This window comes from Polyangium sp. 6x1 (assembly GCF_029946515.1).
In the GTDB taxonomy this organism is placed as follows: Bacteria; Myxococcota_A; Polyangia; order Polyangiales; family Polyangiaceae; genus Polyangium.
The window spans coordinates 230,252-287,067 of sequence record NZ_JARZHH010000005.1 but is presented as its reverse complement, the minus strand read 5'-3'; the positions used below and the strand labels follow the sequence as shown (position 1 = coordinate 287,067).

Below are 56,816 nucleotides of genomic sequence, written 5' to 3'. Positions count from 1 at the left end.
AGCGTATCATAGACGTCCGCCGAGACCGCGGCCTGGTCGAACCGCCCCCCCGCGATGACCACTTTGCTGTTTCCGACCGGCGCCGCGGCGAGGTAGCTGCGGGCGTAGGCCAGCGATCCCACGGTGGTCCAGACCGGATCGACGAGCACCTCCTCGCCCTCGGCGTCGACCCTCAATTCGAGCCTGGATCCGCTCGCCACGAGGCGGACCGGCACCGTCCGCCCGCCTTCTCCGTACGCGACCGGCGCCGCCACCGCGAGCCGCACCACCCCGGCGTCGTCCACGATCTCGACGCTCTCTCCGCGCTGCCGCACGGTCGCGTCGTCGACCTCCCACGCCGCGACCGGCTCGTCTGCGTGCACGGCGCTCGCCTCGAGGTGCAGCCACTCCTCCACGCCGCCGGGGGCCGCCGTCCAGAACGAGGTCCCGCCGGCGCGCGCATACTTGACCGCCCGCCCGGCAAGCGTGCTCTCGCCCGTGGCCCCGAGCTCCCGCACGGAGACGGTCGCCCCCCCGAACCCCGTCAATCGAATCGATCCCTGCGCCGCTCGGGGCAAGACGACCTGCACATCCATCCGGGTCCGCGGGAGCACCACGAACCCCTCGGGGGCGTCCACGAACGCCTCGCCCTGCTCGAGGATCTGGGCCGCCGGCTCCGGGAAACGTCGTCGTAATGCGCCCTCGGCAGCCGACGCGGGCTCCGCCGCCGGCTCGTCGCCGCAGCCCGTCGGCAGAGCCCCGCCGGTCAAACCCAGCGCGGCGATCGCCCACATCCTCGTGTTCCGCATGCTCGAAAATGTCTTCTTCATCGAGTTGATCTCCCCGTCCCTTCCGGCAAACCCTCACGCCGTCGTGGTCGCTCCGCCTTGCAGCGCCTCCGCCTCGACCTTGCCCGCCTCCGGATTTACGTCCTCGGTCGGCTTCCTGTCGCGCAGGCAACCACGGATCGCCATATTCTGCAAAAAGATTGGCTTGAGCAAGGCCCCGCTTGCCCGCCTCGCACGTCCACGGGGGAAGATCCGCCGGGTTGGCAGCATCGCTCGGACCGACCGCGCGGTGCAAGGGCCCCCCTGCCCCGATGCCAGCCGATTCGCACGATGATAAAATGCCGCGATGAAGCGACATTCAAGGGCTCCTTGGTGTCCTGATCTGCCCGCATTCGCCGAACGCGCAGGCCTCTCGCGCCGAGAACTCCTCAAACTCGTCGGTGTATCGTCGCTCCACGCGATCGGCGCGCGATCTCTCGCTGGTTGCAGCGTGAACGAACCGATCTCGCCGCTCCCCGAGGTTTATGACTACGTCGTCGTCGGCGCCGGATCTGCCGGGTGCCCGCTCGTCGCGCGCCTGCTCTCGGAGCCGGGCGTCACGGTGCTGCTCGTCGAGGCGGGCGGCAGCAACGAGCGCGAGGACATTCGCGATTTCACGCAATGGTGGAAGCTCACGCAGCCGGACTCCGGCGTCGATTGGGGTTATGAGTCCGAACCGCAGCCCGAGCTCTTGAACAGGGCGCAGTCCTACTCTGCGGGCAAGGTGCTCGGAGGATCGAGCTCGATCAACGGGATGGTCTGGGTGCGCGGCCATGAAGACGATTTCGATGGCTGGGCTGCCCAGGGGTGCACGGGCTGGGGCTATGAGAGCGTGCTGCCGTCGTTCATGGCGCTGGAGACCTACCTGGCCGGCGACCCCGCCTACCGCGGCACCATGGGCCCGATCGTCCCGACCGCGGAGCTCACCTCGAAAAATGAGCTCTCCAAGGGCGTGCTCGATGCCGTCGTGAAGCTCGGGTATCCGCTGAACCAGGATTACAATGGCGCCTCGCCCTACGGGGTCGCGTTTACGCAGCTCAACGTCGACGCGAAAACGGGGGCTCGACAGGACGCATTCACGAAGTTCGTAAAACCGCTCCTCTCGAATCTCCACCTGACGATCAAGACGCTGGCGCGCGTCAAGCGCATCACGTTCGATGCAAACCGCAAGGTCGACAAGGTCCTCATCGACGTGAAGGGCGCCGAGATCGCCGTCCGGGCGAGGCGGGACGTCGTGCTCTGCACGGGCACGGTCAACACGCCCCAGCTCCTCATGCTCTCGGGAATCGGGAGCGCCGCCGAGCTCGCAATGCTCGGGATCGAGCACGTCGCCGACGTGCCCGGCGTCGGGCAGAACCTGCAAGATCACCTGGCCTCGGTGGTCGTCAAGAAGCTCAGAATGCCGAGCCCGCCGAGCCACATCACGACCATGGACGTGTCGATGTTCACGAACGGAGCGCCCGGCGCCGTGAACGGTCCGCCTCGGTTCGAGGTCCAGTCGTATTATATGCGCCACGGCTGGGCCGACTATCCCTCGGAGGCGCTCGCGCTCGGCTGCATCAACCTTCACCCCACGAGCCGTGGCCAGGTGAAGCTGCGCTCGGCCGATCCTCGCGAGGCGCCCCTCATCGAGCCGAATTTCCTGAGCACAGCGGAGGACTGGGCCACGCAACTCGAGGGCTACAAGATGATCCGCCAGATCATCAATGCCCCGGAGCTCCTCACCTGGGTCGAGGACGTCGAGCACACGCCGGGGCCGACCGTGGTCACGGACGATCAGCTCAGGGAGGCGCTCCGCAAATACTCCGAGGTCGATTTTCACCCGGTCGGCACGTGCAAGATGGGCGTCGATCCGAGCGCGGTGGTCGACCCGGAGCTCCGCGTGCGTGGCGTGACCGGCCTGCGCGTCGCGGGCGCGGCGATCATGCCGACCATCGTGTCTGGCAATACGAACGCGGCCTCGATGATGATTGGAGACCGCTGCGCGCGGCTGATGCTCGGCAAAGGCTAGGCGCTCGGCCAGCGGCGCCCCGAGGACCCCGCTGCCTCGACCGCGCCAATCGGCTCGCGGCGGTTGACATCCGAAGGCGTCTCCATGTCCTATCCGCGGTCATGAAGCGATAGGTTTGCAGCGCGGCCGAGCCCGCGGGATAGGAGATTGTCGATGACTTCCACACGGATCCGTCTTCCTTTTTTGGCTGCATTGGCGTGGGACTCGAAGCGCAACCAGCTGGTGAGCCTCGGCTTCGGCGACGGGTGGGGCTACGGCAACTTCCCCACCTTGAACGCGTACACGATCGACGCGACCGGGACGACCGCCACACCGCTCACCTTCAACCCCTCCCCGGGGCTGACGCAATTCCTCGACGACAAGCCGGTCAACGCGTCATTCGAGTACGACCCCGATAACGATCGGTTCCTGTACTTCGACGCGCGCCACGACGGCGACCACGGCGCGCCCGACGACGGCGGGCGCATCTTCGTCATCAAGCCCAACGCAACCTCGACCTGGGACATCGAGATTCTCCCGCTCGGCCCGGGCACGAAAAACCCGCCGCAGGCGATTGACGCCGGCATCTACAGCCGGTTCCGCTACGTCCCCGCGCTCAAAGGCTTCGTCTATCTCCAGTCGGCGTGGTACGAGTCGCCTGATCTCTACTTCATCCGGACCGCGGAGTAAGCGCCGGCGCGAATTCGACGAGGGTCGCGCCCATCCCCGGCGCGTAGCGCGCTTCCCCTATGGCGGGCGAGCTTCCTTCGATGATCACCGGAGCCGTCGTGGACTCCTCGCCCAAGGTCAGCCGAGCCGAGGAACGGCTCTAACGATCGCTCGGCACGTAGCCCGCTCACACCCCCTGTAACATCCCCTGTTACAGGTACACCTGAGGAACACCCCGCGGCTCCCCCTCCAGCCGTCTGGCGTCGACGGCGGCCCCTCGGACCGCCCTGAAATGGCGGTTCATCTCGGAAGTTTCCGCGCCGAGCCGTGGCGTGGCGACCTGGCACGCTCGCTGCAGTAGACGCCCCCCGTTCGTTCCACACCCGATCAGAAAACCCCCAGCAGGAAAAATTCCGATGCGCGACGACGTCAACGACATCCGTACCAAGGTCCAGGCGCTGATGGCCCAGGCCCAGGCCGATCTCGCCACCATGGTCTCTTACCAATCGGTCTTCTCGCCGCCGGACAACCCGCCCGCGGATTGCAACAAGATGGTCGTCTGGCTGGCGCAGGCCTTCACCACGGCGGGCTTCACCAATATCAGCGTCCACGTCACCTCCGACAAATCCAAAACGGTGACCGGTTTCAAGCAGGGGCCCCCGGGCGCTCCCACCGTGCTCTTGTACTTCCACCACGACGTGCAGCCCGTGCCGAACAAGGCGGACTGGAACACCGACCCGTGGACGCTGACCCCGAAGAACGACGGCCGCTGGTACGGGCGCGGCGCGGCCGATTGCAAGGGCAACATCGCGGTGCACCTCACGGCCATTCGCGCGCTCGGCGACAACCTCCCGGTGAGCCTCAAGATCGTCGGCGAGGGCTCCGAGGAGCAGGGCACCGGCGGGCTCGAGAACTTCGTCGCCGACCCGAGCAACCATGACCTGCTCGCGGCCGACGCCATCCTGGTGGGGGACGCGGGCAATTTCGCGGACGGGACGCCGACCCTGACCACGTCGCTGCGCGGCATCGCGAACGTGATCGTCGCCGTCGATACCCTCGAGGGTCCCATGCATTCGGGTCAATTCGGAGGCCCCTCCCCCGACGCCCTCGCCGCGCTCATCTCCATGCTGGCCACCCTGCGCGATTCCCAGGGCAACACCACGGTGCGCGGGCTCGACAACAGCATGACCTGGTCGGGGGCACAATACCCGGCGGATCAATTCCGCACGGATGCGCGCGTCCTCGATGGCGTGGATCTGCTCGGCAACGGCACCGTGTCGGACATGCTCTGGGCGCGGTTCGCGGTGACCGTCTGCGGAATCGATTGCCCGTCCGTGGACGATGCCACCCCGGCCGTGCAGGCCCACGCGCGGGCGCTCGTCAGCCTGCGCGTCCCGCCCGGCGTCACAGCGGAGGCGGCGCAGCAAGCCTTGATCAATCACTTGAAGTCGGTCGCGCCCTGGAACGTGAGGGTCACCCTGACCCCGTCCGCGAGCGGCGAGCCCTTCCGCACGTCGACCACGGGGCCGGGCTACAATGCAATGGTCGCCGCCATGGGCGCCGCCTACAACAAAGAGGTCGTCGCCATGGGCCAGGGCGCCTCCATTCCGCTGTGCAACGTCTTCCAGACCTCCTTCCCCAAGGCGGAGATCATGCTCTTCGGCGTCGAGGAGCCGAAGGCGTTGATCCACGCGCCAAACGAGAGCGTCGACCCCTCCGAGATCGAGAACATGGCCGTCTCCCTGGCGGTCTTTCTGCAGAAGTTCGCGACGGCCAAGGGCTCCTGAGCGACCCCGGCTCCCCCCATCCAGCCCCTCCAGCCTCGCGCTGAGCATCGCGGCCGCGCATCGCCCTCCCCCGGCCGTCTGCGCCAAAACCTTGCCCCAGGCAAAAACAGCTCGGGCGCGGAGGGCCGGTCCCTGGAAATTCGATAGAGCCCGTAGGTCGAGCCCGTCCTCGCGCCGCCGATGCTCGAGGACATCACGGGGCCGTAGGCGCGCCGGCGGGCGGCGGCAGCGGGCCGTCGGACTGGCATTGCTCGAAATGCCATCGAGGCTCGGCCCCCGCCATCGACCAGAGGGTCGCGCCGCGGAGGTCGCAGCGCACGAAATTCGCTCCCTGGAACCAGCCATCGGACATATCCACGTCGCGGAGATCGCAATCCTCGAATGTCGTCTCCCGGAACAGAGCCTCGTTCATCCGGCACCCGCGCAGGTGCACGTTGCGGAACGTCGACTGCACGAACTTCGCCGCCGTGAACTGCGTGGCCTCGAAGCGCGTCTCTTCCACCGTCGCGTCGCGAAAGCCCGCCTCCACCAGGTTGCTTCGCGTGAACGTCGAGCGGCGGATCGTCGCGTACCCCAACGGTACGAAATTCATCACGGTCTCGACGAAGATGCAGCCGAGGAGCTCGATGTTGTTCATGTTCGCGGCGCCGAACCTCATTTTCAGGAAATGGCAGTCCTCGAACCGCGCCCCGGTGAGCGTCTCGTTCCTCACCGGGAAATGACTGAAGCGCATTCCTTTCACTTGAATGCGACCCGGAGAATCATCGATACGCGCGGGATCGATCGTCAGCCCCACGTCGTCCGGGTTGCGCCGGTCGCGCGCGATGGCCCATCGTCGATGCTCGAGGAGCCGGTCGTGTGTAATGACGTCTTCCCAGTTACTGTTCACAAATCGAAGCTTCGCCCGAGATCCGGATCTCGACAAGCTGCTCCAAGACACTGGGTTCACTAGGAGCCGCCGCGCCGGGGCTCTGCCCCGGACCCCGCGGGGGCTCTTCGCCCCTCGACCCGAACCAGGGCCAGCCCTGGACCTCTGGGCATCGACTGCGCGAAGCGCAGTCGATGCGGGGAAAGTTTTTCAAGCTGTCCGCCCCCCTCTTTGCGGGGCCAGCCCTGGACCTTTGTGGGAAGAACTGCGCGATGCGCAGTTCTTCCCACAGGCCGCCGCTGCTACCACGTCGCCCGTTGAACCGTCCGCGCGGCTGTCTTGGTTGGCAGGGTCGGTTGCGGTCTTGACCTGGCCCGTTCGATGAACTGCGCATCGCGCAGTTCATCGACCCTGGGTCCAGCGCTTGCGCTGGTCCGGGCCCAGGGGCGGATAGCCCCGGTGGGGCCTGGGGCAAAGCCCCAGCGAAGCGCCTCCCACGAGACCCATGCTCAGCCCCGGCCACCGAGAGCGCGTTCCGAGGGCACAGAAATGGCGGCGTCCCCCGTCCCCGTGGAGCCGATTCCGTCCGGTGTTGCAGCGCGGAACCGCGCCGTGCAAGGGGCCCCCTGCCCGGTGCCAGCCCGTTCGCAAGATGATAAAATGGTGCGATGAAGCGACGTTCAAGGGCTCCTTGGGGTTCTGATCTGCCCGCATTCGCCGAACGCGCAGCCATCTCGCGCCGAGATCTCCTCAAAGGCATCGGTGCATCGTCGCTCCACGCGATCGGCGCGCGATCTCTCGCCGGTTGCAGCGTGAACGAAACGATCTCGCCGCTCCCCGAGGTTTATGATTACGTCGTCGTCGGCGCCGGATCTGCCGGGTGCCCGCTCGTCGCGCGCCTGCTCTCGGAGCCGGGCGTCACGGTGCTGCTCGTCGAGGCGGGCGGCAGCAACGAGCGCGAGGACATTCGCAATTTCACGCAATCGTGGAAGCTCACGCAGCCGGACTCCGGCGTCGATTGGGGTTATGCGTCCGAACCGCAGCCCGAGCTCTTGGACAGGGCGCTGTCCTACTCCGCGGGCAAGGTGCTCGGAGGATCGAGCTCGATCAACGGGATGGTCTGGGTGCGCGGCCATGAAGACGATTTCGATGGCTGGGCTGCCCAGGGGTGCACGGGCTGGGGCTACGAGAGCGTGCTGCCGTCGTTCATGGCGCTGGAGACCTACCTGGCCGGCGACCCCGCCTACCACGGCACCATGGGCCCGATCGTCCCGACCGCGGAGCTCACCTCGAAAAATGAGCTCTCCAAGGGCGTGCTCGATGCCGTCATGAAGCTCGGGTATCCGCTGAACCAGGATTACAACGGCGCCTCGCCCTACGGGGTCGCGTTCACGCAGCTCAACGTCGACGCAAAAACGGGGGCTCGACAGGACGCATTCACGAAATTCGTAAAACCGCTCCTCTCGAATCCCAACCTGACGCTCAAGACGCTGGCGCGCGTCAAGCGCATCACGTTCGATGCAAACCGCAAGGTCGACAAGGTCCTCATCGACGTGAATGGCGCCGAGATCGCCGTCCGGGCAAGGCGGGACGTCGTGCTCTGCACGGGCACGGTCAACACGCCCCAGCTCCTCATGCTCTCGGGAATCGGGAGCGCCGCCGAGCTCGCAATGCTCGGGATCGAGCACGTCGCCGACGTGCCCGGCGTCGGGCAGAACCTGCAAGATCACCTGGCCTCGGTGGTCGTCAAGAAGCTCAGAATGCCGAGCCCGCCGAGCCACATCACGACCATGGACGTGTCGATGTTCACGAACGGAGCGCCCGGCGCCGTGAACGGTCCGCCTCGGTTCGAGGTCCAGTCGTATCATATGCGCCACGGCTGGGCCGACTATCCCTCGGAGGCGCTCGCGCTCGGCTGCATCAACCTTCACCCCACGAGCCGTGGCCAGGTGAAGCTGCGCTCGGCCAATCCTCGCGAGGCGCCCCTCATCGAGCCGAATTTCCTGAGCACAGCGGAGGACTGGGCCACGCAACTCGAGGGCTACAAGATGATCCGCCAGATCATCAATGCCCCAGAGCTCCTCACCTGGGTCGAGGACGTCGAGCACACGCCAGGGCCGACCGTGGTCACGGACGATCAGCTCAGGGAGGCGCTCCGCAAATACTCCGAGGTCGATTTTCACCCGGTCGGCACGTGCAAGATGGGCGTCGATCCGAGCGCAGTGGTAGACCCGGAGCTCCGCGTGCGTGGCGTGACCGGCCTGCGCGTCGCGGGCGCGGCAATCATGCCGACCATCGTGTCCGGCAACACGAACGCGGCCTCGATGATGATCGGAGACCGCTGCGCGCGGCTGATGCTCGGCAAAGGGTAGGCAGCGGCCGACGATGGTCCCGCCAGGAGCCGCCGCGCCGGGGCGCTGCCCCGGGCCCCGCGGGGGCTGTCCGCCCCTCGACCCGGACCAGGGCCAGCCCTGGACCGGTGATGGAAGAACTGCGCGATGCGCAGTTCTTCCACAAGCCGGTGGCAAGACCAGAGGCAGCGTTGCCGGTGCAAGCCGTTCTGGTTGGCAGAGAGCGCGAGGCTCTCTCGAGGCCGCCTGGGGCTGGCGCCGGGAATGTTGCGTGGGGGGCGGTCACGCATCGGGGTGCCTCCGAAAGGGCGGATTCGTGTTCTGGAACGCTGGGCGACGTCTCGAAGCGGGTGGGAGGCGTCTCGAAGGAGGTTCGGCGCGTCTCGAAACGGCTGGGAGGCGTCTCGAAGGAGGTTCGGCGCGTCGATGTACGGCGAAGCGGCGCCCTCGAAGAAGGTTCGGGGCGCCGATGTACGGCGAAGCGGCGCCTCGAAGGAGGTTCGGCGCGTCGATGTACGGCGGGGAGGCGTGCCAAGGCGAGGCGCGGCGGCGTCGAGGTAGGCGTGAAGCGCGCCAAGGCAGAGGTGGCGCGCGTCAAGGCAAGGCGCGGGGATGGACAAGGGAACGGATCGAGGAGGCGAGGCAGCGGCGCGGGGATGCGAGGTAAGGACAGGGGCGCGTCAAGGTGACTTCAGACCGGGACCTCGGGTGACACTTCCTCGCCGCTGGGGATGTCGACCGACTCTCCGCGAGCAATCGGGTTGTCCCCATGGCACGCTGCGCGCGTGCGGACGACGACAGCAGCGCTCGGCATCATCCTCAGCGCGTGCAGCGGAGCACGCGCGGTGCCACGGGAGACGGTCAATCCCGCGAGTGATCCCGCGCTCGCGTCGGTGCAAGCGGAAGGCGTCGAGGGGGTGCGGCGCCAGATGTGGTGGCTCTACGCGGACGACACCGTGCTCTACCGCGGGACCATCGACGCGCGGAACGACCTCGGCGCGATCCCCGACCGGGAGGACGAGGTGGTCTCGGGCTCGATGGTGGGACGCCTCGATCGCCAGCCGATCCCGTCGGTGCTGGGTCCGGCGGTGGCGATCCGTCTCGTGCGCGACGGCGACGATCGCGGCGCGCTGCTCCTGTGGCAGCCATCGAGCGACGCGACGATCACCGGAATCGTCGGCCCGTTCGATCGCACGGACGGCGTGGGCCTCGACGGAACGCGCTGCACGGGCTGCGTGACGCCGTTCGCCGCGGCGCCGTCGTCGATCCACGTGGACGCGCCGGCGACGGGCGCGTGGGGCGACGGCACCGCGGCGCACGCGTGGGCGCGCGGAGAGCTCGCGCGGATCACACGGGGCGCTCTGCGAGCGCCGGAGCTCGCGGCGCTGATCGAGACCGAGACAGGCATCGAGGCCGAGGCGCACGACGGCGCCGTATCGCTCCCGCTCGATGGCGTGCTGTCGCGCGCGCTCGCGCTCGATCCCCCACCGGCCGAGGGCCACACGGCCTGCGCCGAGAGGCGCGCGTGGACCGCGGTGGGCACGATTGCGCTGCCCGACCTGACGGTGCAGGTGACGGACGTCGAGCTCGGCCCCTCGCGCGCGGAGTGCTGCATCCCGGTGCACGTGCCGTGCAGCGGGCCGAGGTGCGTGCCGGTGCCCGGGCGTTGATGAATTTTGCGTCGCCAAAACCCAATCAGCAAGGAGGTGAGGAAATCATGGTGGACATCCTTCACAGAATCGGCATCAAGGCGCCTGTCGCGCGTGTCGCCGAGGCCCTATCGACCGTCGCTGGCGTGGCGGGTTGGTGGGCCCAAGACACGACCGGGACCTCCGGGCTCGGGGGTTCGATGACCGCGCGCTTCACCGATTCGGCCGGGAAGGAGATCGGCAAGATTGCCTTCGACGTCACGAAGGTGGATCCGAACACGACGGTGCACTGGCGCTTCACGGACGGGCCGCCGGAATGGATCGGCACCGACTTGACCTTCGACCTGTCCCAGCAGGGCGAGTACACGATTCTGGTGTTCGGCCACCGGAACTGGCGCGAAGCGGTCGAATTCACCGCCCATTGCAGCATGAAGTGGGCAACGTTCCTCTTGAGTCTCCGGGCGCTGGCAGAAACCGGTCGGGGCACGCCGTCTCCCGACGACCTCAAGATCGACAACTGGAACTAGGAGCACGTCATGCGACCCCTTCGGTATTCCATCAATGTCACGTTGGACGGGTGCTACGATCATCGTGCAGGCTCCACGGACGAAGAGATGCATCGTCACGCGACCGAGACCCTCGCGCAGGCCGATGCCCTCCTTTTTGGCCGGGTCATCTACGAAATGATGGAGGCCGCGTGGCGGCCGCCGGCGGAGACGGGCGTGAGGCCTGATTGGATGACCGATTGGATGGAACCCTTCGCCCGGACGGTCCACGCGGCAAAGAAGTACGTCGTGTCGAGCACCCTCGACCGGGTCGATTGGAACGCGGAGCTCCTGCGCGGGGATCTGGGGAAGGCCGTTCAGCAGCTCAAGCAGGAGTCGGGCAAGGGACTGTACGTGGCGGGCGTGAAGCTCCCGCTGGCGTTGGCAGAGCTCGGATTGATCGATGAATACGAGTTCATCGTGCAGCCCAGGCTCGCCGGCCATGGGCCGACGTTGTTCGCGGGGCTCTCCAAGCATGTCGACCTGAAGCTCGTGGGCCGGCTGGAGTTCCGCTCGGGGGCGGTGGCGCTGCGATATGAGCCGAAAAAGTAGATCGCCGAGGCGTAGGTAGACTGCACCATGATCTCTCCATGGACGAAGGCTGCGTTCACGGCCTCGATCGGCGTGGTCGCGGCGTGTCGCGGCGCGGCGCCGTCGCCGTCGAGCATCCCGTCGCCGTCGAGCATCCCGTCGCCGTCGAGCATCCCGTCGCCACGAGCGAGCGCTGCCCCGAGCCCGCCCGACGGGGACGCTCCTCGGGCCCCCTCGAGCGACGGAACGTGTAACACCGAAGCGCCGAAGGTCGACGCGGCGTTCACGCCGGTCACGCTCCGCTTCGAGAAGCGCCCCGATGGAACGACCACGGTCGAACCCGAGGTCGCGAGGCGATTCCCGGCGATCAGCGACGATGGTCGAAGCATCGCCATTCTCGACGAGCGATGGACCATCGAGGAAGAAAGCAGCCTGCACCTCGCCATCCTCGACGTCCGAACGAACAAGCAGGCCGTGTTCACGCTCTCGGCCCAGTCGGCACGGGCCACCCGTCGCCCGCAGGCGCAGCGAGCCTTGGACAAGAGCCGCTGGCAATCGCTGATCCCGGGAAAGATCGGCGGCAAAGACTGCGGCCCTTCCGAGGTCGCCGTCGATCCACACGCGCTGCGTTTCAACGCGGTCGCGTTCCAGTTCGTGGGCGAGGGCGACGAGGTCGAGCTCTTGCGGCGCACGCGCTCCGGAGACGCCAAGCTGCCGCTCGTCACGCAAGGGCTCCCGGGGACGATGGGCTCTGCGGCTGTGCCGACGCGAGACGTAGGCGGGTCCTGTGGGGCCTGGGATCACCTGGAGGCGGGCTGGGTGTCTCAGGACGGCAGGGTCTACGTGTTCAAGCTCGGCGCGAACCTCGGTGGCCGATGCGGTCCCGCGCCCACGCCCGTCGAGTATTGCTCCTGGGTGTCGCAATGAAGAAGTCCGTTGCAGCCCGCAAACCCTGACGCCTACGTCGGATCTCTGGGTGGCAACGCGCCACCGTGGAGAAGTTGCGGGCTGCCGGTAGGGGAGACGCATGTTCGATCACGTCGTATTCGGAGTCAGTGACTATGCCGCGAGCAAGGCATTTTTCCTCGAGGCACTCGAACCCCTCGGCGTAGCCATTGTCTCGGAGGGGCCGCTTGGCGTCGAGCTTTGTCGCCCCGGCAGCAATGCTTCGCTGTGCATCCGCCGAATCGAGGAGAAGACAACGCATCTCCACTTGGCCTTCACGGCCGAGAATCGCAAGCAAGTCGAAGACTTCTACCGCGCGGCTCTCGAGGCTGGGGGCAAAGACAATGGTGCGCCTGGTCTGCGCCCTCAGTATCACGCGAACTACTATGCAGCTTTCGTCCTTGGTCCGGACGGGCACAACATCGAAGTGGTTTGCCACGAACCCGAGGCCTGACCCTTCGTTGCACCCCTCGATGCGGCGGCAGGCGCTCCTACACGCAGGGCGGGTGACGCTGGAGAACGGGCTGCGGGTGGTGCTGTGGCGCGCCGCTCCTCGGCCTCGATCCCCCTCACCGCGCATGGAGTCCGAGATACCGTGGGAGGGTCTTCCGCTCCATCCATCACGTTTTCCGCGCGAGCCCCTCGAGATAACGCGCCAGCAAATCGGGCAGACCCGCGCTCTCTTCCGATCCGAACGCGCAATGCGAGTCCGTCCGGTAAAGCGGGCTTTCCATGATGTCCGGGCCGAGCCCGCGCGCGACGCCGGCGAGCCCATGAATCCAGAACGCGCCCTTCCGCCTCCCGCGGTGCTTCCACCACGCGAAGAGAGCGTATTTTTCAATGACGGCCACGAGCGAGGAGCGGGCGAGGAGCTCCATCACCTCGGCGCGATCCGCGTTGAGCAGGACCGTGGGCGCCCCCGTGACGTCGACGCCGGAAAGCGCCTCCCGGCCGTCGATCAAGGTGATTTCGTGCGCCGTGGAGCGGGCCCGGAGGCCCTCCGCGAACGCCTTCACCGGCTCGCCCGGGGAGCCGCGCGAGACGACGTGGACCAGCCGCAGCTCGCTTACTTCCACGGCTTCACCTCGATGAGCAAATCGTACCCGATCAGCATCGTGTCCGTGCGAGCGCGCTCGTAGCGCAGGAGGACCGCATCGTGCTTGCCCCGGAGGATCGCCGGATCCCCGGCCATGCGCTCGTAATGGATCATGAGATCGCCGATGGGGCGGCGCTCGGCGCGGGCGGCGTCGACGCGCGCCGCGACGACCCGGTGCCCGGATTGCGTGATCGGGGTCTCCGCATATTTGAAAGAATGTGTTTCCATCGCGAGCTCGCCGAGCGGTTTGCCGGGGTGACGTGCGGCGAGCCAGTCGAGGTGCACGATGGACTCGACCTCGTGGATCGCGCAGAGCTTGAAGGCGCGCGCCTCGCCGAGCCCTATCCCGAGCTGCTTCATGGCGCGCAGCGTGACGTAGGTGTGCGTGGGGATCCCCTTGCCGGGCACGAGCGGCACGCTCACGCCATCCATCCACGCCGGGAGATCTTCGCGGAATGCATAACGGAGCTCGACGGTGCCTGAACCGAGATCGAACGCGCGCTCAAAAAAGCCGGACGTGCCGCCCGGGCCCTGGACGATGGTAGAGGCGACACGAGGCTCTTGCGCTGCCTGCGCCGGCACAGGCGCCGTCGCCGGCGGCGCCGCCACAACGGGCGGCTTTGCGTCGGCGCCGCTCCGGCCGAACCATTTGCGAAAAAAGCTCATGAGCAGCCTCCGTGCGCTGCGGAGGCGAGATGCCCGGGAGGCGCCGGGCGCGGCGCCCAGAGCGGCCATGTATACAACCGTCGTTTCGGGCATTTCTTGAGGATTCCCATACCCAAACCTCAATCTGCGCCTGGGACAAATACACCCAGATTCCCTGCCGCTCTCTCTACCATGTTTGCTGCCCGCCCGTCAACCGGAGCACCACCGCGCGGGTTATCCATTGAAAACCTTTCTCGTCGGCGTTCGATTCGACTTCCAGGTTGTCATCCCGGAACGAGGGGTGGCGCGACACGCAAGGGAGGTGTGACCCTCGGTGCGTTCCTGTCCCGGCAGGCCGCGTGGCGAGGTAGTGCCCGCTCAGGTCGCGAGATTCTTCGTCATGGCGAGAGCGTTATTGCGGCGGTGACGGAAGTAGAGCGCAGAGCCGGCGCCCAGCACGGCGAGGTTATACGCGCTCCAGAAAGCGAACTGCCAGGCCTGATAGGCCGAGGCGCTGGCGTAGCTCTTGCCATTCGGCAATTTGCATTGGTCCGACCGGTTCCGATAGCCCTTCTTGAAGGTGCCGCCGTTCGGGCAGGCGATCTCGCTTCCCGCGAGCGCGAGGCCCGTTTCCGTGACGTGCGGGAGCAGCGGTATCCCGAACCCCTGAAATACAAAGAAGACGATGGCGAGCACGACGCTCGGCGGCGACCCCGTCCGCAGCGGCGTCGGAATCGGCGCCGGCCGTCGTGCTTCGTGCGCGCCGGCGATCATCGATGCCGTATCCATCGCCGAGACCATCCCGTCGACCGGCAGGGGAGCGAAGAGGATCCGCGCGCGACCTCCGTGCACATGCATCGCGACGAAGCCGAGCGTGTGGAGATTGGAGAAAATGAGCGGCGCGGCCGCCGAACGTGCCCACGGCGCAGGATTCGGTGGAGCCGGCCGGTAGCTGTTCCCTTCCTCGACGCGGGCGTAAATGGCGAACCGCTGATCGAATCCGGGATGGCCCGTGCGCAACGGGGCTGGCGGGAACGGTCCGAAGGCCCCCTGCGCGCGGTCGGGCGCGCAGATCATCTGGTCGGGCAAGGCGGAATCCACCTCGACGAGCGTGTGCATCGGAGCGATCGGGCCAAAACCGGGCACGGTGGCGGCTCCCTGCGTCGCATTCGGAGACAGCGACGCGCGGAGCCCGTCGGCACGCTCGAGCAGGATCCCTCGTTGTGGAAGGTCGAGGGCCGTCGGCGGAACCGTCGTCCATGCACCCGCCGGTATCATTCCTCGAAAATGAATGCCGCGCCGCGCGAGCTCGGCGGCCAAGGCCGAGAATGCCGCGTGCATGCCGTTCCGAGAGAGCAGCGCAAGAACAATCGCAAGCACCGCACAAATGCCGAGGAAGAGGGGAACGAGGTAAGCCATGGGTTCGCGCGTGGAGGAGGAATGATCGCGATATTCGGTTCGCCTGCTCAACCGAGCGATTCGCGCTGGTGCAAGGGGCGCCCGGGCCGGTAATCGTAGCTGTTCGGCCAACGAAAGCCCACGACGGCGAGCGAAAGGCTCGGGGACAAGCTCCATACCTCGTGCCACCAGCCGACCGGGAGGAAAAGCGCATCGCCCGGCGCGAGCTCCACTTCGTGGACGAGCTCGGGGTGGACGCGACGAACATCGTCGCTCGTATGCGAGGCGTAGAAACCCGTCGCCGCATCCGCGACCATCGTCGCGCTGGGCGGCACCAAGGCGACACGCTTCTTGCCGAGGATCTGGCAAAAGAAGTTGTTCGTCGCGTCGTGGTGCAATTTCGTGTGCGTGCCCTCGGGACCGAGCCAGAAGGAGATGGCCCCGCGGCGCGGCGGCGGGAAGAGATCGGAGGGCAGCTCGATCTCCTCCAGCAATTGCCCGATCGCCGTGTCCTCGAAGGCTCGGTTGCGCGCGACGAGGTAGGCGTCGTCGTCGACCGCGGTCGTGACGAGGTCGAGGTAGTCCCCGAATGGCATCTTTGCCCGCAGCTCCGTGAATTCGAGGTCGGGGCGCGCGTGCTTGGTTCGACCGCGGGCGACCTCGATTTCCACGTCGGCGAACCGTCGCCGGAGGTCCTCGAACCGAAAGCGCGGGGGCCGTGGCCATTGCTCCACGAACCCTCGCACGACGAGCGGAGCATTGCCGATCCAGTGCTGACGATGAAACACGTCGGCCGGCGGGCACCGCGAGACCTCCACGAGCGCGCGAGCATCTCCCCGGACGAACTCTGGGAGCCTGCATGTCTCGCGCGCTCGGGCGCGCTCGTCGAGCGCGCGGACATAGGCCGGCGTGATCTGCGAATGGTCGAGCTCATCGAGCGCGCGGCTGACCACCGCCACGGGAAGGCCTGCCCCGGCGAGCGTCGCGACAATCTCGCGGCGCTCCATGCCACGCGCGAGGTTCAGCACGATCCAATCGAGCGCGTCGGCGGAGAGCCTATCTGCCGCTCGTCGAGGCCGCGCCGTTTCTTGCGGAGAAGGGACGCCGCGCGTCCTGAACCGAGAGAGACCGCCCATCGGCGATGGCTTACCAGGCCTCCGGCGGTTGCGGCGACATGGCGCCTGCGCCGGTCGGATTGGGTTGAGGCGGGATGGCGCCGCCTGCGCCGCCGATGCCCCCTCCGCCTGCTCCGCCTGCGCCGCCTCCCCCGCCCGGCCCCGGCTGCGGTGCAATGACGCCACCGGCACCGCCGACGCCCCCTCCCCCGCCCGGCCCCGGCTGCGGTGCAATGACGCCGCCAGCGCCTCCGCCCCCGCCCGGCCCCGTCGAGCTCGACGTCGGATCCGGAGCCTGCGGCGGAATCTCGCCACCTCCGCCCGTGGTATCCGCGCTGCACCCCGGCAAGAGCGCCGCCGTGAGCGCCGCGGCTTGCCCGGCGCGGACGAGGAGGGACGTGATCGGGAGCGGAGTCGGCCTGACGCGCTTCATTCTGGAGGACCAGATAACAGCGGTCCTGTACGGCCGTCAACAGCCGGCGCGCGGCTCACGATCGAATTCGGATCGAGGCGGTCGCGGACGGAACGGCCCGCCTGCGATCATCGCGGGCAGATCGCGCCGCTCACCCCCGCATCCGCATGGCCCCAGACTCTCGGCTCGGCCCCTCGGGCGGCGGGAGCATCACCGTGAGCGCCTCGATCGACGGCAGCGCGGACCGGACGCGCGGGGCGACCGGGAACGGCGTGAACGGACCGCTGAACCAGAGGAGCAATACGTAGACGCCGGCGAACGATTGCGCGTAGACGAACGGCTCGTCGTCGGCCAGCACGACCGTGAAGCTCGCGCCGGGTCTGTCCTTGCCGGGCGGGCGCGCTCGCAGCACGCGCGCGAACATCTCGCCCAGCGTGGAGAGCTCGCGCTGGAGCTCGAGCTCCGTCAGCCGCAACGAAGGAGCCTCCCACGCGGCGAGCCCGGTTTGGGGTCGCCTCGACAGACCGTAGCAGAGCAGGCTGCCCGAGAGATCGCAGACGATGGCGTTCATGGCCCCCACCTCGTCCTGGAGGGACACGAGGCGGCGATGAAGCTGTAGCCACGCAGGGATCTCGTCGGCAAACCGCATGGTCGCAGAGCCTACAGCCCTACCGCCCGAGGCACAAGACCCGGGCAGACTCTCGACCTCGCCCCGTGTATGCTCCGCCCCATGAACGCCCAATCTCTCCTCGATCGACTCCGTGACGACGACACGGCCGACGAAGACGAAATCGCAAAATCGGCGCTTGCCGACAATCCGGATCTTCCCGCGGAGCTCCTCGCGTGGGCCGCGCGGGCGATGAACGAGGAGGTCGCGATCGAGCGCGCAGATCCCTCCACGTTCCGCGCAGTCTCCCAGGCTGTGAAGGACCCGGACCTCAAGGGACGACTCCGCCTCGCCCAGGCCGAGCTCATGCTGATCCAGGGCGACGACCAATCCGTGCTCGAAGCTGCGATCGACGCCATCGGCTGGAACCCGGATCTCCAGAGCGCGTATGAGTTGGTTTTCTCCCAGCTCCGCGGCTCGTCCTCGCTCGACTGGACCGAGATGTTCGAGAAGGTCGAGGGGCGCGGCCGCCTCCCCAAGGACGCCCTCGCTCTCCTGCGCCACGTGATCGAGCGCGCCGAGCTCGGCGTCAAGACCGGGGAGAAGCCGTATTTCCTGACGTTCGCCCCCTCGGAAGGGGCCACGCTCGCGGACGTTCAGGCGTTCGTCGAAAAAGGCCTCTTCGCCGAGGCCCTCGCGGCCCGCCGCGGCGCCGCGGGCGAGGATTTCCCCACGGCGCGGCGGGTCCTTTTCGAGGGCTGATTCAGGGCACGAACGAGGCGAGGAAGCCTCGGGGCTTCTGCGACGGCGGAAGCGAGCCTCCCCCGAAATCGAGGAGGTTCACGTGGTTGCCGGTCATCACGACGTTGCCGCTCGGATGCACCGAGAGGTCGGACGCGGAGCCGAACCCGTAATGCCGCGTCGAGAGGTGGTTGCCACTCGAATCGAGATTCACCACGAAGACGTTCGTGTCGGACACGGTGACCGGGCCGCCGCCGAAGTCCATGGTGCCGTTCCAGGATCCAGAGAGAATCACGTTCCCGGCCTGATCGAGGTTCACGTCGCCGCCGCTCTGCAGCCCCGCGTCTCCATGACGTTTGCTGAAGACGTGGTTGCCGCTGGCATCGAGCTTGAAGAGGAAGCTGTCGGTCCTGCCCGCGGAGACGAGCGGCCCGCCCCCGAAGTCGACCGTGTTCTCGAAGCTCCCGCTGTAATAGACGTTCCCCGCCGCGTCGATCGCCTGCGGCCCGCCGCCCTCGTCCCCCGTGCCGCCGACGCGCCGGCTCCAGAGGACATTGCCGTTCGTGTCGACGTTCAAAAGGAGCAAGTCGTACTTGCCGGCGCTCACGTACGAGGTGCCGCCGATGTTCAGCGTGCCCGAGAACGTAAAACTCCCGTGGACGCTGCCCGCGCCGTCGACGACGAGGCCCATGCCGGAGTTGTTCCCAGCATTGCCGTACGAGCGGCTCCAGAGCGTGTTGCCATTCGGATCGAGCTTGACGAGGTAGACATCGCGGAACCCGGTCGAGGTCATGGGACCGGCGCCGAAATCCAGCGTGCCGTCATAGGGCCCGGAGAGGAAGATGTTGCCGGCCGCGTCCGTCACGACCGACCCGCCGAAATCGTGGCCCGTTCCGCCGAAGCGGCGACCCCAGATCAGGTTCCCCGCGCCGTCGAATTTGCCGACGTAGATGTCGTTGCCTCCGGCGCTCACCATCGGGCCCGCGCCGAGATCGATCCCGCCCTGGAACGAGCCCGTGAGGATCACGTGGCCGGCGCCATCCCTCGTGAAGCCGCTCGACGACCTCGTCCCGCTCGGGTACTGGAAGAACTTGCTCCACACGTGATGGCCGCCCGCGTCGAACTTGGCGAGGTACATGTCGTACCGCCCCAGGTTCACCAGGCTCGTGACCGGCCCGCCGCCGAGATCGACCGTCCCGTCGAACGTCCCCGTCACGTATACGTTGCAATCGCCGTCGGTCTCGACCGCGCTGCCGAACGTCTGGCCGGTGTCGCCATAGCCAAAACTCCAGTTGTGCGTGCCGGACGGCCCCGCTGAATCGGCGCAGGTCAGGCCCACGGGCACGCATTCCCCCCACGACAGGCCGTCCATCGAGCAGGGCCGGACGCCGGGGGTGCAGACGAGGCTCTGGCCCTCGCCGACGCAGCATTCTTCCTTTTCCCAGGGCAGGCAGACACACCCCTCGTTGACCTCGCCGTCGCAATCGTCGTCGACGTCGTTCGTGCAGACCTCGACCTGGGGCCGGACGTCGTCGCACTCGTACCACTCGGTCCCCGTCGCAGAGCATTCCTGGTAGCCGCCGGTGCAAATGCCGACGCCCTCGGTGCCCGGCGGGCCGTAATAACAGGGCTGCCATTCGTACGGATCGCAGATCGTGCCGCCAGGCGGGGTGAGCGACGGCGGCGCGGGCTCGGCGACCACCGGGATGCTCCTCCCCACCACGGCCGCGCTTTCGAGTGGGACAGCACCTTCGGGCCCGGACGTGAGATCCTGGCAACCCGAAAGGGGGACCAGGAAAACGAGCGTCGCGAGGCCGAGCCGGAGAGAGTCGACGGAACCGCCGGGGCAGGAATCGAGCTTCGTCATGGACACTCCTTGGAAAAGGCAACGGTCAAGAATACAAGAAAAGCGCGGACGGTTGAAGGCCCCTCCACGGGACTCCCGCTTCCCTCGCGCCATTCGCCGCTGTACCATCCCGGTCACCATGCGCCGCGTCGCCACGCTGCTTTGCATCGCAACGATCTCCACATCCGCCTGCGAGCGCGACGCGCCGTGACACGGCCGTGACATTTCCATGCGAACCTCTGCCTCGTGCTGACCGAACGCGCCGCGCGCCTCCGGGATCTCCTCCTCTTCGTGACGCTCGCGCTCCTGCCTTCGATCGCGGTCGGCGTGCTCGGCCTGCGCGCGATGGAGGGCGAGGAGGCGGCGCAGCGGCGCGAGGCCCAGAGCGCGCTCGACTTCAGCGCCGAGCGCCTCCGCCTCCGCGTCGAGAAGGCCCTCGCAGAGGCCGACGTGGCCCTCGCCGCCGCGCGCTTCGGCCCCGAGCTCCGCGACGCCGAGCGCGTCCTCGCCGGCATCGCCCCGCCCTTCGCGGCGCCCGTGCTGCTCGATCGCGACCGCGCCCTCGCCCTGCCGGCCGCGCCCCCCGCGAGCGCCGGCCCGCCGGCCTCGGCCGATCATTGCAACACCCTCGCCGCCACGTTCACCACCACGAAAAACTCCGACAAGCGCGAGGCCGCCCGCAAGGAGCTGCTCGACGTTTGTCCGGACATCCGCGGCGCCGGCGGACGGTACCTCTATCCCGTCGTCGCGCTCTCCCATCTTTCGGAGAGCGAGGCCCCGGCGCTCGTCTCCTGGATCGAGGGCCACGCGAGCTCGCTCTCGCCCGGGGAGCGCGAGGCGGCGCGGGAAGAGATCACGACGGCGGTCGCCCTCGGCGAACCCTTGCGGACCCGGGCGCTCCTCGCATTGAAGGGTTCTCCCTCGACGCGCGGCCGCATCCTCGAAGCTTTGCGCAGCGAGGAGGCCACGGCGGCCCTGCGCGGCGGCCCCGATCGCGCCGGCATGCTGCGGTTTCGCGCCCCGGGCGCCATCTTCGTCCTCCGCGCGCTCGACGACGGCCGGCTCGCGGGCCTCGTCGTGCACGGCGAATCCCTCGCCGCCTCCCTCGACGCGGGGTTCCCTGCCATGCAGCCAGGAGAGCGCGCCCTCTTTGCTCCCACGGTATCGTCGTTCGGCGACCTCCGCGGAACGACGCTCCTCTCGCCTGGCCTCGCCATGCACGTCGTCCCCGCCGATCGCACGGCGATCGATCGACGCGCCGCGCAGAGCCGCCGCGTCCTCGCCGCCATCGGCGGGGGCGCGGTCGTCGTCTCGCTCGGCCTCCTTGCCTTGTTATGGGCGCGCATGCGCGCGGCCCGACGCACGAGCGAGCTGCGTGTCGATTTCGTCTCGGCCGTCTCGCACGAGCTCCGCACCCCGGTCTCCTCCGTACGAATGCTCGCCGAGCTGCTCGAAAGCGGACGCGTCGAGCCCGACGAGCAGCACGAGGTCTTCGAGGCGCTCGCGCGCGAATCGAAGCGGCTCGGCGACACGGTCGAGCGGATGCTCTCGCTCGGCCGCATGGCCAAGGGCCGGCTCGCCGCGGTGCGCGCCGAGGCCGATCTCGCGGACGTCGCGAACGAGGCCATCGTCGCCTTCGAGGAGCGCTTCCCCGATGTCCCCGCGATCGAGCGCGCCATTGACGCCCCGGCCTCCGCGCACGTCGATCCGGGGCTCGTCCGCCTCGCCCTCGACAACCTGCTCGACAATGCGCGCAAATACGCGCCCGCTGGGGCGCCTTATCGCGTCGTCGTGCGTCACACGGACGAGGACATCACGATCCGCGTCGAGGACCGGGGCCCGGGCATCTCGCGGCGCGATCAGAAGCGCATCTTCGAGCCGTTCGAGCGGCTCGACGACAAATTGAGCCGGGAGACCGAGGGCAGCGGCCTCGGCCTCTCGCTGGTCCGGCACGTGATGCGCGCGCACGGCGGGACGGCGCGCGTGGAGAGCGAGCCCGGCCGCGGCGCGGCGTTCATTCTGGTTTTTCCCGGGAGGAAAACATGACCACGAGACACACCGCGGGGCGGCAGGAGACCATTCTCCTCGTCGAGGACGACCTCGGCTTGCGCCTCGCCATGACGAAGACCCTGCGATCCGAGGGGTTCCGCGTCGAGGTCGCGGGCACCGGCAAGGACGGCCTCGAGGCCGCGCTCGCGCAAAAACCCGACCTCGTCCTGCTCGACGTGATGCTCCCTGGGATGAACGGGTTCGAGGTCTGTCAGCGCCTCCGCGAGGCGGACCCCGAGGTCCCCATTCTCATGGTCACGGCCAAGGGCGAGGAGCCCGACAAGGTCCGGGGCCTGCGGCTCGGCGCCGATGATTACATTGTAAAGCCGTTCGGCGTGGCCGAGCTCTGCGCGCGCATCGACGCGGCCCTCCGGCGGCGCAGGCGCGTCGATGCGGAGACCGAGGTCCTCCAGATCGGCGACGTCACCGCCGATTTCCGCGCCCACACGCTGAGCCGCAGAGGCCAGCCGATCGAGACGACCGCGCTCGAAATGCGCCTGCTCCGGTACTTCCTGCGCCACGAGGGCACGCTGCTTCCCCGGCAACGCATCCTCGATGCCGTCTGGGGCGCCGACTACTTCGGCACCGATCGCACCGTCGACAACTTCATCAACCGCCTCCGCGCCAAGATCGAGGACGACCCGAAGAACCCTCGCCACCTCGTCACCGTGCGCGGCGCGGGGTACCGCTTCACCCGCACCCCGAGCGCGGGCGGCGACTGACGTCCGCGCCCGGTGACCGAACGGTGACATGGCGGAGAAATTTCGTACAGGAACACGCCGCATAGTGGTCTCCAGACGGCGCCGCGATGGCAGCCATAACGGAGGATCCAATCATGATGAAGCAATTCGGCCGTGGTTTTGTTCTGGTTTCGACGTTCGTGCTCGGTTGCGCGGGGGAGAGCCCCGAGGGCACCGAGGCGCCGGCCATTCAGGCGGCGCCGGCCGGCGAGGCGTCGGTCGCGCTTCGTATCGAGCGGGTCGCGCGCGCGCTCGACCGCGGCGAGGATCCGAAGCAGGCGCTCGTCGAGATCGATACGGCGCTCGCGCATCCTGCCGCCACCGTGACCGAGCGCGACGAGGCCGCGCTCGTGCGCAGCCGCGCGCTCGAAGCGACGGGCGACGCGGAGGGCGCGATCACGGCCGTCGAGAACCTCCTCGCCACGCATGCGGGCGATCGCGAATGGGCACTGTCCTCCGAGGCCGAAAAACGCCTCCGCAAGCTGCTCACGGGCAGCGAGGACACGCCGAAGCGCCGCCTCACCCCGGCCGAGCCTCCGGTCTCGATCTTCGCGGGCGCCCTCGCGAAGTTTTTCTCGCCGGACGCGGGCGGCCGATATCGCGTGCGGGTGCTCGCGTTCGGCGGCGACCGCAATTTTTCGAGTGATCGGATCGGCACGTTCAACGTGGGTGGCGCGATTCGCGCCGAAAAAGAGAAGACGTGCCCGACGTGCGAGGTGAGCGTCGACAGCGCCACGAACCGCGAGACCTCGTGGATCGGCATCGTCCGCGCCCGCGCCGAGCTCGCCTCCGCGCTCGTCGTTTATTATTACGATCTCGAAGGAGGCGAGATCCCCGCGCGGTACGACGCCGAGCTGCCGCTGCCGACGGCCGAGATCAAGGCCATGCTCGGGAAGGGCAAGGGCCTCGTGGCCGCGAAGAAGCGCTCTGGCGCGCCGCCCGTGATCCTCATCGCTGCGCCGCGCTTCGCCCAGCTCGACAATGTCGAGACCACGCTCGCCGGCATGGACGAGCTGCCGCTCGAGGCCACGAGCGTCGAGGTCCCGGAGTCGCTCGAAGCCGAGGAGATCCAGGCCGTCGTGCGTAGCCACTTCGGCGCGTTCCGGGGTTGCTACGAGGCGGTCCTCCAGACGAATCCGGCGGCGCAGGGTCGCATCTCGCTCGATTTCAAGGTGGACACCGACGGGCACGTGGTGAGCATGAAGGCCACCGCGGATTCGCCCGCGATCCAGTCAATGGAGACGTGCATGCGTGACGCCGGCCAGACGCTCGTGTTCCCCGCGGCGACCAAGGAGACCACGGTCGTGTATCCGGTCCTCTTCACGCCCGGCTGAAGGGCCCCCGCCCCCGCGATTCGCGAGAGATCGCCGGAGATCACGGCTCGCGCGTCACGCGAGCGCCGGGGACGCGGAGGCGTGCACGGGCGGCCTCCGCGCCCGGAAGGATTGGACCTCCTCGATTTGCGCGCAAAGCCGGAAGAGGCGCGCATCCTCGCCGAAACGCGCCGTGAGCATGGTCCCGATGGGCAAACCCTCCGCATTCCAGTGGAGCGGCACGCTCGCCGAGGGCTGCCCCGTCACGTTGAAGACCGGCGTGAACGGGGAAAACGCATAGGCGCGCTCCACGGCCATGTCGAGCAAGCGCGGCAGCCGCAAGAGCTCCGGACGATCGAGCCGCGCCACGAGCTCCTGCATACCCTCCTCCAGGCCCTTCGCGAGCAGCGTCCCGTGCGGCACGGGCGGCCTGCCGATCGTCGGCGTCAGCAGGATATCGTAGTCCTGGAAAAACCCGGCGACCGCGCGCTGCACCTCGAAGAGTTTTTTCCGATGATAGACGAACGTCCCCGCGTCCGTGCTCCGGCCGACGAGGTTCAAGAGCCACGTCGTCCGCTCCACGTCCTCGCGCTTCGCCGGGCGGCCGAGGAAGGCCTCCGCCGCGCGGATCTCGGCGGCGACGAGCGCGCTGAAATGCAGGAAAAACCCCTTCGCGAACTCACGCGCGTCGAAGCGCGGGCGCGCCGGCTCCACGTGATGGCCGAGCTTTTCGAGGAGCTTTGCCGTCTCCTCGACGGCGCGCCGGTTGTCCGCGTGCGGGTCCGCGCCGTGGAGGAGCGGCTCGGTCGTGAAGGCAATGCGGAGTTTTTCCGGGGGCGCGCCGAGCGCCTCCAGGAAACCGTGGTACGGCGCGGGCGCGTGGTACATCGCGGTCGACTCGGGACCAGCCGTCGCGTCGAGCGCGGCCGCGCTGTCGCGCACGGTGCGGCAGAGGACGTGCTCGGTGGCGAACCCATAAAAGCTCTCGCTCACGTCGGGGCCGACCGGCGTTCGCGCGCGCGTGGGCTTGAACCCGAAGAGACCACAACACGAGGCCGGAATGCGGATCGAGCCGCCGCCGTCGCCGCCGTGCGCCATGGGCACGATGCCCGCCGCGACGGCCGCCGCCGCGCCGCCGCTCGATCCGCCGGGCGAGTAGCCGAGACGCCAGGGGTTGTGCGTGGGGCCATAAAGCTCGGGCTCCGTCGTCGGCAGGATGCCGAACTCCGGGGAGTTCGTCTTGCCGAACACGACGAGGCCGGCGCGCAAAAATCGCTCGGTGAGCTCGGCGTGATGGGCAGGGACGTTGCCGCGATAAAGGCGGCTCGCGGCCTGGAGCGGCACGCCTGCATAAGCGCAGGCCATGTCCTTCATGAGGAAAGGCACGCCGCGGAACGGGCCGTCCGGCAGCTCGCCGCGCGCCCGCTCACGCGCGATGACGTGCATGCCGATCACGATCGCGTTGAGCCGCCCGTTCACGCGTTCGGCGCGCGTGATCGCCTCCTCGAGCAGCTCGGCGGGGCTCACCTCGCCCTTCTTCACGAGCGCGGCGAGGCCCACAGCGTCGTGGTCGTCGTATTCCTTGAAGCTCACCCTCGTTTACCTACCAGATCGCGCGCGCTCGACTCAACGACGAAGGCACCCCCGACGCGCATCCGTTGCGCCGACGCGCGCGCCTTGCGCGCCGCGCTGGGCCGCGTCCCTCACAAACGGATGAAAGCCCGGGCCGTTTGGTGTATGTAGGGCGACGAGCGAGCCCGGCACGCAAAGTGCTTGGGCCTTCCGTCGATCGAGCGAGGCACGATGAAACACGAATTTCTCTTCGGACTTCTGGTGGTGGGGGCCCTCGGCGCGGCCGGTTGTGGCACGGATTATTCGGGCACGTACAAAGGCGAGGCCACGGAGTCGGGCACGGTGAAGATCGCCGTGCCGCAGACGGCGGACGTGGCCAAGAACGAGTCGCCGCCGCGCAAGGTGCCCGACGCGACCGTGACGGTCGCGAAGGAGGGCAGCAACTACGTCGTGAAATTCGCGTCCTGCGAGATGAAGGGCGAGGCGTCCACGCCGAAGCTCATCGTCGTGAAAAACACGTGTGACGTCAAAGTGGCGAACTGGGAAGGCAAGCTCCCGCTCTCGGCGACGCTGAACTTCGACGACACGGGCGCCCTCTCGATGGAGGTCACGGGCACCACGAAGAACGAGGCGACGGTCATCTCCTACGACTGGACGTTCAAGGGCAAGAAGTAACGTTCATTCGGGACAACCGATCGGCTGCGTGGCGAGGACGACGTCGTCGATCCAGATCGTGCGCGCCTCGTCGGCCAGATAGGACTCCCACCCCAGGTAGAGCTCGGAGAAGAGCGGCGCGAGCCAGGGAGCCGCGGGAGTATCCGGGTTCGTGCAGCCGTCCCCGGTCTCCTTCACCGCGAGGCCGGGCACGCCGTATCCATCGAGGGAGAGCTGCATCGCGTTCTCCTTCCCGTCGAACTTCCATTCGAAGCACGTCCAGCGCCCGACGGGCATGACCGTGTTGTCGTTCGAATGGGCCCAGCACGCGGTGTGCGGCGCGCTCATCGGATCGTCGTAATATTCGGGCGTGTCGTAGAACGCCTGGAGCTCGCTGCCGAGGAACGCGCCCGTCTTCTCGTCGAGGACCGGATCGTTGATACCATAACGGTAATAGGCCTTGTAGGTCTGTCCGGGTACACGCCCCTGCCCCGTCACGAGCCCGATGCCCCCCGGTTGCATGGGTACGGATTCGACGAACAGCATCGCCCGGCCATACAGCACGTTGCCCTCCGGGGGGAGCACCGAGGTGTCGTCGAGCGCGAGCATCACGGTGCGGAAATCGGCGCCCATGCTGGTCGCGTTCGCCGTGACCTTCACCGCGCGCGAGCCGCTCCGGGCGTTCTCCGAGGAGACGACGACGGAACCCTGCACCTCGACCGTGCGCCACTTGCCTCCGGGTTTGTCACCCACGGCGAACGATTCGAAATCATCGCAAAGGAGCGCTGTGTCGCAGACGTTCGCGAACTGTCGTTCCTCGGCCGTGCACCCGACGGCGCCCAAGGCGGCCGTGAGGAGGATTGCGGAGAGTCTCCCGTCGTTTCGCATGCCGCTTTTTATCATGGCGGCCGGTGGGACGGCAGGGGTCAGCGACACCCCTCGGCGCGGGACCAGTCGAACGTGTCGTCCTTGAACTCACGGGTCTTGTGCGGTTTTCCTCCCATGGTCACGTCGACGGTCTGCTCGAACCGGACGTGGCGGGGTTGGAGCGTCCGCGGATCGGTCTCCGCTTCGATGCGGGTGATGCGGTGGATATTTTCAATGGGCATGTCATTCGGGAAATGAGGCCCGGCGATCGCGCGAATGATGTTCGCGAGCCCTTGCGCGGCTTTTTCGCCCGCGAGGGTCTGGGTGATCGATACGCGGACGAGCGCGTCGTCGCCCTTGGCTTTGCCGTGGTGCTCGAAGCGCAGGCGCACGGGGATCTTGTCGCCGCCGGCCGGGACCTCGTCGTCCGCCTCGACGACCTCGCCCGCCGAATTCGGCAGCGCGATCCACGTGCCGACCCACGCATTCCAGGGATCGCCCGCGGACGAGGAGAGCTGCGCCTGCATCTGCGGCGAGCGGAGCGCCTGCTCCATGAACGCGACGAGCTTCGGGCTTTTGGCGATCGCCGGCGTGGCCAGCATCCGCTCGATGACCTGATCGAGCCCGCGGGCCTCCACGTACGCGCCTTCGGCGGAAATGATCATCGGCACGGGCATGCTGAGGAGCGGGATCATCGGGGCGAGCCTCTCCTGCGCCTCGGGCGTGGTGGCGTCCTCGCCGTCGATCACGAGGAACTCGGGGTCCTCCACGCGGACCTCGATCTCGCCGTCCTTCGTGGGGCGCGCCGCGACGAAGAAGCGCATCTTCGCGCCCTTGCCCTTCTTCTCGGAGACGCGCTCGACGGGCACGCGGCAGGGCACTTTCCACCCGAACGAGAGGACACCTCCGTTTGTCGCCGAAGGTTCCGCGGCCGCGTCGGTGCTCGCCGAAGACGAAACGGAGGCGGGCGTGGTCGGCTCTTTCGTGGCCTCGGACGAGGCCCCGCAGGCAGCGGTGAACAGAAGGAGCAGCAGGGAGAGTCGCGCGCGTTGCATGAGCGCGCGCAGCATCCTTCCATTCGCCTCCCGTGCGCCAGCGATTTCTTCCGCTGCCCTCCCCGCGCTGCGCCTTGACGCACGGCAGGACGGACGAACATCATGTCGCCCGTGAACCGAGCGCCCGAGCGCGTGGAGGAGACGATCAGCGCCGCGGAGCGCCGGCGGCTCGGCGTCCATTACACGAACGAGGCGTTCATCCTCCGCACGATCCGGCCGCTTTTCCTCGACGCGCTCGAAGCGTCGCTCGCCGCGGCGCGCACGACAGCGGCGCTCCGCGCCTTCGTCGAGCGGCTCCTCGGCCTCTGCTTCCTCGATCCCTCGTGCGGCGCGGGAAATTTTCTCGTGGTCGCCTACCGAGAAATACGCAGGCTCGAAATCGAAGCCCTCGCGCGCCTCCGCGCCCGGGGCACGGTCCTGCCGCGCCGGGTGAGGCTCGATCAGTTTCACGGCATCGAGATCGACGAGCGCGCCGCGAATGCCGCACAACGCGTGCTTCAGCAGGAGGCCGCGTCCGCCGAGCACGGCGGGCTCGAATTCGTGGGGCCGCGCGACGAGCCGCGCGTCGAGGTCGGCAATGCGCTGCGGCTCGATTGGAACCGGGTCTTGCCCGCCGAGCGCGCGTCGTTCGTCCTCGGAAACCCGCCGTTCGTGGGCATGGCCTGGATGAGCCCCGCGCAGCAGGAGGATCGCCGCCTCGCGTTCGAACAACTCGACACGCGCGGGCTCGACGCCGGCAGGCTCGATTATGCCGCGGCCTTCCTCGCCCGCGCGATCGCGTACGGCGCGAGCCACCCGGTCCGATTCGCGTTCGTCACCACGAACTCGCTGACGCAGGGCGAGCAGGCGCGGTGCCTCGGCCCCCTGCTCCGCCGGTACGGGTATCGCATCGACTTCGCGCACCGGACCTTTCCCTGGGCGAGCGACGCGAAAGGCAAGGCGAACGTCCACGTGGTGGTGCTCGGTTTTTCCCGCGGAAAAACGGGCGCGCGGCGGCTCTTCGAGTACCCCGATCCGCGGGGCGAACCCGTCGAAAGGAGCGCGTCGAACATCAACGTGTATCTCGCCGACGGGCCGGACGTCGTGCTGCGGAAACGAAAAACCCCGCTCCGAGCCGGTTATCCCGCGGGCACGAAGGGCAGCCAGCCGACCGACGGCGGCCACCTCGTCGTCGAGCCCGCGGATCACGCCGCCGTGATGGCCGATCCCGTGGCTCGGCGCTACGTGCGCCGGTATCTGCAGGCGTCGGAGTTTCTCTGGGACGAGCCGCGCCATTGCCTCTGGCTCGAAGGCGTGAGCCCCGAGGAGCGCGCGGCGTCCCCGCTCCTGCGCGAGCGCATCGAGGCCGTGCGTCGCGTGCGCCTCGCGTCGCGCACGCCATCGGTGCGGGATCTCGCGGACAAACCGTGGCTCTTCACGCAGATCCGGCAGCCGGCGGTTCGTTACCTCGCGCTCCCGGAGGTGTCGTCCGAAAACCGCCGCGTGATCCCCGCGGCGTTCCTCGGTCCCGACGTGATCGCCGGCAACAAGCTGATCACGTTCCCCGGCGCGGACGATTGGCTCTTCGGCATGCTGCAATCGAGCATGTTCATGGCCTGGGTGCGCGCCGTCGGCGGGCGCATGAAGAGCGACATCAGCATCGCGCCGCACCTGACGTATTGCACGTTCCCGTTCCCCGAGGCCGACGCCGAGGGGCGCCGCCGCGTGGAGGAGGCGGCGCGCGGGGTGCTCGACGCGCGAAACACGTTCGGCGGGAAGAGCCTCGGCGAGCTTTACGATCTGCGGGGGATGCCAGCAGGTTTGGCGCAGGCCCACGATGCGCTCGACAGGGCCGTGGAGGGGCTTTTCGAGGGGGGGAAACCGTTCCGCACGGAGGCGGACCGGCTGCGGGCGCTCTTCGAGCGGTATGCCGTGCTCAGCCTTGCGGCCCGCGCTTGACGCCGGCGGCGTCGAGCGCGCAGAGCTCGTCCCCGCCGAAGACATTCGACCGCGTGAGGAATCGCATGCCCTCGGGGGACTCGATCGAGAAGCCGGCCCCGCGACCCGGGACGGCGTCAATCACGAGCTGCGTGTGTTTCCACAGCTCGAACTGCGCGCCGCCGATGTACACGGGGCAGCCCTCGATCTCGCCGAGCAGCACGTCCCGCTCGCCCACCTTGAACTCACCGCGCGGGTAGCACATCGGGGCGCTGCCGTCGCAGCAGCCCCCCGATTGGTGGAACATGAGCGGGCCGTGGCGCGCCATGAGCCGCCGGATGAGGCCAATGGCCGCCTCCGTGGCCATGACGCGCGGCGGGACCGTCGGTTCCATCAGAAGAACCCCAGCGCCTTCGGGCTGTAGCTGACGAGCAGGTTCTTCGTCTGCTGGTAATGCGAGAGCATCATCTTGTGCGTCTCGCGCCCGATGCCCGACTGCTTGTACCCGCCGAACGCCGCGTGCGCCGGATAGAGGTGATAGCAGTTCGTCCACACGCGGCCCGCCTGGATCGCGCGGCCCATGCGATACGCCGTGTTGATGTCGCGCGTCCACACGCCGGCGCCGAGGCCGTAGAGCGTGTCGTTCGCGACCGCGAGCGCCTCGGCCTCGTCCTTGAACGACGTCACGCTCACGACCGGCCCGAAGATCTCCTCCTGGAAGACGCGCATCCGGTTCGTGCCCTCGAAGATCGTCGGCGCGACGTAATACCCATTGTCGAGATCGCCGCCGAGCCGCACGCGATCGCCGCCGGTCAGGAGCTTCGCGCCCTCCTTCTTGCCGATGTCGATGTAGGAGAGGATCTTTTCGAGCTGATCACTCGACGCCTGCGCGCCGATCATCGTCGTCGGATCGAGGGGGTTGCCCTGCTTGATCCTCTTCGTCCGCTCGACGGCGCGCTCGAGGAACTGGCCATAAATCTTCTCGCTTACGAGCGCGCGCGACGGGCAGGTGCAGACCTCGCCCTGGTTCAGGGCGAACATGGCAAACCCTTCCATCGCCTTGTCCGCGAAATCGTCGTTGTGCGCGAAGACGTCCTCGAAGAACACGTTCGGCGACTTGCCGCCGAGCTCCAGGGTGACGGGGATCAGGTTCTCCGAGGCATATTGCATGATGAGCCGCCCCGTCGTGGTCTCGCCGGTGAACGCGATCTTCGCGATGCGCGGGCTCGACGCGAGCGGCTTTCCGGCCTCGAAGCCGAATCCATTGACGATGTTCACGACGCCCGGCGGGAGGAGGTCGCCGACGATCTCGGCCCAGAGCAGAATCGAGGCCGGCGTCTGCTCGGCGGGCTTCAGGACGACGCAGTTTCCAGCAGCGAGCGCGGGCGCGAGCTTCCACGCGGCCATGAGCAGCGGGAAGTTCCAGGGGATGATCTGGCCGATGACGCCGAGCGGCTCGGGGAAATGGTAGGCGACGGTGGTGTCGTCGATCTGGCCGATCGTTCCCTCCGAGCCACGAATACAGCCCGCGAAATACCGAAAATGGTCGATGGCGAGCGGCAGGTCGGCCGCGAGCGTCTCGCGCACGGGCTTTCCATTGTCCCATGTCTCGGCGACCGCGAGCTTCTCCAGGTTCTGCTCCATGCGGTCGGCGATCTTGTTGAGGATGTTCGCGCGATCCGTCGGCGAGGTGCGACCCCAGGCGGCGCGCGCGGCGTGCGCGGCGTCGAGCGCCTTGTCGATGTCCTCGGCGGAGGAGCGCGGGATCTCGCAGAAGGGCCGGCCGGTCACGGGGGAGATGTCCTCGAAATGCTCCCCCTTCACCGGGGCGACCCACTCGCCGCCGATGTAGTTCCCATAGCGGGACTTGAACGAGACCTTGGAGCCTTCTTGGTTGGGCGGCACGTACACCATTGCGATTTCCTCCGCAGCGTGTCTCGCCCCCCGACGTGCCCCCCGCGGGCCGCCTCGGAGGCGAGGGAGGAGCAAACTCCCCGAGGTGGCCGGTGTCAAGGGGGTTTCCGGGCGCAGCAAGGCCGCGGCTCGGCTCGCGTGTGTGGTAGAGTCGCCGCCATGTCCGATCTCATGTCGGAGAACCACCTCGGCCCCTTGTTCTCGTCGTTGCTCGTGGACGGCGTGGGTACGCTGGGTTTCCTCGCGCTCTTCGCGGCCGCGCTCCTCGCGCGGACCCGCAAGCGCGCGGAGGCGCGGGCCGCCGAGGCCTCGTTCGACGGCGAACGGTCGCTCGTCCCCGGCGAGGCGATGCTCTTCGGCAAGGTCGAGCGGGCCGAGGGGTCGGAGACCACGGTCCGCGTCGAGGTGGATCAGGAGGGCGAGGAGTCCGAGAGCTCCGGCGTGTGGTCGCACAAGTGGACCGAAAAGAATCGGCGGGTCCTCGTCGCGCCATTTTATCTGCGCCTCGCGTCCGGCGATCGGGTGCGGATCGAGCCGCGGGACGACGTCTTCCTCGTGGACGAGATGGACGGGCTCGTCCGCGTCGACCTGAAGTCCCGCACGCGTTACGCCGAGCTCACCCCCGGCGAAGGCGTGTATGCCTCGGGCGTACTCTCGCGCGCCCTGGATCCGGAGGCGCAGCCGGGGGCGGCCTACCGATCGGGGCGCGAGGGGTTCGTGCTCCGGCCGCCGCGCAGTGGACGCATGCTGCTCTCGTCGCAGCCGCTCGGGGAGCGTTTCCACGAGCGCGCCCGCTTCCACGGGCGCTGGGCGATGTGGATCGTGCTCAGCGCGCTCGCGTTTCACATCATGTTCCTCGGCTATCACATACGGCGCTGGGCCGGCAGGGACACGACGGCCACCATTCAGAAGCTCGACCATTACGTCACGGAGAGCGACGACACCATCACGCACCATTATCGGGTATGGCTTTCGCCGCGGGAGGGAGTTTCGGTCGACGACGAGGTGGAGCAGGAAGACTTCGCGTGGATGCACGAGGGCCAGATCTTGCCGGTGCGGCTCGTCGAGGGGGCGCTCGCTTCGAACACGACGATCGGGGGTCACCTGACGGTCCACCACCTCGCCTGGAGCGTGGTGCCGCTGCTGTTCGGCGTGTGGCTCACCTACCGTCTCCGGGAGAACGCGACGCGGCCCTGGTACGAGCGCGAGGTCGTGGATACGGGCAGCGGGAAGCTCGAAGAGACGCTCGAGGCCGAGAAGAAGCGGAGCAAGCCGCGACCGCAGGCCTAGTGCTTCTTATCGAAGCACTTCGATAAGAGCAGGAGTTCGGTCTGGATTTCGTCACGGGAACGGATTAGGGTCGCCACTGCCGTGAGGGGGAGAACGCTCCCTGCGGCGCACAACCAGAGGGGTATACGACATGGCAAAGCACAGTTTCTCGGTCAATTTCCCCGGCGCCGCAGTCGAGATCATCGCGAAGGCGAAGGGCGCGATCGAGAAGGCGGGCGGCAAGTTCGGCGGTGACGAGAAGAAGGGTGACTTCTCGGTGCCGACGCCGGCCGGCACGGTGAAGGGCATCTACACGATCACGGGCCAGGCGTTCGCCGTGGACATCACGGACAAGCCCTTCGTGGTGCCTGGCAGCGCGATCGAGTCGCAGGTCCGGAAATTCCTCGAGAAGGCCTGAAAAGGCATTCGATATCGCATCGCCGGGGCGACCCTGTCCCCTGGCGAGGCGGGTGTGGTCTTCCCACGGGCCCATCGGAGAAACCGCGCGCTGCGCGGTTTTTCCGTTTTCGGTCCAGGCCGCGCTTGGTCCGGGGTGAAGGGGGCGGACAGCCCCCTTCTGGGGTGCGGGGCAAAGCCCCGCGCATCCCCTAACAGGCTGTTGATAAACTTGCTGCGCGCCCTGGATCGTCGGTCGTCGTCCTCGGAATACGCCTGGATTCCAGCGTCCTCCTCCCTAGCTCCAGGGCGCTCGCGGCGTTTCTCAACAGCCTGCTAACGAGCCCCGCTGCGCTCCACACGCCGCGCCGTGCGCAGCCGGGCCACGGGGAACCGCCCGACCACGTTGCGCAGCCGCTGCGCCGTGGTCTCGTCGATTCCTTTTTCGGCCCGAACCACCACGCGTCCGCCCTCGAGCCTGAGCACGATCGTCCCCGTCGCGCGGGATCGAGCGAGGATGTCCTCGATGTCGGCGGCGAGATCCGCTGGTGCCCGGCCGGAGAGCCGCGCGACCTTCCCGCCTTCCGCCTCGACGACGAGCAGCCGGCGCGTGCGCTCTACCGAGACGATCACGACCACGACAAACGCGACGAGTCCCAGGGCGACGAGCCAGGCCACGACCCAGCATAGCAAGCTTCGACGCGCGTCGCCGCCCCGAGCCCGAAAGCCGCCGCGGCTCGACGCTGCTTCGCACGGAGCAGGGCCCACCCAAGGGCGGCGCCCATGAGGGCGAGCACGAGGAGCACGTAGATCCACGTCCGGGGAGGATTCGTGGCCCGGGGCGCGCCTTGGGCGCTCTTCGGATCGGCCGATTTTGCCGGCTCTTCCTTCACGTTGGGGATCGTGGCCTCCTCGGGCTCCGGGCCCGCGGCCGCCGCCGGCGCCTTCTTCTTTTCTGCTGCGGCCGCCGCCGAGGCATTGAGCTCGGCTGTCGCCTTCGCGATCTCCTCCGAGAGCTGCGATTGATCCCCGAAATCGGCCGAGTCGAAGATCGATGCCAGCCGCTGCCCCCGCGAATCGGGCCCGAGAAGCCCGTTCACGCTGCGCTTCAGCGTCATCGAGGGCGGCGCGCCGACGATCGTCGGCTCGCTGTCCGGCGATACGAGCCTCGGGCTCCGCGCGGTCGTCGAGGGGAGACGTCGCCCGAGCGCGAGCTGGGGCATTCGCGAGAGGACCGCCGTCGGCTCGTCGTCGCCGCCGGTCTGCGTCGTCTCGTCTTCGTCGGTGGAGGGCACGCTCCGGGCCTCGTGGGGCGCCGTGAAGCCGAGGCCGCCGGTGAGCTCGTGGTAGACCTCGCGCACCGCGGCTTGCATTTCGCGGGCGGTCTGGAAGCGGTCCTTCCGGTCGAAGGCGAGCGCGCGGGAGATGAGCGCGACGAGGGCGCGGGGGGCGCCGGGCGAGACGGTCTCGAGCGAGGGCGCTTGCTGCGTCACGGCGGCGACGAGCGACTCCTGGGGCGTGAGGTTGCCGTGGACGAGCTGCCCGGTGAGCAGGGTGAACAGGGTGGCGCCGACCGAGTAGAGATCGGAGCGCTCGTCGACGAGCTCCCACTGCCCGCGGGCCTGCTCGGGCGGCATGAAGGCGGGCGTGCCGATGACGATGCCGTTCACGGTGAGCGCCTTGCCGCGCGGCGCCTCGCGGAGCTTGGCGACGCCGAAATCGAGCAGCTTGATCTGGCCGGTGCGGAGGAGGAAGACGTTCTCGGGCTTGAGGTCGCGATGCACGACGCCCTTCTCGTGGGCTGCGGCGAGCACGTCGAGGATCGGATCGGCCATGGAGAGGACGTCCTCGAAGTCGAGGCTGCCGCCGCTGCGGAGGCGGCGCGCTTCGAGCGTCTCGCCGTCGAGCAGCTCCATCACGAGGAAGACGCAGCCGTCCTCGTCGACGTCGTCGTCGAGGATCGAGACCATGCCCGGGTGGCTCACGGCGTTGACGGCGTAGGCTTCGCGCAGGAAGCGGCTGCGGGCGTCGGCGATCGCGTTGAGCTCGGGGTGGATGATCTTGATGGCGACGCGCTTGCCCGTGCGGTGGGTCGCGGCGTAGACCGCGCCGAACCCGCCCGTCCCGAGCACGCTCTCGAGGCGCCACTTGTCGCGGAGCACGCGCCCCACGCGCTGTCGCGCGATCTGGGTCGCGAGGCTCGGGGGGGCGCTGTCCATGTGGGCGCGAAGGTTACCAGAAGTCCCGCAGAAGGGGGGAACGAGCTGCGCACGATGAGCCCTGCTCCCGGCCCGCGGCGCGAGGCGCGCCCCGGCCCAACCCCCGGCGCGTCCCCCTCCCCGGCCGCTCGGTTCTTCGTGCCAAACATGGGGCGCGCGCCTGGTTTTTCCGCGGAACTGTGAAATCGTTCGAGGCCGTTCGAAAAAGAATCACGAAAGGACGCAACTGGGGTAAAGCTCCGGTCGATGGACGGGCGCGAGCCTCGATCGCGCCGCGCGGCGCGTGACGAGGTCCGTTCCAGAAAAACCCGATCCCGGTAGGCGAGCACCATGAAACCTCCCCGTCCCCCCCGTCGTCCCCCGTCTGTGACCCCCTCCCCCCGGGGTTCGTCCGGACGCTCCACTCCCCTCGACGGGCCCGAAGCCGACGAGCTCCGCGCCCTCGTGTCGAACGTGAAGGACAAACTCGTCCAGGCGGACGATTTCGGCCAGGTGATGGACGCGTTCTTCGAGCAGCTCGGCACGGATCTCCACATCCTGACGAAGGGCGTCCGCATCGACGAACAGCCCCTCCTCGGCGCGCTCGTGCCCATGGCGGAGCAGATGGCGGCCCGGCCGCTCCACGTCAAGGAGATGAAGCTCTACCGGCTGCGCGAGCACCGCCTCTCGCACGGAATGCTCTATTTCGCGGGCTGGCTCGGCGTCGTCCTGCTTTTCGAGGACATCGGCATGGGCGTGCTCGCCATGAGCCAGGCGGACCTGCAAGGCCCGACGCTTTATGGTCGCTTCAGGTTCCTCGCCACGGAGCGGCCCGCGAGGCCGCTGAACTAGCAGGCTGTTGAGAAGCGTAGCGAGCGCCCTGGAGCTAGGGAGGAGGACGCAGGAATACGAGAGTATTCCGAGGACGACGACCGACGATCCAGGGTGCGCAGCAAGCTTATCAACAGCCTGCTAGGGGCGAAGCCTATCCGCGTTCGAGGGCGGGTTTGTCGATGGCGAGCGGGGCCTCCGCCCTCCGGAGCGACAGCGCGATCCAGGCGACGAGGCCCGCCCCCGCCGCCATCGCACCGATCGCCTGGAGGGAGAAGGAGGCCTGGCACAGGAAGGCCGCGATCAGGGCGCCCACCACCATCGTCGTGGTGGTCGCGAGATCGTCGATGCTCGACAGACGACCGATCATCGCGTCCGGCGCGAGGCGCTGGAGGGACGCGCTCGTGAGCACCCAGTTGCTCCCGCCGCCCATCCCCCAGACGAGCACGGCGACGAGCAGAAGCGCGGGCCAGGGCTGCACCAGCGAAAAGGCCACGATGCCCGCGAATGTGGTCAGCGCCGCCGCGTGCTCGAGCCCCCGCCCGGGTTCGTTCCCCCGCGTGAAGAGCGAGATGCCGAGCGGGCCGAGGCCCGTCCCCGCCCCTCGCACCGATTGCAAGATCCCGAGAGAAAGGGCGGCCTCGCCAAACGGCGCCGCCCGATCCGCGACGAGGTTCAGCGTGACCCAGCCCATGCCGCCCGCGAGCGCCGCGGGCACCTTCGAGAAGACGGCCCGGAAGAGCGCCGGTCGCGCGCGGGCATGCCCGAGCGCATCCCAGAGATCCCGCGGTACGGCCCGTACGAGCCCCCAGACGCCGGCGGCCGGCGGCGCCCCGGCCCCCTCGGGCTGCATGGGAGGAAGCCCCGCGGCGATCGACGCGGCGAGGAGGAAGGAGAACGTGTCCGCGAGGATCGCGGGCACGGGCCCGAGCGCGGCGAGCACGCCGCCGAGTGCCATGCCCGCGACGAACGTGACGCTCCACGTCCCCGAGACGATGGCGTTCGCCCGGAGGAGCTCCGGCGGCTCGACCGTGTGGCGCAGCGCCGCCGTCTCGGCCGGGACCATGAAGGCCGTGAACGCCGAGCGCACGAGCACGAGGGCCTGGAGCGCCACGAGCTCGCCCCGCGCCGCCGCGAGCACCATGGCGAGCGTGAAGGCGGCCTGGACCAGAGGAATGCCGACGAGCAAGCGGCGCCGGTCGAACCGGTCGGCGACGAACCCCGCGATGGGCGACAGGCACGCGTGCGGGAGCGAGTGGGCCGCGAAGACGCCCACGAGCGCGATCTCGCCTCCGCCGTGGTCCAGCGCCAGCCGGCTCACGGCGACGAACGCGAGCCAGTCGCCGACGAGCGAGATGGTACCAGCCGCCCAGAGGCGCCGGAACGCAGGGCGACGGCGGAGGAGGTCGAGCATGCGGCAAGCATGGCAGCTTTCTCCGCATCCGCGCGCGAACGAGCCAGCGGATTGGAAGGTGCTCAATCGACCGGCACGGCCTGCCTTCCGTCCCCACCTCTTCGTGCTAGCTTGCCGGCCGTCCTCGGGGCCCCTATCGAAGGCGCGCCTCGTCGCAGATGACCGAGGCGGCACGGGAGATCTGGTGGTTTTGTCACGACGGTATCGGTCTTTCCTGCTCCTCCTCGCGCTCGCCGCGCCCGGGGCGCTCGTCGCGTGCAAGTCGAAGCCGGCGCCGCCGCGCGAGGTGGCCGGCGGGGACGCCGAGCGAGGTCGCGCGGCGATCAAGAAGTACGCGTGCGGCGCCTGCCACCTCATCCCGGGCGTCGAGGGGGCGATCGGCAAGGAGTCGCACCCGCTCTGGGGCTTTGCGAACCGGGGCGACATCGCGCACGTCGCGCCGAACACCCCGGACAGCCTCATCAAGTGGATCCGTCGCCCGACCGACCTCGATCCACGCACGAAGATGCCGACCCTCGGCGTGAGCGAGCAGGAAGCGAAGGACATCGCGGCCTACCTCTACACGCTGAACGGCGAGTGATCGCGGCGCCCCAGGGGGACGCGCGGATCAGGTATCCTCGGCCGGCTGCATGAGGAAGGCCCGCGTCCTCGCCGCCACCACGCTCGCGCTCGTCGTCCTCGCCGGAGGTGCGGCCGGGGCAAACCCGCGTCGCCGCGTGGGATATCCCTGCAAAGGGTGCCTCTTCGATCCACCGCCCGAGGGAGCGACGAAGTCTCCGCTGCTCGTGGTGCTGCATGGAGACGCGCCCGGCGGCAAGACGCCGCTCGTGGAGCGGGATTCATCGCCGTTCGTCGCGGCCGCCGCCGCGCGCGGCGTGGCGCTGTTCGCGCCGATGTGCCCGAGGGCGGAGGGATGCCGGGTCGGGAGCTATTGGCAATGGTCCGAGGGGGACCCGCCCGGGTGGATCGAGGCGCAGATCGACGCGATCGGCCGCGAGTACGGGATCGACGTGGATCGGGTGTGGATCGCGGGGTGGTCGGGGGGCGCGTCGTTCCTCGGGTGGAACTGGGCGCGGCTCGGGGCGCGGTATGCGGCGGTGGTGTTCGTCGGCGGGGGCATGCCGCCGCGGGACAGCGCGTGCGCGCCGGAGCCGAATCCGACGTGCGCGCCGCCGGCCTATTTTCTGGTTGGCGACCGGAACCCGCTGCACCACCTCGCTCGGGGGCTGCACGAGCGCGTCGCCGCTTGCTCGCGTGACGTGACGTGGGACCTCTTGCCCGGCAAGGATCACGCCGGCGAGTGGCGGGCGCTCGGCGCGAAAGGGAAAGCCGACAGCCTGCTCGATTGGCTCGTCGCGCGGCCGCGGGCCTGCAAGGCCGAGTTGGTCACGCCGGATCCGCCGCCAATGACGCCGCAAACAACGCCGCAAACAACGCCGCAAACGCCTCCGCCGCCGCAAACGCCTCCGCAAACCACGCCGCCGCCGGCTGCTCTTTGCGGATGCCGAATGGGCGAACGCCCCCCGGCCTACGAATGGATCGCCATTCCGTCGGCCCTTGCGCTCCTCTGGGGCCGCCTTCGGCGCCGTCCTACTCGGGCAAACGGCGGAGCGAATCGAACGGGAATGGATCCCAGAACGGGGTCGTGATCGCGCCCGCTGCCTCGTCGAGGACGAACCACACGCTCGCGGGCTCGGGGCGGAGCACGTGGACGTTCTGCGCAGGCACGAAGCTCTGGCCGAGCAGGACCGCGCGGCGCCCGGCCGCGTCCTTCGCCATGTCGAGGACGAGGACCGTGTGGCCGAACGGCACGCCCGTCAGCACGAAAAAGTCGCCGGGGCGAAGCTCTCCCAGGGCCACGCGCTCGCCGTCCCGCGCGAGGGCGCCCGTGTTGGTCCAGCCAAACACGTCGTCGAGCCAGGTCCGGAAGAGCGCGTGCGTCGGAGCGGCGCGCTTCGCCGACGGGACGAGCTCGATCCGATTGCCAGAGGCGCGGATCCGTTGGCCCGAGGCGTAGCGCTGAAATTCGAGCTTCGTGCCGCTCGCCGTGCGGTACGCATGGTCGCGGTGCCCGCGCGACCAGCGCCACTCCGCGTGCAGCCGGACGATTGCGTCGGCGCATTGCTGGAGGTCCGCCTTGCCGACGTCGATGGCCACGACGGCGGCGACGTTCGGGTGCCCGTCCGCGCGAATCTCGTCGCCGCGGTAGGACTTGACCGGCGTGCCCTTTGCGGCGAGCGGCAAGGTGCGCAGAAACGCGCCGAAGCCGTCCGGGGCGAGGGAGACGCGGGTGAAGCCGGGCGGGGGCGCGAAACGTTTTTCGAGCGTGTCGACCGGTGCCGGCATGCCCGCGGCTCCGCCCTCGAGCCACGGGTACTTTCCGAAGATGTCCGCCAGAGCCGCGCCCGCGGGTGCCGGGCTCGCCGGCCCGCGGGCCTCTGCGCTCGCCACGGGAAGCGGGCGGGCAGGATCGGGGTGCGCGCTGGTGTCTTCCGCGTCCCGCCGAGGCTCCGCGCCCGTCGGTCCGAGCGCCGTGCATGCCGAGAGCGAACCGAGAAGCGCGAGGGTCCACCGCATGGTCATCTCCTTCCGCATCCTCGCCGTGTCGAACGGGCGCTCGGAAGTGTGACCTGCTCTCGCCCCGCCCGCGCTCGCGCGTGCTGTCGAGGAGACAAAAAGCAGAGCGCCTACTCTACGGCGGGGGGGGGCGGCCGGAGCAGGCGCTCTGCCCATGGACATTGCACGCGCTGGGCCAACACCTTTCCAGCGTCGATCCGGGCATTTGAAGACAGGTTCTTCCGGGCAGACTTTCAATCGTGCAACAGCACGCGTCGCGATCGTGCAACGCCGACGCGGCGCCGTTGCTGGGGTCACGGAAAGGTGGGAGCCTCCTCGCCCCCCATGGTCTCCTTCACGCCGTTTCCGACCCTCGAAACACCCCGCCTCGTCCTGCGTGAGCTCGTCCCGGCTGACGCGGAGGCGATCTTCCGCATCCAGTCGAACCCGGAGGTGGTCCGGTATTTCGGCCGTGCCGCGCACGCGACCCTCGCCGAGACCGAGAAACTCCTCGGCACCGTGTTCGACGCGCAACGCGACGTCACGGCCATCCGGTGGGTCCTCTCGCTGAAGGACACCGGCGAGCTGGCAGGGACGTGCGGCTTCTGGCGCTGGAACAAGCCGCACCGCTGCTCGGAGATCGGCTACGAGCTCGCGCCCGAGTACTGGGGCCGCGGCCTCATGGTCGAGGCGCTCCGGCCCATCCTTCGCTACGGCTTCACGGAGATGGAGCTGCACCGGGTCGAAGCGACCATCGACCCGGAGAACCAGGCCTCGCGACGCGTCCTCGAGAAGCTCGGCTTCAAGCGCGACGCCCTCATGCGCGAGAACTGGTTCCACGACGGCAAGTTCACGGACTCGGCCATCTACGGCTTGCTGGAGCAGGAGTTTTTGAGCGGAGCGCCCTGACGGCTACGCCTCGTCGTCGTCGCCCTCGTCCTCGTCGTCCTCCTCGTCGTCGTCCTCCTCGTCGTCCGGCGCGCCCTGCCGCCGCGCGTAGGCGCGCTCGTCCCGCTCGTCGAGCGCGGTGAGCAGCGCCTTCGCGATCTTGGCTTGCGGGCCCCGCTGGTTCGCCTCGATCTCGGCGCGGATCTCCGGTCGCTCGAAGAGGGCCTGCGAGATCGCCGCGCGCGCCTCGGGCCGATCGGCGTAGAGCGCGAGCGCCATCCCGACCACCCGCGCCGACGCGAGCCGCGCGAGCTGACTGCCCACCCACGCCGCGTCCGTCACCTTGGGGATGCGCGCCTCGTACTTGCCGAGCATCTCCTCGCCCGCGAGCGACACCAGGAACACGTCGGGCGCCGACGCCGCCGTCTTGCGATCGACGAGTTTGTCGCGGACCCACGTCGGATCATTCGCGACGTGCGCGAGATCGAGCTCGCACCGCGCGCTGCGCTCGGCCCCTGCGCGGCCGTGGAGCACGAGGTCGAGCATGCGCGGCGCCTCGCCCGTTTGTCCCGACCGCCACACAGGCGCGAGCCGTTCGCGCAGCGGGCCGCGCGGCCCCTCCACGCGACGCAAGACGAAGCCGAGCTCGAAGATCGCGCTCGCGAGCGCCGCCCTGTCGGACGCCCACGCCTCCGGCGAGAGCTTTCCGAGGGCCGCGACGAACGCCTCGACCGTCTCGCGCCCGCCGACGAGCGCCTCCAGCAAGAGCACGAACTCCGTGCCCACGTGCGCGGGCACGCTCCACGGCCGCAGGACGAAGTTCTCCACGAGCTTGCGCGCCTCGGCCGCGTAGAGCATGCGATCGTTCTTCGAGGCCGTGAGCACGCCGCGATCCCCCGTCACCCACTTGCGCTCGGCGAGGCCGCAGACACGCGCCCACATGCACGCCGTCCGGCGCGGCCAGAACAGGCGCACGACGGGCGACGACGCGTTCGTGAGGTGCAGGATCGCCTGCTCCGCCTGCCCCTTCTTGTTCTGCGCCGCGCCGTGCAAGAGCCACACGCCATGCGGAAAACCGCGCGCGATCGTGAGGCTCCAGTACGGCGTCACGCCGACGCCCGCGGCCGGCGTCTCCGGCTCGATCGGATCATCGCCCTCGGCCCACGCGTCGCCGCCCGCATAGCTGCGAAGCTCGGCCGCGCCGGGGATCCAGCACTCGGGCCGCGCGTTCGCCACGCCCGGCAGGCGCGTGATCTTGCGCCGCGCGCGCAGCGCCTCGACCATCGCCACGAGATCCATCGAGCGCGACGCCGGCTCGCCCGCGGCGACGTGCTCGAAATCGTCGAACGAGAAGAGCCGCGTCGCGCCTTGCGGGATCGCCGCGGCCACGCGCAGATCACGATCGGCCGCGAAGATCGCGTCGCGATGCCGGCGGCACAGATCCACGACGAGCGCCTCGGCAGGCGTCACGAGCCGGAGCGGCTCGCGCGAGGCCTCCGGCAGCGCCGCGAACGCACGCGGGAGGCGGTAACTCGCGCGCAGCGGATCGCCCTTCTGCCGCACCGCGGCGCGCTTGACGTGCACGCTCATGTCGTCCGACGGCAGCGGCAGCGGCACGATGCGCGGACCGTCGGATCCCGCGGTGGGCCGACCCTTCTCGTCGCGCTCGCCGAGCAGGACGATCTGGTTCGTGATGCCGTCGACGTAGTCGTCCGCGTCGATCTCCACGCTCTGCAGCTCGTCGCGCGCCGCGTCGATGAGCTCGTCGTCGCGGCCCGAACGTTTGCCCGCGCCGGGCCCGTACGCCGAGAGCTCCCAGCACGCGAGCACGCCGGATCCCGGGTGGTGGAGGATCTGCTCGACGACGAGCGCGTCGCCCTTCTGCGACGCGTACCCCGTGATCCGCATCGCCGCGGTCGTGTAGTTCGCGTTGTCCCAGATCGGCAGATCGAACCGGCGCGCGGCCTCGTCGAGCTCCGCGATGCTCCAGAGCGGACCACGCGGCTCGTCGATCGCCTCGGACTCGGCGAGCAGCCGCTCCACCTCCTCGGGCAAACGCGTCCGCGGCAGGTTGAACTGCTCGGCGATCCGCTTCGCGGCCTCCTCGCCGAGCGCGGCCTCGATCGCCTCGCGCACCACGCCGCCGAGCGCCGCGGCGCGATCCCGCAAGAGCTCCGCCGCGCGCGTGTTCCCCTCGTCCGCGAGCGTCGCGAGCGCGCCGTAGGCGTCCGGATGACGCGTCATCCACCGCCGCGCCACGTCGAGGCCGTCGTCCTTCGTGGCGGCGTCGGCGTGGGCGCGCTCCTCGTCCTCGTCCTCGTCGGCACCCGGATCGTCGTCGTCGTCGTCGTCCTCGTCGTCGTCGTCCTCGTCGTCGTCGCCGTCGTCCTCGGAAGGCGCGGACGCGTCGGCCGCGAGATCACTGTCCTCAGCCTCGATCTCGCTGCCCGTGCCCGCGAGCTCCACGACCGATCGCGCGCGCAGCGCGACCTCGAGCGCCTCGCGCGTCCCGATCGCGAGCAGGCACGGCACGACGCACCACGGCACGTTCGTGAGCGCGCCGTCGCCTTCGATGCGGCTCTCGATCCAGGGCAGGATCCCGTCTCCGTAACGATCGTGGAGCGCGGTGTTGTCGCGGCCGCGCACCTGGAACTCCCAGCGGATGCGCTGCCCGTGCTTCACGAACTCGGCCGCGTCCTCGAGCGACAAGAGCGCCGCCCACACGCGGTCGCTCTCGAACACCATCGTCCCTCCGGCCGAACGGCCCTCTCCTTTGCGGAAGACCTCGGCCGGCTCGACGAGGCGCCGCGCCTCGCTGAGCGACATGAGCCCACGCCCGTCGCGGCGGGACACACGCGCGTCCCGCATGGCGATGCTCACCGGCGAGGATGGATCGAACCACCGGGGCGCGGTCTTCGTGACGTGTTCCTTCTTCATCAACTTGCTCTGCGCGGGCCGATGCTAGCGAGCGCCCAGCAATCTGGCTACCCTCGCCAAACGGGCGAAGGTCGGAGCGGAAGCAGAAGCGGGAGCGCCGGTGGTCTCGGCGCTTCGCCTCACCCCGACATCGCGTGCGCCAAGAGCCTGACTCCGTCCTTGAAAATCACTTCGATTTTCCCGTCGGCCACGCGACGCACGAGACCCCGCCCGAACTTCGTGTGCTCCACGAGGTCGCCGGGGGCAAACCTCGCCGTCGTGCGGTACGGCGTCGCCTTCTCGTCCATGCGGCCGGCGAGCGCCTCCTTCCAGGCGCGCTCCTGCTTCTCGGCCTCGCTCTCGACCGGCAACGGCCGCGTGGGGTCGCGGAGCGGATCCCATCCGTGCGCGTAACGCAACATCGAAGCGGCGAGCGCCGGATGCGCGGCAGCCCAGCGGTCGTCGAACAGGATCCACTGCTCGTGGCCGAACGCGCTCGACGTGTGCGGGCAAAACAGCGCTGCGTGCTTGCCCACCTGCACGATCGCCTTCGCGGGATCCCCTCCCCGCTCGAACGCCGTCCCTACCTTGTAGAACTCACCCTCCGCGTTGTGATGCGCGCCCACGCCGAGCAGGGTGTGGTTCGTCTGGACGACGACCTCACGCAGCGGATACGCCGCGCATTTCGCGAGCGCCGGCGCGATCGAGATCTGGCCCGGCTCGATCATCGCACGCAGGAGCCTGAGCTCCACGGGCCACGTGTCGAGCCACTCCTTCGACCACGATGCCGGCTTCTTCGTCGGCACCACGGTGCGCAGGTGCGACGCGAGATCGGGCAAGCGTACGCCGGGGATCGCCACGGCTTGGCCCGGGATCGATTCGCCGTCGTAGGACGTGAGCAGACAGGCGTACGTCGTCCCCTCGCCTTCGCCGCGCGGCAGGATGAGCTCCGGTTCGAAGGGCGGCGTGAACGGGCCGTCCGCATCGCCCTCCGGCAGCTTCGGCTCCTCGTGCAGCAGCCATGACACCCGCTCCGGCTGCTTGCGCGCGACCTCGTCGTCGAAGAAGAAGTACGCAAGCATGACCTCGTCGTCGTCGGTCAACACGCGGAGCGAGTGCTCGTCGATGCGCGTGTTTTCAGGACCTCCCTCGACGTAGAGGTGCTTGCGAAGGATCTTCTCGAGCTCGGCCGTCGACTTCGGCACCACGAGCCCGTGCTCCGCGACGGCCTCGAACACCGTGCCGAACCCGTACACGTAGCCGCCGAGCTCGTCCTCGTAGACGCTCTGCGGCTCCTTGGCCTTCTTGGCGTCAGCCATCTTCGAGGCGAACCACGCGAGGATCGAAGGAGCGTCGAGGCGCCGCACGCGACGCGAGAGCGGCCCTTCGTAGTGCGACCGATACACGAACCAGATCCCGGGTGCCTCGCTCACGCGCCACCGCTCCTTCCTCGGCTCCAAAGAGGCCGCGCAGTTTGCCCCGACGCGAGCCGAACGTGAAGGGCCAAGCCCGCCTCGCCCGAGGCGCGCGGGCAGCCGCCGCTCCGCCCCGCGCCTGCTTGCGATCACGTCCGCGTGGCCCCACGTGCCGATGGAGCCATGGCCGAGCCTCGTGCAGGTGCTGCCCTCACGGAGGGCCGATGTCGACGGATCCTCGACAGCTTGCCCGGGCTCGTCTGGGCGTGCCGGCCGGACGGCGCTTGCGACTTCACCAGCGCCTCGTGGGTCGCGTACACCGGCGTGCCCGCGCAGGAGCACCACGGCCTCGGCTGGCAGCGCGTCGTGCACCCCCACGACCAAGCTCGCGTCGCTCGGGCGTGGGGACGCGCGCTCGCTTCGGGCGGGCGGTTCGTCGTCGATGCCCGCCTCCGCCGGCACGACGGCGTCTACCGCTGGTTCTCGCTCCGGAGCGCGCCGAGCCTCGACGACCGCGGCGCCGTCGTCGACTGGTCCGGCTTCGCGCTCGACATCCACGAGCAGCACGAGCACGCGCGCCACGACGCCGAGGATCTCGCGCGCGCCTTCGACGTGCTCGATCGCGGCGATGCCTGCTTCGTGCTCGACCAGGACTTCCGCTTCGTCTTCGTCAACCCGGGCCAGGAGCGCTTGAGCCAGATGCCGCGGAGCGAGACGCTCGGGCGGATCATCTGGGAGGTCTTCCCTTCCATCGCGGGCCCGCACTCTTCCTACTTCCGCGAGTACCACCGCGTCATGCGCGAGCGCGTGCCCGTCGACTTCGACGCGTACTACGCGCCGCTCGACCTCTGGACGCACGTGAACGTGTACCCGACGAAGGAGGGCGGCATCGCCGTCTTCTTCCGCGACGTGACGGCGCGCAAGCGGGCCGAAGAGGAGCGCCGGCAGCTCGTCGTGGCGCTCGGCGAGACCGCGGCCCGCGCCGACCACAGCCGCGCGCAGCTCGAAGCCGTCTTCCAGGCGATCCCGGACGGCATCGTCGTCTTCGACATGGAGGCCAACGCGATCCTCGTGAACGGCACGGAGGCGTCGCGGTACAACTTCACGAGCGCGAGGCCGATCCGCCTCGCGCACTTCGCCGCGTTCTTCGAGCTCACCGATCTCGACGGCCGATGCCTCTCCGTCGACGAGTGGCCCCTCTCGCGTGTGCTGCGCGGCGAGTCCTTCGCGGGCTGGCGCCTGCACGCGAGGCGCCTCGACACGGGGCAGACGTGGTACTTCAGCTTCAGCGGCGAGCCCGTGCGGGACGAGCACGGCAAGCAGATCCTCGCGATCGTGGTCACGCGCGACGTGACCGAGCACAGGCAAGCCGAGGAGGCGCTCCGGCAGAGCGAGGAGCAGTACCGCGCGTTCTTCGAGATGGGAATCGTCGGCATGGGCCAGGTCGATCCCGCGACGGGCCGGATCCTCCGCGTGAACGACCGGTACTGCGACATCACCGGCTACAGCCGCGAGGAGCTGCTCTCGGGCTCGGTGCGCGACATGACGCACCCCGACGATCGCCACGAGGACTGGGAGAAGTTCAGCCGCATGGCGCGCGGCGAGGTCGACGAGTACTGCGCGGAGAAACGCTACATCCGCAAGGACGGTCGGATCATGTGGGTGCACGCCGCGGCGCGGATGATCCGCGACGCCGCGGGCAAGCCGATCCGGACCGTGGGCATCCTCGAGGACATCACGCAGCGCAAGGAGGCCGAGCAAGCGCTGCGCGAGAGCGAGGCTGCGCTGCGCGAGGCGGACCGGCGCAAGGACGAGTTCCTGGCGATGCTCTCGCACGAGCTCAGAAACCCGCTCGCGCCCATCCGCAACGGCCTCTACATCCTGGAGCGCGCCCCGCCGGGAGGACCGCAGGCGCAGCGGGCGCACGCGGCGATCGAGCGACAGGTCACGCACATGACGCGGCTCATCGACGATCTCCTCGACGTCACGCGCATCTCGCGCGGCAAGATCCAGCTCCAGCGCGAAGAGGTCGATCTCGGCGAGCTCGTGCGTCGCCTCGCCGAGGATCTCGGGCCGACGTTCGAGCAGGCGGGCGTCGAGCTCGAGGTCGAGGTGGAGCCCACCTCGCTCTGCGTCGACGGTGATCCGACGCGCCTCGCGCAGGTCGTGGGCAACCTGCTGACGAACGCGGTGAAGTTCACGCCGCGCGGGGGGCACGCGCTCTTGTCGGCGAGGCGTGAGGGGGAAGCGGCCGTGGTGCGCGTGCGGGACGACGGCGCGGGCATTCCGCTGGAGACGCTGCCGCGCGTGTTCGATCCGTTCGTGCAGGCGGAGTGCACGATCGATCGGAGCCGCGGGGGGCTTGGGCTCGGGCTCTCGCTGGTGAAGGGGCTCAGCGAGATGCATGGCGGGACCGTGACGGCCGAGAGCGCGGGGCTCGGCGAGGGCGCGCTGTTCACGGTGCGGCTGCCGCTCGCGAAGGCGGCTCTGCGGAGGAGCGCCGCGGCGCCGGCGGACGCGCCGAGGGAGCCGGCGCGGCGGGTCCTGGTGATCGAGGACAACGTGGACGCGGCCGAGACGCTGCGCGAAGCGCTCGGCATGGGCGATCACGTGGTGGAGGTGGCGTTCGCGGGGCCCGAGGGAATCGAGAAGGCGCGGCGGTTCGAGCCGGACGTCGTGCTCTGCGACATCGGCCTGCCGGGGATGGACGGATATGGCGTGGCGCGGACGATGCGCGCGGATCCGAAGCTGCGGTCGGTCTACCTGGTGGCGCTCAGCGGGTATGCCTTGCAGGAGGACGTGGAGCGATCGAAGCAAGCGGGCTTCGACAGGCACATGGCGAAGCCGCCGAGCCTCCCGGCGCTGGAGAAGCTCCTCGCCGAGGTCGGCCGCGGGAAGCTGAAGGAGGCGGCGGGGACGGGATAGCGCGTCAGCGGCCGAGGCCGAGCTCGGCGAGGTGCTCGAGCGACGCTCGCAGGACCGGCATGGCGACGTGGTGCTTGCGAGCGATCTCGCCGGGATCCTCGGCCGCTCGCAGCAGATCCGCGAGGAAGGGCGTGATCGGCCCGAGGATGAGCCTCCCGCGCGCCGCGGCATAAAGCGTGGGCCCAGCCCGCTCGCCCACCGCGAAATACCCTTCCGGGACGGCGTGAACCTCCGCGGGCAGGGCGAAATCCGGGCGCGGGCTCATCACGAGCGCCTTCATCATCGCCGTGAGAAACTCGGCCTCCAGGATCGCGCCATCGCCGATCTTGCGCGCATCGCAGAACCGGAAAAACGCCTCTTCCAGACAGACCCCGGGGCCCGCGTGGGGATGTTCGCGATACGCATCGAATGCCGGCGACTCCAGGAACAGCGACATCAATTCGGCGAGCTCGTGATCCTCTGGATGCGCCGCCCTCCAGGTATCGATGGTGCGCGCATACAGCGACAGAAGCCCGCCGCTTCCCCGATGTTTGCGATGGAGGACGTCCGCGCGCACGCGTTCAGCCGTCCTTTGGAGCTGCGCGGGGTCGATGGAACGGAGCGCGCGCAGATCGGCTTCCGACACGCCGAGCTCGGATACGCGTCCCGCGAGAAATGCTTCCAGGTACGATCGACGATGCAGAAGCCGGTCGAGGGCCTGATCGAGCGAGATCATGACAACCACGCGTCCACGGCGGCGCGGAGGCGCTCGAAGCTCGCGACGGTCTCGGGGGCGAGCCGCCCTTCTGCGTCGAGCCTCGGATCTTCGTAGGTAATCGCGGAGAGGTTCGGACAAAGTGGAAGGAGGCGGCGAAGGAGCTCGAACTGCTCGTCGAGCAATACGCCGTGGTGATGATCCATGAAGGAATCGCCGTCGATCGCGCACCCCGAGAGGTGAATTTCGAAGCAATGGTCGAGCGGCAACCGCTCGAGCTCCCCGAACAGCGCCTCGCCCCGCTTGCCGAGCAGCCATTGATAGGAAAGGAGGTGCCCCACGTCGAGCGTGGCCGGCGACCTCGTCTCCTCCACGACCGCCCGGAAGAAATCATACGCGTGCATCTGGCCCACGAAAAAGCTCGTCCCGTCCGAGAACCCGGGGAACTCGACGAAGAGCGGCGCCACGAGCTTTTCTTGCACCTCGGCCGTGTTCCGGATGGCCGCGTCGAGCCCCTCGGGCGTGAGGTACGGCGGGAGCGGATACGGCAACGGCCGGCCGTGGATCGACCAGAGCCCGAGATCCTCGTTCACCCACGCGAAATGGTACCGGTCGACGAGCGCGTTCGTGAAATCGATGATCCGGCTGCGATCGTAGGCTTCGAGCGCGCCCAGGTTGAACGTCGTCTGGTGGAGGGCGCGCACGGAAAACGCTGGAATGCGGGCAAACAGGTCGTCGTAGGCGTCGACGTACTCGCGCGGATCGAGGTGATTTCGGCTTCGGGGCTGAAACGACGTGAACAGGTACCGAAAGGCTCCGGCATGGGACGAAAGAAACCGCACGACCGGATCCGTCACGTGATCCCCGCGGCCGGGCTCGTGGGCGAACCCGACGGGCGCGCCCCACGGGAGGTCCATTCCGACGCCCAGCCCGAGGCGCCCGTTCACCTCGGGAAATCGGGGCTTCACAGATCCTTGGCCGCGTTCACGATGCTCGCGAGCTTCCCCGCGCGCTCGCAGGTGAGGTCCTTGGCCGCCGGGCCGTCGTCCTTGCAGGGTTGATAACAGTTGGCGCTGTTCTTGGGCTCGTCCTTGATGAGCCCCCGGACCTCCACGATCCCGAGCGCATTCAGCGCGGCGAGGTTCTTTTCGATGGTCGCCTCGGCGCAGGCGTCCGGGGGGGCGGGGGTCTTCACGGCGGACTCGGCGACGTCGGCCAGTTTGTCCACGCGCAATGCAGCGATCTGGCGATGCTTGCAGACCGAATAACAATGGACAGAATGACCGGGCATATCAAAGATGACGTGATCTGCATCAAAGACCGCGAGCGCGCGCAGGCGGGCCATGTTCTCGTCCAGCGACATGAGAGCGGCGTTGCCCGCGGCCGGGTCGGGCTCGGGCTCGGCGTCCGCCGGGTGGTTGGAAGACGACCCGGCACAACCGGCGAGCGCGCCGACGGCTCCAGCGACGAGGGCAATTTTCAATTCCACGGAAGCTCCTTGCTGGCGGGCGCGGTGCGCCCCCTCGGGATTCCACCATAAAGCGGATCGCGGTTCGAGTCACGTGCTCTCGGGCCCTCGCGACCGCCTCGTAGCTCGAACATTCACCATGGCCTTCCCCGAAGGGCCGTCCTCGCGTAGGCTCCGCGCGCCCGATGGAGGAGTCTCGATGAACCACGCACGTGGACGGCGCCGCGCGGCGTTCGTTTCGACAGCCCTGATCCTGCTCGCTGCTTGCGCGCCCCCGCCGCCCGTGCAACCGGCGGTGACGGTTCGCCCGGACAACCCGGAGCGCCGCCCCATGCCCGTGGCCAGCGACGAGCTCGCCGCCGAGGGCGCGGCCGAGGGCACGGCGGCGTTCCCCGACCCCGGCACCGCCGTCCCCGTCGGGCCGAGTGATCCCATCTGGGGAAACGCGCTCGCCCCCGTCACGATGGTCATCTGGGGCGATTTCCAAGACCCATTCACGTCGCGGCTCATGAGCACGCTGGCCCTCCTGCAGGAGCAATACGGGCCGGAAAAGCTGCGGGTCGTCTGGAGACACAAGCCGCTCCCCTTCCACAACCAGGCGCGTCCCGCGCACCTCGCGGCCGCGACCGTGCTGCGGCTCGGCGGCGCGAGCGCATTCTGGAAGTTTCACGCCCTCGCCTTCCAAAACCAGCGTTCCCTCGACACCCCATTTTTCACGGAATGGGCCGAAAAGAGCGGCGTGAGCCCCTCGGCCTTCGCGGACGCCTTCGAGCAGCAGCGCTTCGCCGAGGCCGTGGACGCGGACCTCGCGTTCGCCAAGAAAGTCGGCGTCACGGGCACGCCGGCCTCGTTCATCAATGGCATCCTGGTCACCGGCGCCCATCCCCTCACGAAGTACCAGGGGATCATCGACGCCGAGCTCCAGGAGATCGCTGCGCTCCGGCGCGCGGGCCTCGCCCCCGAGCACATCTATGCCGAACGCTCCGAGCAAAACTACAGGACCCCGCCGCCTGCGCCGCCCCCTCCTCCTGACCGGACGCCGGACACCACGGTCTGGAAGGTGCCGCTCGACGGCTCCCCCGCGCGCGGAAAATCGACCGCGCTCGTGACGGTGGTGATGTTCGGCGACTTTCAGTGCCCCTTCTGCAAGCGCTCCATCGCGACGCTCCCCGAGCTCGAAGCCAAGTACGGCGACAAACTGCGCATCGTCTTCAAGCACAACCCCCTGCCCATGCATCCGCGCGCCGAGGCGGCCGCCGAATTCGCCATCGAGGCCGGCGCGCAAAAGGGCGAGGCCGCCTTCTGGAAGGCGTTTCAGGCGCTCTTCGACACCCAGGATCGCCTCGCGGATCCCGATCTCGAAAACCTCGCGCTCGCCCTCGGTCTCGACGTGAAGCGCGTGAAGAAGGCGATCGAATCCCACAAGCACGCGGCGCGCATCGAGCAGGATCAGGTCCTCGCCGAGGATCTCCAGGCGTCGGGCACGCCTCATTTCTTCATCAATGGCAGGCGGCTCATCGGAGCACAGCCCCGCGAGCAGTTCGAGCTGATCATCGACGAGGAGATCACGAAGGCCCAAAAGCTCGTCGCCGAGGGGACGCCGGCCGCGAAGATCTACGATGCCCTCCAGAAGGACGGGAAGGGCCCCCCCGCCATGGAGAGGATCCTCGCCCCCGCGCCCACGAAGGACAACCCGGGCAAGGGCGCGCCGGCTGGGGCGGCGGTGACCATTCAGATGTTCGCCGATTTCCAGTGCCCCTTCTGCAAGCGCGCGCAGGCGGAGATCGATCAGCTCATCGCCGCCTATCCGGGCAAGGTCCGCGTGGTGTGGCGGCATTTGCCGCTCGTGTTCCACAGGCAAGCGCGATTGGCCGCCGAGGCTTCCGTCGAGGCCTTCCGGCAAAAAGGCGAGGCCGGCTTCTGGGCCTTCTCCGCGCGCCTCTGGGAGGATCAATCCGAGCAGGGCTTGAGCCGCCCGTCCATCGAGCGCAAGGCCGCCGAGGCGGGGCTCGACGTGGCGAAGCTCTCGGCGGCGCTCGACGCGCGCACGCACTGGAAGGTGGTCCAGGCCGATTTCGAGCTGGCCGATCGCCTCAAGATCACGGGCACGCCGGGCTTCGTGATCAACGATTCCTTCGTGAGCGGCGCGCAACCCCTCCGCGTCTTCAAGCGATACGTCGAGAAGGCCCTGAAACCGGCCGAGCCGATCGCCCCCGGCGCCCTGAAGGCCGACGCCCGGAAGCCCGTGCCCCTCGTGGCGACGACCCCGCCTCCGCTGAGCCCGCCGGCGCCCCCGGCGCCCCCTGCGGCCTCGGCGACGGCGCCGAAGATGGGGGCGAAGCACCTGATCGTGATGTATGCGGGCTCGAAGCGCGCGCCGGCCCACGTCACGCGCACCCGCAGCGAGGCGCTCGCGCGCGCAGAGGAGGCGCGCAAGCGATTACGCGCGGGGGCGAGCTTCTCCGATATCGTCGCACAGTACAGCGACGAGCCTGGCGCCGCGCAACGCGGCGGCGATCTCGGCACGTTCCCTCGGGGCGCGATGATCCGCGAATTCGAAGAAGCCGTCGACAAACTCAACGTGGGACAGACGAGCGAGATCGTGGAGACGCCGTTCGGCTTCCACATCATCGTGCGGACGCAGTAGCCTTCCCGCGATTTCCGAAAGATCGAGCGAGTTTTCGCGTCGACGACGCTACGTCCACACGCGGGAAATCGCCGTCCCGTTCACCATGCCGGTGCGAGCATCGACACCCGCCTGGATGAACAGGCCGGTGATGCTGTCGAGACACGGATATTCGTGAAAGTAGAGCCCTGTGCTCTGCGTCCACACCAAGGGCTCGACGCGCAGGAGCTGATGGCCCTTGATGTCCAGCGGGTAATCGCCCTCGCCCCGCAGCGCGTGGACACGGCTCCACGCGTCGCTGTTCCAGGCGTAATACCAGGTCACACCGCCGCTGTCCGGGATCGTGAAATCGATGTATCCTTCCTCGCGGACGTCGATGGGAAAGTGCTGCTTTCGCGCGAATTTGCGGATGAACTCCGAGCTCCGGAGCCAATGCAAGAGCGTCTCGTGAAGCGAATCGTCGACGAGCGAAAGCTCGAAGTGGTCGAAGATCGCGTCCCCCTCGTCGCTCGGGTTTCGCACGGTGAAACCGTGGCGCTGGAGCGCGCGGACGAGCTCGCTGAAGGACCGTATTTCGTGGTGAAACAAGGGCAGGATGGCCGAGGTCCGCGCGATCTTGGCGGAGGGGTACTTGGCGCGCGCCTTCTGCGGCGCCTCGGTCCCGCCGTGGAGGATGAGGTCCGCCGTCGCCATCAGCTTGTTCGTCACGCCCTTCGCGCCCAGCGCATACAGCATGGTGCGGTTGAGATCGTAATCGTCGACGTCGGCGACGTAGACGCTCTTGCCCGCCACGAAATTCGGGGTTTCCGCGGAGGGTTTGCCGGCGCTCGCATGCGAACGGGTGGGATGTCGCTTGAGAGGGAGCATGGGCCTCATTTCCCGTCGTTGATCTCGATGACGCGCGGCTTCGTCGGCGCGTGGCAGATCAGCATCGGGTTCTCGTCCTTCATCGTGGTCCGCACGTGTGTGATGAGGGCCTCGCCCTGCTCCTGGCTCTTCACCACGACGCCGAGCCGCCGCCCGCCCTCGTGGATCTCCACCAATCGAATGTCGGCGACGCCGGGGAACGTGGCGAGGGCCTTGCGGGTCCCCGGGAACGTGAAGTTGTTCGCGTTGCCCGGGCTCACGTCGTAGAGATAGACGAACGGCGTCTTGCAATCGTCCCCGAAGGACCAGCCTTTCCCCTCGCGGACGCGGAACACCTTGCCCTCGGCGGACGCCCACATCGCGTCGCCGTCGAGGACCACCGTGCGAAACATCCTGGGCCAGGAGAGCTTTCCGATCTCCACCCATTTTCCGCCTTCCCATCGCTCGAGCGAGGGCCCCGCGACCACGTGCAAGACGCCGCTCGTCGAGACGAACGCGAGCGTCGGCGGCGCCTCGGTCCGGGGCAGCGCCGTGAGCTCGCCGCCCTTGAGCTGAAGGATCGGATTGTTTTTGCCGGCATAAAGCCAGACCTCTTCCTTGCCGCCGAGGAGCTGCGGCCAGTAGCCGATGTCCTTCACGAGGGGCTTCACGTCGATGAACCGCGATTTCGGCGCGTTCTCCTCCCACACCTCCAGCGCCGGCCCTCGCGTGTTGCACATCTGGCCGACAGCGACGAGCACGCCCGATTTCGAGGCGGCAATCGTGCTCGCCCAGATCGCGGGGCGGATCGGCATGAACTCGTTCGGCTCGATCTCCCCCGGCTTGCACCCCGCCTCCGTGGGCATCTGCTGCTTTCGATCGAGCTTGGGCCCGCGGACGGTCGAGAGGGAGATCCCCTCGTCATAACCGTACGACCATCCCAGGAGCAAGACCGATTCCCCGAGCCTGGCAATGCCGTTGATCGCGGCGGGGCTCCCACCAAAGCCGAAGGTCTTGCTGGTCCCCTTCCCGGTCAGCGGAATGTACGAGGGCGACGGCGTCCGCATGCTGTCGCTGCTGTAGAGCACGTCGATCGCGTCGGGCCACCGGCCCTGCACGGAATCGATGACCGTCGGCACCGCGCCCATCTCGGGCGGGATCGTCTCCTTCAACCATTCGACGCCGTCGCCCACGATCCGGCCGACGCGCTGCTTGTGCGTGACGACGATCGCGCCCTCGACGCCGAACACGACCTCCGGCTTGCTGCCCGGAGGCGAGAACTCTTCGAGGACGAGCGTGGGCACGCCCTTCGGCCCCGCGGGCTCCGCGGGGGCCGCGCTCGGCGGGGCCTTGGGCTGCTCCTGCTGGGGCGGCGGGGCGTCGTCCTTCTTGCACGACGCGACGCCCGCGAGCATCACGACGAGCGGGAGCACGGATGAAAAAAGCGCGGTCCTGTGCATGGGCCGCCCGAAACTATCGGCGATCGGCGCGCCCTTGTCCACACGATGGTCGAGCTTCGCGCCGTGCTCGGTGGTAGGACGTGCGTCTCCCGATGTTGACCGTCGAAGCCCTGTTCGCGCAGCCCGACAACGCGACCGTTCTGCGGCATTTAAAGCTCCGGAGTCCGGAGGACGTCACCTCTTTCGAGGCGGGCACGGATGGAAGTCCCTACGATGAAGGGGGCCAGCTCTTCTTCCATAAATACGGTCGTGCCTGCCCCGACGCGACGCGCTGCGCGGTGAACATCTGCAACATCATGGCCCACGAGCGCACCGCGCGGATCTTCGCGCTGCACCAAGGGCGCTTCACCCTTGCCCTCCGCCTGCCGGTCGACGGAGACGACCGAGAGAGGTTGTGCGGCTGGACGGCGGACGGGACCGTCGATCTGCGCGCGCTCGGTCCCGATTGGGTGCTGTTCCACGGGTATGATGGCGACGGCGAAGACGAAGAATACGATCCATTCTTACGGGCCTACGAGCTCGCGGGGCATCAATCGATGCAGACGAAGCCCGAGAACCGGTAGACCTCCTCCCGGTCCGCGACCCTCACCCGCCCGCTGTTCGGCACGAAATAGTCCACCGCCGACGTCGGGTGCTGCCCGCATCCGCAGAGCTCCATATCGAAGAGCCGCACCCGGTATCCCCCACGGGTACGCCGGACGTTCGTCGTCTCGATATGATCCACGAGGAAATCGCGTCCGTCGTTGATGTCGATCGTGTACTCCGGGTTCGCCGTCGTCAATGCGACCGCGAAGCCGAGCGCCTCCGCCTGGGAGGTCACCGGGGAGAAGCG

Annotated in this window: 50 protein-coding genes (2 of these 50 running past the window's edge); 24 read left to right on the top strand and 26 right to left on the bottom strand. The window is 68.6% G+C overall.

Features of this window, described 5'->3' with window-relative positions:
• The coding region annotated (locus QHF85_RS08545; protein WP_281326588.1) for a kelch repeat-containing protein crosses the window boundary (this coding region is incomplete at its 3' end): on the bottom strand, nt 1-809 show 809 of its 2,316 nt. The annotated region extends 1,507 nt beyond the left edge of the window.
• Between the two features lie 448 nt (nt 810-1,257).
• Between QHF85_RS08545 and QHF85_RS08540 the strand changes: the two genes are divergently transcribed.
• The 3 genes from QHF85_RS08540 (at nt 1,258) to QHF85_RS08530 (ending at nt 5,252) form a co-directional block, all read left to right on the top strand.
• The gene (locus tag QHF85_RS08540; RefSeq protein WP_281326587.1) at nt 1,258-2,817 is read left to right on the top strand and encodes a GMC family oxidoreductase N-terminal domain-containing protein; all 1,560 of its coding nucleotides are present in this window, start codon (nt 1,258-1,260) and stop codon (nt 2,815-2,817) included.
• A gap of 153 nt (nt 2,818-2,970) precedes the next feature.
• Nucleotides 2,971-3,486, top strand: coding sequence for a hypothetical protein (locus tag QHF85_RS08535; RefSeq protein WP_281326586.1), 516 nt, complete (start codon nt 2,971-2,973; stop codon nt 3,484-3,486).
• A 395-nt stretch (nt 3,487-3,881) separates the two neighbouring features.
• The gene (locus QHF85_RS08530) at nt 3,882-5,252 is read left to right on the top strand and encodes a dipeptidase (protein ID WP_281326585.1); all 1,371 of its coding nucleotides are present in this window, start codon (nt 3,882-3,884) and stop codon (nt 5,250-5,252) included.
• A 193-nt stretch (nt 5,253-5,445) separates the two neighbouring features.
• Here QHF85_RS08530 and QHF85_RS08525 read toward each other — a convergent pair whose 3' ends face one another.
• Nucleotides 5,446-6,141: a pentapeptide repeat-containing protein gene (locus QHF85_RS08525; RefSeq protein WP_281326584.1), complete on the bottom strand. Its 696-nt coding sequence runs from the start codon at nt 6,139-6,141 to the stop codon at nt 5,446-5,448.
• 791 nt (nt 6,142-6,932) lie between these two features.
• Between QHF85_RS08525 and QHF85_RS08520 the strand changes: the two genes are divergently transcribed.
• The 6 genes from QHF85_RS08520 to QHF85_RS08495 all read left to right on the top strand — a co-directional run bounded on the left by QHF85_RS08520 (nt 6,933) and on the right by QHF85_RS08495 (nt 12,595).
• The gene (locus tag QHF85_RS08520; RefSeq protein ID WP_281326583.1) at nt 6,933-8,492 is read left to right on the top strand and encodes a GMC family oxidoreductase N-terminal domain-containing protein; all 1,560 of its coding nucleotides are present in this window, start codon (nt 6,933-6,935) and stop codon (nt 8,490-8,492) included.
• 764 nt (nt 8,493-9,256) lie between these two features.
• Entirely contained in the window at nt 9,257-10,141 is an 885-nt protein-coding gene (locus QHF85_RS08515; RefSeq protein WP_281326582.1) for a hypothetical protein, read from the top strand.
• Between the two features lie 47 nt (nt 10,142-10,188).
• Entirely contained in the window at nt 10,189-10,647 is a 459-nt protein-coding gene (locus tag QHF85_RS08510; protein WP_281326581.1) for an SRPBCC domain-containing protein, read from the top strand.
• Nucleotides 10,648-10,656: 9 nt separating this feature from the next.
• Nucleotides 10,657-11,217, top strand: coding sequence for a dihydrofolate reductase family protein (locus QHF85_RS08505; protein WP_281326580.1), 561 nt, complete (start codon nt 10,657-10,659; stop codon nt 11,215-11,217).
• 27 nt (nt 11,218-11,244) lie between these two features.
• Nucleotides 11,245-12,123, top strand: a complete 879-nt coding sequence (locus QHF85_RS08500; RefSeq protein WP_281326579.1) for a hypothetical protein — start codon at nt 11,245-11,247, stop codon at nt 12,121-12,123.
• 100 nt (nt 12,124-12,223) lie between these two features.
• Nucleotides 12,224-12,595: a VOC family protein gene (locus QHF85_RS08495; RefSeq protein WP_281326578.1), complete on the top strand. Its 372-nt coding sequence runs from the start codon at nt 12,224-12,226 to the stop codon at nt 12,593-12,595.
• A gap of 166 nt (nt 12,596-12,761) precedes the next feature.
• Here QHF85_RS08495 and QHF85_RS08490 read toward each other — a convergent pair whose 3' ends face one another.
• From QHF85_RS08490 to QHF85_RS08465, 6 genes are all read right to left on the bottom strand, one after another.
• Nucleotides 12,762-13,217 (bottom strand): hypothetical protein, encoded by a 456-nt coding sequence (locus QHF85_RS08490; RefSeq protein WP_281326577.1) that lies wholly within the window; start codon nt 13,215-13,217, stop codon nt 12,762-12,764.
• Nucleotides 13,208-13,903 carry a hypothetical protein gene (locus QHF85_RS08485; protein WP_281326576.1) on the bottom strand — a complete coding sequence of 232 codons (696 nt, stop codon included), beginning with the start codon at nt 13,901-13,903 and terminating at the stop codon, nt 13,208-13,210. The genes QHF85_RS08490 and QHF85_RS08485 overlap by 10 nt, the downstream gene beginning before the upstream one ends.
• Before the next feature lie 357 nt (nt 13,904-14,260).
• Complete coding sequence (locus QHF85_RS08480) at nt 14,261-15,412, bottom strand: hypothetical protein (RefSeq protein WP_281326575.1); 1,152 nt, start codon at nt 15,410-15,412, stop codon at nt 14,261-14,263.
• Nucleotides 15,349-16,416: a cupin-like domain-containing protein gene (locus QHF85_RS08475; RefSeq protein WP_281326574.1), complete on the bottom strand. Its 1,068-nt coding sequence runs from the start codon at nt 16,414-16,416 to the stop codon at nt 15,349-15,351. The genes QHF85_RS08480 and QHF85_RS08475 overlap by 64 nt, the downstream gene beginning before the upstream one ends.
• A 10-nt stretch (nt 16,417-16,426) precedes the next feature.
• Complete coding sequence (locus tag QHF85_RS08470; protein WP_281326573.1) at nt 16,427-16,828, bottom strand: hypothetical protein; 402 nt, start codon at nt 16,826-16,828, stop codon at nt 16,427-16,429.
• A 130-nt stretch (nt 16,829-16,958) separates the two neighbouring features.
• Complete coding sequence (locus QHF85_RS08465; protein ID WP_281326572.1) at nt 16,959-17,456, bottom strand: hypothetical protein; 498 nt, start codon at nt 17,454-17,456, stop codon at nt 16,959-16,961.
• Between the two features lie 81 nt (nt 17,457-17,537).
• Between QHF85_RS08465 and QHF85_RS08460 the strand changes: the two genes are divergently transcribed.
• The gene (locus QHF85_RS08460) at nt 17,538-18,176 is read left to right on the top strand and encodes a hypothetical protein (RefSeq protein WP_281326571.1); all 639 of its coding nucleotides are present in this window, start codon (nt 17,538-17,540) and stop codon (nt 18,174-18,176) included.
• A gap of 1 nt (nt 18,177) precedes the next feature.
• Here QHF85_RS08460 and QHF85_RS08455 read toward each other — a convergent pair whose 3' ends face one another.
• Nucleotides 18,178-20,022 (bottom strand): hypothetical protein, encoded by a 1,845-nt coding sequence (locus tag QHF85_RS08455; protein ID WP_281326570.1) that lies wholly within the window; start codon nt 20,020-20,022, stop codon nt 18,178-18,180.
• A 225-nt stretch (nt 20,023-20,247) separates the two neighbouring features.
• Here QHF85_RS08455 and QHF85_RS08450 point away from each other — a divergent pair, with 225 nt between their 5' ends.
• The 3 genes from QHF85_RS08450 (at nt 20,248) to QHF85_RS08440 (ending at nt 24,124) form a co-directional block, all read left to right on the top strand.
• The gene (locus tag QHF85_RS08450; protein ID WP_281326569.1) at nt 20,248-22,047 is read left to right on the top strand and encodes a HAMP domain-containing sensor histidine kinase; all 1,800 of its coding nucleotides are present in this window, start codon (nt 20,248-20,250) and stop codon (nt 22,045-22,047) included.
• Nucleotides 22,044-22,772, top strand: a complete 729-nt coding sequence (locus QHF85_RS08445; RefSeq protein ID WP_281326568.1) for a response regulator transcription factor — start codon at nt 22,044-22,046, stop codon at nt 22,770-22,772. The genes QHF85_RS08450 and QHF85_RS08445 overlap by 4 nt, the downstream gene beginning before the upstream one ends.
• A 113-nt stretch (nt 22,773-22,885) precedes the next feature.
• Nucleotides 22,886-24,124: an AgmX/PglI C-terminal domain-containing protein gene (locus QHF85_RS08440; RefSeq protein ID WP_281326567.1), complete on the top strand. Its 1,239-nt coding sequence runs from the start codon at nt 22,886-22,888 to the stop codon at nt 24,122-24,124.
• Nucleotides 24,125-24,178: 54 nt separating this feature from the next.
• Here the strand turns inward: QHF85_RS08440 and QHF85_RS08435 are convergent, their stop codons facing one another.
• Nucleotides 24,179-25,696 (bottom strand): amidase family protein, encoded by a 1,518-nt coding sequence (locus tag QHF85_RS08435; protein WP_281326566.1) that lies wholly within the window; start codon nt 25,694-25,696, stop codon nt 24,179-24,181.
• 210 nt (nt 25,697-25,906) lie between these two features.
• Between QHF85_RS08435 and QHF85_RS08430 the strand changes: the two genes are divergently transcribed.
• Nucleotides 25,907-26,350 (top strand): hypothetical protein, encoded by a 444-nt coding sequence (locus tag QHF85_RS08430; protein ID WP_281326565.1) that lies wholly within the window; start codon nt 25,907-25,909, stop codon nt 26,348-26,350.
• A 3-nt stretch (nt 26,351-26,353) separates the two neighbouring features.
• On the opposite strand, the gene QHF85_RS08425 is transcribed toward QHF85_RS08430, so the two are convergent.
• Together QHF85_RS08425 and QHF85_RS08420 are read right to left on the bottom strand one after the other, a co-directional pair.
• On the bottom strand, nt 26,354-27,217 hold the full coding sequence (locus QHF85_RS08425) for a hypothetical protein (RefSeq protein WP_281326564.1): 864 nt from the start codon (nt 27,215-27,217) through the stop codon (nt 26,354-26,356).
• A gap of 38 nt (nt 27,218-27,255) precedes the next feature.
• The gene (locus QHF85_RS08420; protein ID WP_281326563.1) at nt 27,256-28,251 is read right to left on the bottom strand and encodes a hypothetical protein; all 996 of its coding nucleotides are present in this window, start codon (nt 28,249-28,251) and stop codon (nt 27,256-27,258) included.
• A gap of 102 nt (nt 28,252-28,353) precedes the next feature.
• Here QHF85_RS08420 and QHF85_RS08415 point away from each other — a divergent pair, with 102 nt between their 5' ends.
• Nucleotides 28,354-30,189 (top strand): DNA methyltransferase, encoded by a 1,836-nt coding sequence (locus QHF85_RS08415; RefSeq protein ID WP_281326562.1) that lies wholly within the window; start codon nt 28,354-28,356, stop codon nt 30,187-30,189.
• Here the strand turns inward: QHF85_RS08415 and QHF85_RS08410 are convergent.
• Both QHF85_RS08410 and adh read right to left on the bottom strand, forming a co-directional pair.
• The gene (locus QHF85_RS08410; RefSeq protein WP_281326561.1) at nt 30,167-30,562 is read right to left on the bottom strand and encodes a DUF779 domain-containing protein; all 396 of its coding nucleotides are present in this window, start codon (nt 30,560-30,562) and stop codon (nt 30,167-30,169) included. The genes QHF85_RS08415 and QHF85_RS08410 overlap by 23 nt on opposite strands.
• The gene (adh, locus tag QHF85_RS08405) at nt 30,562-32,082 is read right to left on the bottom strand and encodes an aldehyde dehydrogenase (RefSeq protein WP_281326560.1); all 1,521 of its coding nucleotides are present in this window, start codon (nt 32,080-32,082) and stop codon (nt 30,562-30,564) included. The genes QHF85_RS08410 and adh overlap by 1 nt, the downstream gene beginning before the upstream one ends.
• Before the next feature lie 159 nt (nt 32,083-32,241).
• Between adh and QHF85_RS08400 the strand changes: the two genes are divergently transcribed.
• A complete protein-coding gene (locus QHF85_RS08400; RefSeq protein ID WP_281326559.1) occupies nt 32,242-33,372 on the top strand; it encodes a hypothetical protein in 1,131 nt (376 codons plus the stop codon).
• Between the two features lie 130 nt (nt 33,373-33,502).
• On the top strand, nt 33,503-33,769 hold the full coding sequence (locus QHF85_RS08395; RefSeq protein ID WP_281326558.1) for a hypothetical protein: 267 nt from the start codon (nt 33,503-33,505) through the stop codon (nt 33,767-33,769).
• A gap of 314 nt (nt 33,770-34,083) precedes the next feature.
• Here the strand turns inward: QHF85_RS08395 and QHF85_RS08390 are convergent, their stop codons facing one another.
• Nucleotides 34,084-34,425 (bottom strand): DUF3634 family protein, encoded by a 342-nt coding sequence (locus QHF85_RS08390; RefSeq protein ID WP_281326557.1) that lies wholly within the window; start codon nt 34,423-34,425, stop codon nt 34,084-34,086.
• The gene (locus QHF85_RS08385; RefSeq protein ID WP_281326556.1) at nt 34,377-35,966 is read right to left on the bottom strand and encodes a serine/threonine-protein kinase; all 1,590 of its coding nucleotides are present in this window, start codon (nt 35,964-35,966) and stop codon (nt 34,377-34,379) included. The genes QHF85_RS08390 and QHF85_RS08385 overlap by 49 nt, the downstream gene beginning before the upstream one ends.
• Nucleotides 35,967-36,410: 444 nt before the next feature.
• Between QHF85_RS08385 and QHF85_RS08380 the strand changes: the two genes are divergently transcribed.
• The gene (locus QHF85_RS08380; RefSeq protein WP_281326555.1) at nt 36,411-36,797 is read left to right on the top strand and encodes a hypothetical protein; all 387 of its coding nucleotides are present in this window, start codon (nt 36,411-36,413) and stop codon (nt 36,795-36,797) included.
• 133 nt (nt 36,798-36,930) lie between these two features.
• Here the strand turns inward: QHF85_RS08380 and QHF85_RS08375 are convergent, their stop codons facing one another.
• A complete protein-coding gene (locus tag QHF85_RS08375; RefSeq protein ID WP_281326554.1) occupies nt 36,931-38,190 on the bottom strand; it encodes an MFS transporter in 1,260 nt (419 codons plus the stop codon).
• A 184-nt stretch (nt 38,191-38,374) separates the two neighbouring features.
• On the opposite strand from QHF85_RS08375, the gene QHF85_RS08370 reads away from it, so the two are divergent.
• Both QHF85_RS08370 and QHF85_RS08365 read left to right on the top strand, forming a co-directional pair.
• Nucleotides 38,375-38,770, top strand: coding sequence for a c-type cytochrome (locus tag QHF85_RS08370; protein WP_281326553.1), 396 nt, complete (start codon nt 38,375-38,377; stop codon nt 38,768-38,770).
• A gap of 49 nt (nt 38,771-38,819) precedes the next feature.
• On the top strand, nt 38,820-39,839 hold the full coding sequence (locus QHF85_RS08365; protein ID WP_281326552.1) for a hypothetical protein: 1,020 nt from the start codon (nt 38,820-38,822) through the stop codon (nt 39,837-39,839).
• Here QHF85_RS08365 and QHF85_RS08360 read toward each other — a convergent pair.
• On the bottom strand, nt 39,781-40,767 hold the full coding sequence (locus tag QHF85_RS08360) for a DUF4846 domain-containing protein (RefSeq protein ID WP_281326551.1): 987 nt from the start codon (nt 40,765-40,767) through the stop codon (nt 39,781-39,783). The genes QHF85_RS08365 and QHF85_RS08360 overlap by 59 nt on opposite strands.
• Nucleotides 40,768-41,091: 324 nt before the next feature.
• Here QHF85_RS08360 and QHF85_RS08355 point away from each other — a divergent pair, with 324 nt between their 5' ends.
• On the top strand, nt 41,092-41,655 hold the full coding sequence (locus QHF85_RS08355; RefSeq protein WP_281326550.1) for a GNAT family N-acetyltransferase: 564 nt from the start codon (nt 41,092-41,094) through the stop codon (nt 41,653-41,655).
• 3 nt (nt 41,656-41,658) lie between these two features.
• On the opposite strand, the gene QHF85_RS08350 is transcribed toward QHF85_RS08355, so the two are convergent.
• Together QHF85_RS08350 and QHF85_RS08345 are read right to left on the bottom strand one after the other, a co-directional pair.
• The gene (locus QHF85_RS08350) at nt 41,659-44,571 is read right to left on the bottom strand and encodes a hypothetical protein (protein WP_281326549.1); all 2,913 of its coding nucleotides are present in this window, start codon (nt 44,569-44,571) and stop codon (nt 41,659-41,661) included.
• Nucleotides 44,572-44,690: 119 nt separating this feature from the next.
• Nucleotides 44,691-45,983 (bottom strand): hypothetical protein, encoded by a 1,293-nt coding sequence (locus QHF85_RS08345; RefSeq protein ID WP_281326548.1) that lies wholly within the window; start codon nt 45,981-45,983, stop codon nt 44,691-44,693.
• Between the two features lie 165 nt (nt 45,984-46,148).
• Between QHF85_RS08345 and QHF85_RS08340 the strand changes: the two genes are divergently transcribed.
• Complete coding sequence (locus QHF85_RS08340; protein ID WP_281326547.1) at nt 46,149-48,890, top strand: PAS domain S-box protein; 2,742 nt, start codon at nt 46,149-46,151, stop codon at nt 48,888-48,890.
• 4 nt (nt 48,891-48,894) lie between these two features.
• On the opposite strand, the gene QHF85_RS08335 is transcribed toward QHF85_RS08340, so the two are convergent.
• Genes QHF85_RS08335 through QHF85_RS08325 form a run of 3 tightly spaced genes read right to left on the bottom strand, consistent with a single transcriptional unit; the run spans nt 48,895 to nt 51,073 of the window.
• A complete protein-coding gene (locus QHF85_RS08335) occupies nt 48,895-49,605 on the bottom strand; it encodes a hypothetical protein (protein WP_281326546.1) in 711 nt (236 codons plus the stop codon).
• Nucleotides 49,602-50,552, bottom strand: a complete 951-nt coding sequence (locus QHF85_RS08330) for a DUF692 family multinuclear iron-containing protein (RefSeq protein WP_281326545.1) — start codon at nt 50,550-50,552, stop codon at nt 49,602-49,604. The genes QHF85_RS08335 and QHF85_RS08330 overlap by 4 nt, the downstream gene beginning before the upstream one ends.
• Nucleotides 50,549-51,073 carry a hypothetical protein gene (locus QHF85_RS08325; protein WP_281326544.1) on the bottom strand — a complete coding sequence of 175 codons (525 nt, stop codon included), beginning with the start codon at nt 51,071-51,073 and terminating at the stop codon, nt 50,549-50,551. Before QHF85_RS08325 ends, QHF85_RS08330 begins: the two co-directional genes overlap by 4 nt.
• 178 nt (nt 51,074-51,251) lie before the next feature.
• Here QHF85_RS08325 and QHF85_RS08320 point away from each other — a divergent pair, with 178 nt between their 5' ends.
• Nucleotides 51,252-53,699, top strand: a complete 2,448-nt coding sequence (locus QHF85_RS08320; RefSeq protein WP_281326543.1) for a thioredoxin domain-containing protein — start codon at nt 51,252-51,254, stop codon at nt 53,697-53,699.
• A gap of 48 nt (nt 53,700-53,747) precedes the next feature.
• Here the strand turns inward: QHF85_RS08320 and QHF85_RS08315 are convergent, their stop codons facing one another.
• Together QHF85_RS08315 and QHF85_RS08310 are read right to left on the bottom strand one after the other, a co-directional pair.
• The gene (locus QHF85_RS08315) at nt 53,748-54,545 is read right to left on the bottom strand and encodes a hypothetical protein (RefSeq protein WP_281326542.1); all 798 of its coding nucleotides are present in this window, start codon (nt 54,543-54,545) and stop codon (nt 53,748-53,750) included.
• 5 nt (nt 54,546-54,550) lie between these two features.
• Nucleotides 54,551-55,984 carry a hypothetical protein gene (locus tag QHF85_RS08310; RefSeq protein WP_281326541.1) on the bottom strand — a complete coding sequence of 478 codons (1,434 nt, stop codon included), beginning with the start codon at nt 55,982-55,984 and terminating at the stop codon, nt 54,551-54,553.
• A 92-nt stretch (nt 55,985-56,076) separates the two neighbouring features.
• On the opposite strand from QHF85_RS08310, the gene QHF85_RS08305 reads away from it, so the two are divergent.
• Complete coding sequence (locus QHF85_RS08305) at nt 56,077-56,547, top strand: hypothetical protein (protein WP_281326540.1); 471 nt, start codon at nt 56,077-56,079, stop codon at nt 56,545-56,547.
• Here QHF85_RS08305 and QHF85_RS08300 read toward each other — a convergent pair.
• Nucleotides 56,514-56,816: the 3' end of a hypothetical protein gene (locus tag QHF85_RS08300; RefSeq protein ID WP_281326539.1), read on the bottom strand. It continues 414 nt past the right edge of the window; the window shows 303 of its 717 coding nt (coding positions 415-717); its start codon lies off the right edge, out of view; its stop codon occupies nt 56,514-56,516. The two genes, QHF85_RS08305 and QHF85_RS08300, sit on opposite strands and share 34 nt — an antisense overlap.

Bases quoted from the DNA above. Each gene is read 5' to 3' on its own strand.
- QHF85_RS08535 (WP_281326586.1), top strand. From the start codon at position 2,971: ATGACTTCCACACGGATCCGTCTTCCTTTTTTGGCTGCATTGGCGTGG.
- QHF85_RS08530 (WP_281326585.1), top strand. From the start codon at position 3,882: ATGCGCGACGACGTCAACGACATCCGTACCAAGGTCCAGGCGCTGATG.
- QHF85_RS08510 (WP_281326581.1), top strand. From the start codon at position 10,189: ATGGTGGACATCCTTCACAGAATCGGCATCAAGGCGCCTGTCGCGCGT.
- QHF85_RS08505 (WP_281326580.1), top strand. From the start codon at position 10,657: ATGCGACCCCTTCGGTATTCCATCAATGTCACGTTGGACGGGTGCTAC.
- QHF85_RS08500 (WP_281326579.1), top strand. From the start codon at position 11,245: ATGATCTCTCCATGGACGAAGGCTGCGTTCACGGCCTCGATCGGCGTG.
- QHF85_RS08495 (WP_281326578.1), top strand. From the start codon at position 12,224: ATGTTCGATCACGTCGTATTCGGAGTCAGTGACTATGCCGCGAGCAAG.
- QHF85_RS08485 (WP_281326576.1), bottom strand. From the start codon at position 13,903: ATGAGCTTTTTTCGCAAATGGTTCGGCCGGAGCGGCGCCGACGCAAAG.
- QHF85_RS08475 (WP_281326574.1), bottom strand. From the start codon at position 16,416: ATGGGCGGTCTCTCTCGGTTCAGGACGCGCGGCGTCCCTTCTCCGCAA.
- QHF85_RS08470 (WP_281326573.1), bottom strand. From the start codon at position 16,828: ATGAAGCGCGTCAGGCCGACTCCGCTCCCGATCACGTCCCTCCTCGTC.
- QHF85_RS08465 (WP_281326572.1), bottom strand. From the start codon at position 17,456: ATGCGGTTTGCCGACGAGATCCCTGCGTGGCTACAGCTTCATCGCCGC.
- QHF85_RS08460 (WP_281326571.1), top strand. From the start codon at position 17,538: ATGAACGCCCAATCTCTCCTCGATCGACTCCGTGACGACGACACGGCC.
- QHF85_RS08455 (WP_281326570.1), bottom strand. From the start codon at position 20,022: ATGACGAAGCTCGATTCCTGCCCCGGCGGTTCCGTCGACTCTCTCCGG.
- QHF85_RS08445 (WP_281326568.1), top strand. From the start codon at position 22,044: ATGACCACGAGACACACCGCGGGGCGGCAGGAGACCATTCTCCTCGTC.
- QHF85_RS08440 (WP_281326567.1), top strand. From the start codon at position 22,886: ATGATGAAGCAATTCGGCCGTGGTTTTGTTCTGGTTTCGACGTTCGTG.
- QHF85_RS08430 (WP_281326565.1), top strand. From the start codon at position 25,907: ATGAAACACGAATTTCTCTTCGGACTTCTGGTGGTGGGGGCCCTCGGC.
- QHF85_RS08425 (WP_281326564.1), bottom strand. From the start codon at position 27,217: ATGCGAAACGACGGGAGACTCTCCGCAATCCTCCTCACGGCCGCCTTG.
- QHF85_RS08420 (WP_281326563.1), bottom strand. From the start codon at position 28,251: ATGCAACGCGCGCGACTCTCCCTGCTGCTCCTTCTGTTCACCGCTGCC.
- QHF85_RS08415 (WP_281326562.1), top strand. From the start codon at position 28,354: ATGTCGCCCGTGAACCGAGCGCCCGAGCGCGTGGAGGAGACGATCAGC.
- QHF85_RS08410 (WP_281326561.1), bottom strand. From the start codon at position 30,562: ATGGAACCGACGGTCCCGCCGCGCGTCATGGCCACGGAGGCGGCCATT.
- adh (WP_281326560.1), bottom strand. From the start codon at position 32,082: ATGGTGTACGTGCCGCCCAACCAAGAAGGCTCCAAGGTCTCGTTCAAG.
- QHF85_RS08400 (WP_281326559.1), top strand. From the start codon at position 32,242: ATGTCCGATCTCATGTCGGAGAACCACCTCGGCCCCTTGTTCTCGTCG.
- QHF85_RS08395 (WP_281326558.1), top strand. From the start codon at position 33,503: ATGGCAAAGCACAGTTTCTCGGTCAATTTCCCCGGCGCCGCAGTCGAG.
- QHF85_RS08385 (WP_281326556.1), bottom strand. From the start codon at position 35,966: ATGGACAGCGCCCCCCCGAGCCTCGCGACCCAGATCGCGCGACAGCGC.
- QHF85_RS08375 (WP_281326554.1), bottom strand. From the start codon at position 38,190: ATGCTCGACCTCCTCCGCCGTCGCCCTGCGTTCCGGCGCCTCTGGGCG.
- QHF85_RS08365 (WP_281326552.1), top strand. From the start codon at position 38,820: ATGAGGAAGGCCCGCGTCCTCGCCGCCACCACGCTCGCGCTCGTCGTC.
- QHF85_RS08360 (WP_281326551.1), bottom strand. From the start codon at position 40,767: ATGCGGTGGACCCTCGCGCTTCTCGGTTCGCTCTCGGCATGCACGGCG.
- QHF85_RS08355 (WP_281326550.1), top strand. From the start codon at position 41,092: ATGGTCTCCTTCACGCCGTTTCCGACCCTCGAAACACCCCGCCTCGTC.
- QHF85_RS08350 (WP_281326549.1), bottom strand. From the start codon at position 44,571: ATGAAGAAGGAACACGTCACGAAGACCGCGCCCCGGTGGTTCGATCCA.
- QHF85_RS08340 (WP_281326547.1), top strand. From the start codon at position 46,149: ATGGCCGAGCCTCGTGCAGGTGCTGCCCTCACGGAGGGCCGATGTCGA.
- QHF85_RS08335 (WP_281326546.1), bottom strand. From the start codon at position 49,605: ATGATCTCGCTCGATCAGGCCCTCGACCGGCTTCTGCATCGTCGATCG.
- QHF85_RS08320 (WP_281326543.1), top strand. From the start codon at position 51,252: ATGAACCACGCACGTGGACGGCGCCGCGCGGCGTTCGTTTCGACAGCC.
- QHF85_RS08315 (WP_281326542.1), bottom strand. From the start codon at position 54,545: ATGCTCCCTCTCAAGCGACATCCCACCCGTTCGCATGCGAGCGCCGGC.
- QHF85_RS08310 (WP_281326541.1), bottom strand. From the start codon at position 55,984: ATGCACAGGACCGCGCTTTTTTCATCCGTGCTCCCGCTCGTCGTGATG.
- QHF85_RS08305 (WP_281326540.1), top strand. From the start codon at position 56,077: ATGTTGACCGTCGAAGCCCTGTTCGCGCAGCCCGACAACGCGACCGTT.